The sequence below is a fragment of the Pirellulales bacterium genome (assembly GCA_035546535.1).
Classification (GTDB): Bacteria; Planctomycetota; Planctomycetia; order Pirellulales; family JACPPG01; genus JACPPG01.
In genome coordinates this window covers 1-56,626 of record DASZWQ010000048.1, presented here as the reverse complement: position 1 = coordinate 56,626, position 56,626 = coordinate 1, and the positions used below count along the sequence as shown (strand labels likewise).

Here is a 56,626-nt window from a genome sequence, read left to right as displayed (position 1 = left end):
CGCCGCGCTAGCGTGGCCGCCGCTTGGTTACCTTGGCCACCTTCGGCTTTCGGGCCGAGCTTGGCTTCTTGACCTTGGGCGAGGTTTTCAAGACCGCGGCGCCCTTGGCCGAGCGGCGCGCGAATATTCCTTCCCAACCCGCAGCGAACTTTTTGGTCGAGCCCGAGTGCAACACAGTCATCTAAAGCTGACTCCCTAAAACAGACGTGGATGCCACGACCCGCCTGGGCCGCCTTGAATCTTCGGCGATCCGCACGAGACGGTAGTGACCTGATCAAATCCCTTCCGCACGATGAATATCGCGCTGTCGGTAGGCCAGGCTCAATTCTTTAGCCCAAGGCCTTTCTTATTATGCACCACGATTGTGGACTGTTTGCAAGTTGCTTCGGATCATTTTTCGGCCACGGGCCGCGGCCATTCATGCGGCAAAGCTTAATGTTGCAGCTTCTTGTACCGGAACCGCTTGGGCTGGTCGGCTTCGGTCCCCAGCCTTGCGTGCCGCTGCTCTTCGTAAGTCGCGAAGTTTCCTTCGCACCAGTGAACGTATCCATCCCCCTCGAACGCCAGAATGTGGGTGGCGATGCGATCCAGGAACCAGCGATCGTGGCTGATCACGACCACGCAGCCGGCAAAGTTGAGGATTGCCTCTTCCAGGGCCCGCAGAGTATCAACATCCAGGTCGTTGGTCGGTTCGTCTAGTAACAGGACGTTGGCCCCGCGGCGCAGCAACTTGGCCAGGTGAACCCGGTTCCGCTCGCCGCCGGAGAGCGTGCCGACGACCTTTTGCTGGTCGGAACCCAGAAAATTGAACCTCGCAACGTACGCCCGCGCGGGAATCTTGCGGCCGCCAATCTCGAAGTTGTCGTAACCGCCGGAAATCTCCTCAAAGACGGTCTTCTCTGGATCCAGGGCGTCGCGATTCTGGTCGACGTAGCCCAACTCGACCGTCGGGCCGACGCGCACCTTGCCCGAGTCGGGTTTCTCTTCCCCGACCAGCATGCGAAACAACGTGGTTTTGCCGGCGCCGTTGGGTCCGATGATGCCGACAATGCCGCCCGCCGGCAGGTGCAGGCTCAAATCGTCGATCAGCAGCCGGTCGTTGTATCCCTTGCTGGCCTTTTCCAGTTCGACCACCAGCTCGCCCAGATGCTTGCCGGGCGGAATCTGCATTTCGAATTCTTCCTGCCGATCTTCGTAGGCCTCGGCCGACATCTGTTCGTAGGCTTTGATGCGGGCTTTGCTCTTGGCTTGTCGGGCGCGCGGCGCCATGCGGATCCATTCCAGCTCTCGGGCGAGGGTCTTCTGCCGGGCTGAGGCGGCCTTCTCCTCGCGCGCCAGCCGCTCCTGCTTTTGTTCCAGCCAGGACGAATAGTTCCCTTCCCAGGGGATACCGCGACCGCGATCGAGTTCCAGGATCCAGCCGGCGACGTTATCGAGAAAATAGCGATCGTGCGTCACGGCCACGACAGTGCCGGGATACTCGGCCAGGTGCCGTTCGAGCCAGGCGACGCTCTCGGCGTCGAGATGGTTTGTCGGTTCGTCCAACAGTAACAGGTCCGGCTTTTCCAAGAGCATCTTGCACAGCGCCACGCGGCGGCGCTCGCCGCCGGAAAGCTTCGTGACATCGGCGTCGCCGGGGGGCAACTGCATCGCGTCCATCGCAATTTCGATCTGCCGATCCAATTCCCAGGCGTTTACGAGGTCGATTTTGTCCTGCACGCGCGCCTGCTCGGCCAATAGTTTTTCCATCGCCGCATCGTCGAGCGGCTCGGCAAAGCGGGCATTGATTTCCTCGAACTTTTGCAGCAATTGCCGCGTGCCGGCGACGGCCTGCTCGATATTGCCGCGTACGTCGGTCGACGGATCAAGCATTGGCTCCTGCGGCACGTAGCCGACCGTGAAACCGTCGGTGAGGCGCGCTTCGCCGTCGAAATCGCGGTCGACGCCCGCCATGATCTTCAGCAGCGTGCTCTTGCCCGATCCATTTCGCCCGAGCACGCCGATCTTGGCGCCGGGATAGAAAGAGAGCCAGATGTCCTTAAGTACTTCCCGCTGGCCGTACTTCTTGGTCAAGCCGGCCATTTGATAGATGTATTGTCTGCTCATGCTTGTTTGATCGCGGTCCGTCGATGGTTACTGCGCTGGCACGCTGCTTCCGGTGGCCGTTAGCGCAATTGGATGTTGATGCTGGCGATGCGTTTGCCGTGACGCTGGATGAGATATTCCAGGAACACCGCCAGCAATTTATGCGGCTTGTTGCCCGCCTTAGTGATGGCCCGGGCCAGCAACATGTGGGCGCTCGCGTCCCATTCGATATTCAAGGCTCCGGCCAGTCCCCGGCCGACGATTTTGGCCCAGCCCGGCTTGCGTTCCAAGTCGACCTTTTTGACGACCGACAGCACATCGTGTCCGCGCTTCGTCAGGTCGCTCGTGATCGCTCGACGTAACGAGCCCCCTTTTTTTCCAAAGGCTTGCAGTTGAATTTGCATTCGTGTGGCCCCGTGGGTGAGCCGAAGATTACTCCTTTCGTTAAGCAATTCCGTGATGCTCAAGCACCGGGTGGGCACTTTCGGCCAGGCCCAACGACCGCTCAGGCACCTGTCTAATAATACGCCTGGGGGGCAAAGTTGGCATGACAAGCCGCGCTACGTGCGTTCCAAACCTGGCCAACAGAGCGGAACAAAATCTCTGCCGTTCATCACTCCGCACTCAGCGTTTCGCGCTTCGCCTACTCCCATTCAATCGTGGCCGGCGGCTTCGAGCTGATGTCATAGACCACGCGGTTGACTCCTTTGACCTCATTGATGATGCGCGTCGAAATTCGCGCCAGCAGGTCGTAGGGTAACCGGCTCCAGTCTGCGGTCATGAAATCCTCGGTGTCGATCGAGCGTACCGCTACCGTTTCTTCGTAGGTCCGCGCATCGCCCATCACGCCGACGCTTTGCACCGGCAGCAATACGGCGAACGATTGCGATGTTTGCCGATAAAGTCCCGCGGCACGAATCTCCTCGACCACGATCGCGTCCGCTTCGCGCAGCCGATCCAATCGATCGCGCGTGATCGGACCTAAACAGCGCACGGCTAGCCCTGGCCCCGGGAACGGATGACGCCAGACAATGTCATCGGGCAAACCCAGTTGCGACCCCAGCCGGCGCACCTCGTCCTTGAACAGGTCGCGCAAAGGCTCGATCAATTCGAAGCTCAGATCTTCGGGCAATCCGCCGACGTTGTGGTGAAGCTTGATCGTGGCGGCCGGCCCATCGACGGCGGCGCCACTTTCGATCACGTCGGGATACAAGGTGCCTTGGGCCAGGAATTCAGCCCCCTCGATCTTGGCGGCTTCGTCCGCAAAGCAATCGATGAACACGCGTCCGATCGTTTTGCGCTTCTCTTGCGGGTCGGTCACCTCGGCAAGCGCCGCCAGGAACCGATCCTCGGCTTTGACCACGTGCAAATCGGTGCGGAAGTGGCCCGAGAATTCGCGGATCACGGCGGCCGCTTCGTCCTTGCGCAAGAGACCGTTATCGACCAGAATGCAGGAAAGCTGGCTGCCGATCGCCTGGTACAAAAGCGCCGCCACGACCGACGAATCGACGCCCCCCGAGAGGCCGCAGATCACGCGCCGATCACCCACGCGGCGTCGAATGGTTTCGATCGACTGCTGAGCAAAGTCGCCCAACTGCCAGGCGCCCGTCGTGTGACAGACGCGGCGCAGGAAGTTCGCCAGAATCTCGCGCCCCTGCGGCGTATGCGTCACCTCGGGATGAAACTGCACGCCGTACACGGGCAGGGTCTTGTGCTTCACGGCCGCGATCGAGCAAGTCGCCGTGGCCGCCAGCGGCTCGAAGTCCTGGCTGACCTGCGTCACCTGGTCGCCGTGGCTCATCCACACCTGAGTATGCCGCGGCAGGCCCGCCAGCAGATCGTCGTCGCGCGTGATTTCGCAATTGGCTCGGCCAAACTCGCGCGCCTGCACGTTGTTGACCTTGCCCCCCAGGGCATCGCAGGCCAGTTGCATGCCGTAACAGATTCCCAGGACGGGAATGCCTAAGCGGAAGATGCCCGGGTCGCAATGCGGCGCCCCCGGCTCATACACGCTCGATGGTCCGCCGGAAAGGATGATCCCCTTGGGAGCGATCTCGCGGAGTCGCTCGGGCGTGATGTCGTGGCGGACGATCTCGCAATAAACATTCTGCTCGCGGACGCGGCGCGCGATCAGTTGCGCGTATTGCGCGCCGAAATCGAGCACCAGCACCTTTTCATCCGTGGTGCTGGGACTGGGGGCATTCGCGATCGCGGTATCCAGAGCCATGTGGAATGGTATTCGGAGCGACGGCGCGGCTGCGGTCCAACCGGCAGGTCCCAATAACGAAAAAAGCCCGACCTTCGCCGGGTGAAACCACGAATTATAAGGTTCCCTTCGAACGTTGGATAGGGTTCGTTGCCCCCCAGGGGCGGCGAGCAGTATAGTGCGGGCGACAGACCACGAATTGGCCGCCTTAAGCGGCATCTAATCCGCCTCTCATCGAGAATCATTCGTGCAAATACTTCTGACCAACGACGATGGAATCTACGCACCTGGCCTGGCGGCCCTGGAACAAGAGCTCGTCAAGCTGGGCGACGTCACCGTCGTCTCGCCAGCCACCGAGCAGAGTGGGGTAGGCCATTCGATCACCTTCCTGAGCCCACTGGTTGTCAAAGAAGTCTTCGAAGGAAAACGCAGCCGCGGCTGGGCTGTCGAGGGAAGCCCGGCCGATTGCGTCAAGCTGGGCATTTTCGAGTTCTGCCGAAACCGGCCCACACTGGTCGTCAGCGGCATCAACGGCGGACTGAACGCGGGGATCAATGTCCTTTACTCCGGCACCGTCGCCGCCGCGATCGAAGGTGCTTTTTTCGGGATCACGAGCATTGCCGTTTCACTCGAATTCAGCGAGACCGCCGACTTCGATCGCGCCGCCGCCATGGCCGTGGGCGTCATCAAGCAGATCCTGGCCCGCAAAGGAGATCGCTCGCAGCTGTTCAACATCAATATCCCGACGCCCGCCCTGACGAGCCCCAAAGGGGTGAAGGTGGTGCCGATGGGCATAGAGCGTTACGGCGAGCATTTCGAGAAGCGCACCGATCCGCGCGGCCGCAATTACTATTGGGCGACCAGCGACCCACCGCCGCGCCGCGGAGCCCACGAAACCGACCTCACCGCCCTGGAGGCCGGTTATGTGACGGTAACGCCGTTGGATTTCGACCTCACGCGCCACGAGCTGCTTGACCCGATGCGCGCGTGGGACTTGAAGCTCTGAGTGCAGGAAAAAAACACGAAAACACGTCCACAGATTGCACAGATTCCGCAGATAACATTGAAAAGACGAGAAAAGCAAGCATCACCATGACGCCTGCTTCGTCAAAAATCTGCGTCCATCTGCGTAATCTGCGGATGTATTTGCTTTTGGAATCCAAGCACTGGATTCGTCGCCCGCACGGCTGCACAATAGGTGCAACTTACTCGGGGAGCGAACATGAAAAGCTGCCACCTTCTTCTGTTGAGTGCGGTCTCCCTGATCCTGGGCTGCGGCGACGCGGCATCTGGTCCAGGCGCTTCGCCCCCCGCAGCTACGGCCGGCAGCGGTCCCCCGGCGCCATTGCCGCCAGCCATCACGCCCCCGCCGGCCGCTCCGGTGCAAGAAAAGGCATCCGAGGACCTGACCAAGAAAGGAATCGCGGCCAAGGAGATCGGTAAGGGCGTCCTGGCCACACCCACAAGTACCTATCTGCGTATCCAGGATCGGGCGATCTTTTTGAACCTCGAGCACGCCATGAATCTGTATAAGGGAGAGCACGGCGAGCTGCCGAAATCGCACGAGGTTTTCATGCGTGACATCGTGCAGGCGAACAACATCAACCTGCCCGAGCTGCCGGACGACAGCAAATACGTCTATCTGCCTGACAAGGGCGAATTGATGATCGAGCGCCGAGCGATGCAATAATCGCCGCACGCGTTCAGGTCGCGCGCGTTTCCCATTTCTCTTCGGCGGCGCTGCGGCGCAAATAGCAGGGCGCCAGCGACCACAAGTCGTCGCTTTCGCCGCGCGCCGCGCGCTGGGCGGCCAACCGGCCGATCGCCGCCGCATCAGGAAGCCATTTGTCCCGCGGCGCCAAATGCGCTGCGGCGTTGACACGTTCGGCAAGCTTTACAAGCGCTGGCCCCGACGCCAGCGTTTCTTGATTGAGCGAAGCCAACCAATCGTCGACCGAGATGATCGCGATCTCGGCTTCGCGCTCCACTTCGCCGCCCGCAAGAAAGTGGTATCGACCGCAGTACACCTCGCCGCGCTGCGCGTCGATGGCCACGGCCACCCGGCCAGCACCGTCAGCGGAATTTCGTGCGATGGCTTCGAGCGTGCTGATCGCGAGCACCTGCGCACCCACGGCATAGGCAAACGCCTTGGCCGTCATCACTCCCAGGCGCAAACCGGTGAACGAACCCGGGCCGACTCCCACCGCAACCATCTGCACATCGCGCGGCTTCCACGCCACTTGTTTGAGGAGTTCGGCAATCGCGGGAGCCAAGGTCCGCGCGCTGCGCAGGGCGGGATCAAGCGCCGCTTGGGACAGTGCCCGGGAATCGTCAAAAGCGGCCACGCTGCCGGTGGTACCGCTCGTTTCGAGGGCCAGGATTCGCAATTACACACCTGGGGATGCCGTATAATTGTCGGGCGGTCCGGCATGGCAGGCGGACAAGGCTGCCGCCGCAACAGTGCAGCCCGAGCCGTGTTAGATAGCCACCGGCGCGGACTCCTTGACCGCCTGAAAACGCTAACTTACACTGCGGTATTGGTTTGTGACAATGTCCCCGGCTCCCTCGCCGCGCGCGCTTAATGTGACGCCTGGGCGACAAAAGGTCAGCTCTCGTGAAGCGTGCCCTGATCAGCGACATTCACAGCAACCTCGAAGCTCTCGAGGCGGTGCTGGCCGATATCCGGCGGCAGGGGATCGACGAAATCTACTGCCTGGGGGACATTATCGGCTACGGGCCGAATCCCCGCGAATGCATTGACCTGGTCATGAAGGTCAACGTCTGCATCCTGGGCAACCACGACCAGGGAGCCTTGTTCGATCCCGAGGGGTTTAACTCCGGTGCCGAGCGGGCGATCTTCTGGACGCGCGAGCAATTGGAAAAGCCGCTCGGCAGCCCGGCCGACAACGCCCGCCGCTGGGACTTCCTCGGTGAGTTGCCGCGCAACCGGCGCGAGAACGGCTTTTTGTTCGTACACGGCTCGGCCCGCAATCCGCTGAATGAATACGTCTTCCCCGAGGACATCTACAACCAGCGGAAGATGGAAAAGATCTTTTCCTTGATCGAGCACCACTGCTTCCAGGGGCACACGCACGTGCCCGGTGTGTTTACGCAGAGTTTGAATTTTCTCAGCCCCGACGAGATTAGCTACCAGCATCAGCTTGGCCCGGAGAAGACGATGATCAACGTCGGCTCGGTGGGCCAACCTCGCGACGGCGATCCGCGCGCCTGCTACGTGGTCATCGAGGACGACCTGGTGACCTTCCGGCGCGTGGAGTATCCGGTGGAAAAAACGATCGTAAAGATCTACGAGACGCCCGAGCTGGATAACTTTTTGGGCGACCGGCTGCGCGATGGTCGCTAACGGCGTGGTGTCGTGCCGGGGCGGACGGTAATAGCGTACTTCCGCGCCGTGCCCCTTTGCCAGGACAAGTCAGCACAAACAGTCGCTCAGGCGGCTAAGAAGGACGCAGGGAATGGACAAGCGATTCCTCACGTTTCTCATGCTTTCGTTCGTCGTGCTTTCGGCGAACATGATGATTATGCGGTGGCTGCAACCGCCGCAGCCGCAGCAGCAAAAGGCCGCCGAGCCGGAAGAGAAAACGGCCGACCAGAAGGCGGCGGACGAACTGGCGGCGCAAGAAGTGGCTGCCGCCGACAAGGCCGGAGGCGAAAAACCGGCCGACGCGGATGCAGCGCCCCAGCAGCCGGCTGCCCCCAAGCCGATGGTGCCCGAGCAGCGCTACACGCTGGGCTCACTCGATCCGGCCACCGGCTACCGCGAACTGGTGACGCTGCTCAACACGGGCGCGGCCGTCGAACGCATCGAGCTCACCAGCCCGCGATATCTCGATCAAGAGGATCGCAGCGGCTACCTCGGTCAGCTCGATCTGACCATGCCGCCGGATAATCGTTCCGGTACCTTGGTGCGCGTCGTTGGTCCTGGCACGCCCGCGGCCGCGGCCGGCCTGAAAGTGAATGACGTGATCACGGCCATTAATGGCCAGCAGGTGGTCGGTCCGATCGAATTCTACGAAGTGCTGAAAACGACCGAGCCAGGGCAAACGTTCACGCTGGCGATCGAGCGCGAGGCCGGCGGCGAGAAGCCGGCGCCGCAAGAGCTGACGGGCACGCTCCGCCGCCGCCCGATGGAAATCGTCCGGCCCGAGTCGCTCGATCCGTTGTCGTTCTTGCTAACGCTCGAGAGTGTCGACGGCAAGAAAATCGCCAAGGACGCCAAAGAGCTGGCCGGTCTCGACATGCTGAGCGGTAATTGGCAAGCTTTGCCGCAGGCTGACGAGAGCGAGATCGCGTTTCAATACGACGCGACCGAGTTCGGTTTGTCGATCGTCAAGAAATTCCGCCTGGCCAAAGTCGCCCCGGCTGACGTCGAGGACCCGTCGGCGCCCGCCTATCACTTGGATTTCAGCGTCGAAGTGCGCAACACCGGGACAACGGCGCGAAAAGTCGCCTGGCGGCTCGATGGGCCTAACGGACTGCCGCTCGAAGGGGCGTGGTATGCGACGAAGATGAGCCCCAACTGGCGCGGCGGTGCCGGCATGCGCGACGTGGCCGTAGGCTTCATGGTCGATGGTCGCCGGCGCACGGGACTGGTCAGCGCCACGACGATCGCCGAGGAAGCGAATCCTACCCCCTGGCAAGACGAACCGCTGGAATACATCGGCGTCGACGCGCAGTATTTCGCCGTGGCGCTCTTGCCCGCTCCAGATCATGCCGCCGACTATGGCCGGGCGATTCCCATTCGCGTGGGCGAGGCGCCCGAAGATCGCACGAAGCTGAACCGTACCAACGTCTCGTTTCGCCTGACGAGCAAGGTCGCCACGATTGAGCCGGCTGCTGCATCGACCGAAGATTACAAGATCTTCGCCGGACCCAAACGCCCGGCGCTGTTGTCGCAATACGGGCTGGGAAACCTGGTGTATTACGGCTGGTTTGGCTTCGTCGCGGCGCCCATGCTCGACGTGTTGCACTTCTTCTATCGCATCATCCCGAACTACGGCATCGCGATCATCATGCTCACGGTGCTCGTGCGGTCGCTGATGTTCCCGCTCAGCCGCCGCCAGGCGTTGGGCGCGCAGAAGATGCAGGAGCTGCAACCGGAGATCAAGCGCATCCAGGAAAAGTACAAGGGCAACATCGAAGCCCGCACCAAGGCGCAGCAAGAGCTCTTCAAAAAGCACAATTACAATCCGCTGGCCGGCTGCTTGCCCGTCTTCCTGCAGTTGCCGATCTTTTTGGGGCTGTACCGCTCGCTGGCCGTGGATGTGGAATTGCGCGGTGCGCCCTTGCTGAGCGAGTCGATCCGCTGGTGCTCGAACCTGGCCGCGCCCGACATGTTGTGGAACTGGCAAAACGTGATGCCGGCTTTCGTGGCCGGGCCCAGCGGCTGGTTGGGCCCCTATTTCAATCTGCTGCCGTGCCTGACGATCGGGCTGTTCATCTGGCAGCAAAAGATGTTCATGTCGCCGCCGACCGACGAGCAGGCCGCCATGCAGCAGAAGGTCATGCAATACATGATGATCTTCATGGGCGTGATGTTCTTCAAAGTCGCCAGCGGACTGTGCCTGTACTTCATCGCATCGAGCTTGTGGGGCATCGCAGAACGCAAGCTACTGCCGCGTAGCACGCCTCCCAAGAATGCTCCAGCAGCGCCGGTGCTGGAGCGCGTCGGGCCACGTTCTCCAGCGAATGGCAGCAATGGCTCACGCACGAGCAAAAAGAAGAATCGCGACCGGCGCTAGGCGATTTGTTGATGGGTGCCGCGCATGCACGACCCGCACGACACCATCGTTGCCATCGCCTCGCCCCCCGGCGCCGCGTCACGGGGAATTATCCGGATCAGCGGGCCGCGAGCGCTTCACAGTGTCGCTCCCCTGTGGCACGCCGATGCGGAAGAATCGCAGTCGCTCGATGCGCTCCGGCAGGCGACGCGACTGACCGGCAACGTCTCCGCCGATGGATTTACCACGGCGGTTCCGTGCTCACTCTTCGTTTGGCCCACCGCGCGCAGCTACACGCGGCAGCCATCGGTCGAGATTCACACCGTCGGATCGGCGCCAATCCTGCAGGCGATTCTCAAAACGCTCTGCCGGGCGGGTGCCCGCCTCGCGGCGCCTGGCGAGTTCACGCTACGCGCCTTTCTGGCCGGGCGGCTCGACCTCACGCAGGCCGAAGGCGTGCTCGGCCTTATCGAATCGCGCGATCGCCACGAGCTCGATGTCGCAGTCGCGCAGCTTGCCGGTGGATTGGGAACACCGTTCGTGCATTTGCGTGAGGAACTGCTGGAGCTGCTGGCCCACCTGGAGGCCGGCCTCGACTTTGTCGAAGAGGATATCGAGTTCATCGCGCGCGACGAACTGCGCGCGAAGATCGTCGCGGCCGCCTCTCAGCTCAAAAACCTGGAGGAACGCATGGCTGCCCGCGGCGTGTTGCGCGACGCCGTGCGTGTGGTGCTCGTCGGGCAGCCCAACGTCGGTAAGAGCAGCTTGTTCAACGCCTTGCTCAAACGTTCGGCCGCTCTCGTTTCGCCCGTCGCGGGCACGACGCGCGATTACCTAGTCGGCGCGCTAACGCTCGACGGCACGACGATCGAGCTGGTTGACACGGCCGGCGTAACCGGGATGGCAGCGTCGGGCGCGGCACGTACAACAGCGCCGGCGTCTTGCGAACCAGGTCAAGATATCGATGCGGCGGCACAGCAAGCCACCTCGCAGGCGCGCCGCGAGGCGACGATCGAGCTTGTTTGCCTCGACGCGAGCCGCCCCCTGGACGCCTGGGAGCGAGGACAACTTGCCGCGCCAGGCGCGCGCATCGTGGTCCTCACGAAGTGCGATCTATGGAAGGCCACCAGCCACGTTGATCGAGCCATCGCCACGAGCAGCACGACGGGCCAGGGGCTCGACGAACTGTGCCAGCATCTGCGCACGTGCGTGATCGAGCGTGCTGGTGGTGACACGGCCGACGTCGTTGCCGTCACGGCCGCGCGTTGTCACGATAGCGTGCGTCGCGCGGCTACGGCCCTGGCGCAGGCGGTAAAACTGGTGGACGATCGCGCAGGCGACGAGTTGATCGCCGCCGAAATGCGCACGGCGATCGGCGAACTGGGGCAAGTCGTGGGAGCCGTCTATACCGACGACCTGTTGGATCGCATCTTCAGCCGTTTTTGTATCGGCAAATAGGAATCGGCTAAGTGCGCACCTGCCGAGCCAGCATGCATCAGCTTCGAGCTAGCTGTCGAGCTTTTAACTTTGCCCTGACAACTGGGCCCGCGGTATCATGCGCTAGTTACGAAACGCCTGTTGAAAAAAACAAGAAGAGGAGGCGTTCGATGAAGACATTATGCCGCGTGGTTGCCGTGACTTGCGTGTGCGCGATACCCGCTTCGGCGGTTGAAAAGCCCCTCGCTTTCTTTGTTGATCTCGAACCCTACGGCAATCGCAAGCTCGATGACAACCAGGGACGAGGGTTCGAGGGGAACAGTCTCGGCCAACTACCACGGGGCAAGCAAACGCTGGGAGGCATCGACTTCAAGATCGGCCCAAGACTGATTCAACTCGGCAGTAAGACCTTGGATACCCTGCCGGCCCACATGGAAGGGATCAAGGTAAAACAGCGAATCTCGAAGTTGCACATTCTCCACGCGACCTGCTTTGGCGGTGGACCGAACGAGGAAGGGAGCGAGTGGCGCATCGACGACGGAACCGAAATTGGCCATTACCTGGTCCACTATGAAGACCAAAGCACGGAGCGAATACCAATCGTCTACGGAGAGGACGTTTGTGATTGGTTTTATGTCGACGGTGAAAAAGAACCGGCCAAAGCGAAGGTTGTGTGGAAAGGTGATAACGACTTCGCGACCAGCGTAGACTGCCATCTGCGGCTCTATGCTTCGACCTGGACAAATCCCAAGCCTGATCGAGTGGTCATGAGAATAGACTTCGTGGGGCGCAAAGATGAAACGCACGGGGCACCGTTCTGCCTTGCCATGACGGCAGATTTGGCAGAGACGGACGAAGCTCCTGCGAAAGATACGAAGGCGGGCACAGCACGGAGGCGCCTTGGAAACTCGGCAGCGGCCCCCGTTATTCCGTTCAATGGTAACGCTCCGCCGAATTGGGGTCGTGAATCCATCAACGGAAGCGTCTATTACATCGTTCCACTCCGATAGTCGTCTGATGCCAGAACGGAAGCGCATTCTCGTCCTCGGCTCGGTCAACATGGACCTGGTCGTCCGCGTGCCGCGCATGCCACGCCCAGGCGAAACCGTGCTGGGCGGCACCTTCTTGACGAACCTGGGCGGAAAGGGAGCCAACCAGGCCGTCGCCGCCGCCCGAGCCGCGCAAGCACCTGTCACGTTCCTGGCCGCTGTCGGTGCGGACGCCTACGGGCGTGAAGCCTGCGCGACCCTCGCGCGCGAGAAGAACCTCGCGCTCGACCGCCTGCGGACTTTGAAAGACCAAGCGACGGGTGTCGCCCTGATCACGGTCGACGCGACGGGCGAGAACATGATCAGCGTGGCATCCGGCGCGAATGCGGCTCTCGGCGTCGAAATCGTGGAGGAGTTGCCCGCTTCAGTGTGGCGCGCCACACGCGTGCTCCTCGCTTGCCTGGAAAGCCCTCTGGCCACGATTGAGCGCGCGCTGCGCCTTGCCCGAGGGCACGGCGTGTTGACGATCTTGAATCCTGCGCCGGTCTGTCGCGAAGCGGGACGCACCGAGCTGCTGGAACTTGTCGACATCCTTACGCCCAACGAAGTCGAGGCCGCCGCGCTTGTCGGTACGACGAGCAACGACATTTCGCCCATCGCGGCCGCGCAAGTTTTGCGCAAGCGCGGGGCCGGCGCCGTGATCGTGACCTGCGGCGCGGACGGTTGCCAATTGGTTGCCGAGGAGACAACGCACGTCCCAGCCCGAGAGGCGAAGGCCGTCGACACCACGGCCGCCGGCGATGCTTTCAACGGCGCCCTGGCTGTTGCCCTGACCGAGGGGAAGTCCCTTGTCGAAGCGACGCACTGGGCCGCGGCCGCCGCGGCAATTTCGGTAACACGACCTGGGGCGATTGCCTCACTCGCGACACGCGAGGAAATCGAGCGGGCCTGCGGGCTTGACTAGCCGTCTGGCCCGCGCTTGCGCGTACGACACGGCGCTGGTAAAGCGAGCCGACAGTGGCACCCCGAAAAGCCTCAGTCGCTCCGGCGCCAGTGGCGGCCTGTCCGCATGTGAGCGGGATGCGGGGCATCCGAGCCCCGGCGAAAGATGCGGCCGGGCTGTGGCAACCGTCGGGTATGGGCCCGGTTCAGGCGGTACAACCGGCGTTTATGGCTTGTCCGTCACCCGTTTCCTCGCCGGCACAGGTCCCGCAGATAGTTTGCCTGCTTTTCCTGGCTGGTTAAGATGAAAGTGATCCCGCGCCGCCGTTAGGGGTTCTCGCTGCGGCGGCTATCTCGCCTGTTTTGCTCTTCACCCATTCAAGGAATTTCATCGATGACCAGGCAGGGTCGCGTTTTCGGCGCGTTTTTGGCACTTCTGGCTATTGCGAGCGCGTTGCCCGCCCGAGCGGATGAGGCCGCCGACAAGGAAAAGGAGAAGGCCGCGGAAGCCGCCAAGGCCGCTGAGAAGTCGGCACCGAAGCCGAAATTTCCTCCCTACGCCGACGTGCTCAAGGACGCCAAGGCGATCGACGGCCTGATCAAGCTGCATCACAAAGGCGAGAAGGTCTACGCCGAGCTGACCAGCAGCCAGATGGACCGTGACTTTATCGTGCTGATCTCGATCGCCCGCGGCATCGGCGAAGGGGCGTTGATCGGCGGCATGAGCTGGGGTTTCGGCGACGATTGGTTGTGGCAATTCCGGCGCGTGGACGACAACGTGCATATCGTGCGGCGCAACGTACGCTTCAAGGCCGCCAGCGGCAGCCCCGAAGAGCGCGCCGTAAAGCTCGCCTACACCGATAGTGTGCTGTTCAGCTTGCCGATTGCCACGATTGGCCCCTCAGGCGGATTGGTCGTCGACCTGACGCCGGTCTTCATGAGCGATCTGCCACAGATCTCGCACGCGCTACCGGGATTTTCGTTCGCCACGAACAAATCAAGCTGGGCCGAAGTGAAGGGACTGCCCGAGAACGTCGAGCTGGAAGTGGCCGCGACGTACGCATCGGGCGGGTTCTTCTCGCTCGACACCGTACCCGACAGCCGCGGTGCCACGATCAACGTCCACTATTCGATCAGCTTGCTGCCGCAAACCGGCTACCAGCCGCGGCTGGCGGACGATCGCGTCGGCCATTTTCTGACCGCGATCAAGGACTTTTCCAAGAAGTCGGACGAGGACCGCTTCATCCGCTACGTGAATCGCTGGGATTTGCAGAAAGCCGAGCCGTCGGCCGAGCTTTCGCCGCCGAAGAAGGCGATCATGTTCTACATCGAAAAGACCGTGCCATACAAATATCGCAAGCCGATCAGCGACGGCATCCTGGAATGGAACAAGGCTTTCGAAAAGGCGGGCTTCGTCAATGCGATCGAGGTGCATCAGCAGCTCGACAAGGACGACACCGATCCGGAAAACATCAATTACAACTTCTTCCGCTGGATCACCGCCGGCGCCGGCTTCGCCATGGGTCCCAGCCGCGTCAACCCGACGACGGGCCAGATTCTCGACGCCGATATCATCTTCGACGCCGACTTCATCCAGTTCTGGAAGCGCGACTACGAGAATTTCACGACCGGCAAGATCGAGGCCCTGACCGGCGGCCCGCTCGAGCTGAAGGAATACGAAGAGCGGCTGGCCCGCGTGCCCGAACATCTGCGTCACAGCTATATGTGCCAATGCGAGCTGAACCACGGCATGGCGCACGAGTTCGCGCTGGGCAGCGTGGCGCTTTTGGCCCGTGGCCTGGGCCCCGAAGCCGTCAAAGAGCAAGACAAACTGATCATGCAGGGTTTGAAGGAAGTGACCATGCACGAAGTCGGCCACACATTGGGCCTGCGCCACAACTTCAAGGCCAGTAGCGCGGTATCGCTCGCGGACTTGAACAATCCCGAGAAAGCGCGCGAGATCGGGCTGACCGCCTCGGTCATGGACTACTCGCCGGCCAATATCGTCAGCAAGGATTTCAAACAGTCGAACTACTATTCGCAGACGATCGGCCCGTACGACATGTGGGCGATCGAATACGCCTACAAGCCCCTTTCCGGTGGAACCGAAGGGGAAGTGGCCGAGTTGAAGAAGATTGCCTCGCGCTCGGCCGAGCCGCTGTTGGCCTACGCCACGGACGAAGACACGCGCGGCATCGACTCGGATCCATTGGCTAACCGGTTCGACTTGGGCAGCGACCCCGTCGAGTATGCCAAGGATCGCACCAAGCTGATCTCGGAGCTTTGGCCGGGCCTGGTCGATCGCGTCACCGAGAACGGCGACGGCTACGAACGGGCGCGTCAGGCCTTCGGAGTACTGTTGGCGAATTACGGACGTGCCGTGTTCTTTGCGGCGCGTTATATCGGCGGCGTCAACGTCCATCGCGATCACAAGGGAGATCCGAACGCACGAGCGCCGTACCTGATCGTTCCCGTCGCCAAGCAGCGCGAGGCGCTCGGCCTGCTCGAGCAATTGGTGTTCAGCGACAAGCCGTTCAACTTTCCGCCCGAGCTGTACAATCACCTGGCTTCGAGCCACTGGAACCACTGGGGCAGCGACATACCGCTGCGTAGCGATTACGCCGTGCATGAAGTGATCAGCATGTGGCAGGACCGCGTGCTATCGCAACTGTTGGGTTCGTTGACGTTGCACCGGCTGCACGACGCCGAGCTGAAGATTCCGGCCGACCAGGACGCTTTCACCACGGCCGAACTTCTCACGCATCTGACGGGCTCGATTTTCGCCGAGATCGACGCCCTGCCACAAGGTGATTACAGCAATCGCAAGCCCGCCATCAGCAGCCTGCGCCGTAACTTGCAGCGTATCTACTTGAAGCGGCTGGCCAGCATGGCGCTCGGTCAGCGTGGCGTGCCCGAGGATTGCCAGACCGTGGCTTACGCCGAGCTATCGGGCCTGAACGCCAAGATCAAGAAGGTGCTGGAGAACAACCCAAAGCTCGACACTTATACGCGTGCGCACCTGACCGAATCGTCGGAGCGCATCGGCAAGGTGCTCGAAGCGCGATTGGTGACCTCGACGCCGTAGGGAAGGCTGACAATTTAGAAAGCGTCGTAAGAAGCGCGACCGCCCATCGGTAAAAGCGGCGCTGCGCGGGCTATTCTTTACGTCACCGGCTCGTTATTTTGAGGGTGTCGCCGCCGGCCAGGTCTGACCAGCGGAGACCGAGCCTTTGCTCCCGGACGTTCGCAGCCGGATTGTTGATGTGAAGCTTATCATCGCCATCATTCAGCCGACGAAGCTCGATCCGCTGCGCGAGGCGCTTGTGAAAATCGGCGTCACGCGGATGACCGTGTGCGATGCCCAGGGCTATGGTCAGCAACGCGGTCGCACGGCGATGTACCGCGGCCACGAATACAAGACGAACCTGCTGCGCAAAATCGAGCTCGAGATCCTTGTGAACGACGATTTCGTCGACCGCACGGTCGATTGCATCGCCAGTGTTGCCCGCACGGGGCCCGAGGGAAGCATCGGCGACGGCAAGATTTGGGTGTTGCCGGCGGAACAAGTGGTGCGGCTGAGCGACGTGATGGAAGGCCCCGAGGCAGTATGATGGCAAGCGCGAAGCGGTGAGGGCTAATCGCTGAACAGTATCCCTGCCGCGATTTCAGCCCAAGGTACGCATGACTGACGCGCCACCAAGCACGATCCTCTTGCTCTCTTCTGACCTGGCAACGTCTTCCAAGGTCGCGGGCGCCGCCGCCCGGCAAGGCGCAAAGCTGGAAGTGGCGTTGGATGCAGCAGCGCTTGTGGAGAAGGCGGCCACGCTGCTGCCCAAGCTCGTGATTCTCGACCTGAGCACGCCACGGACGGACGTCGCTGCCGTGGTGCGCGAGTTTACGGCCAAGATACCCATTCGGCCCGCGATTATCGCCTTTGGACCGCACGTTCACGAGGGACTGCTGGCTGCGGCTCGAACAGCCGGCTGCGATCGAGTTTTGTCGCGTGGGCAATTTCACGCCCAGGTCGATGAGTTATTGAGCGCGGTAACGTAGACCGCGGAATCGGCGTTCGCCCGGCTAGGACGCAACGTCGGCTCCGTTGTCGGCCATTTCGTCCTCGGCCGCCGCGTCAGCCATCACGGCCACTCCCGCCGCATCGGTCGTCACCGGCGGCAGACCGAACTTCTCGGACTGCTCTTCGACGAAGACCTCATCCGTTTCGGTCCCGTCGACTTCGTAGCGTAGCAGGAAATAAATGATCGTCGCTGCGCACAGAAAGAACGCGTACGTGAAGCCGACGGTGATCAACTGTACCAGGCCGGCCCAGAAGGTCAGTAGCTGATCAGCCACGGGAGCCGTCTCCGAGAGATCGCCCAGCACGGCGCCGCCGGCGCCCCAGCTCACGGCCCAGGCCGTGAGGTACAGGACGGCCGCTGCAAAGTAATGCACGACAATCGCCGCCAACGCGCCAAGGAAGCCGGCGACCAGCGCGAACCACAGATAGTGCAGCGGACGCTGATAGACGTAGGAGTACGAACGGGAGAGGGCGTCGAAGCTGTCGGTTCCTTCGGCACTGATCGTGGGCCACATCAGCGGCCAGCCAAACAGCAAGCCAACCAAGAAAATCACGATCACCAGCCCAGCGACCAGGAACAGCGGCCATAATATCGCCACCGTCGTCAACCCGACACTGCCCGCGTGGCCGATCAGTCCGACCAGGGCCACGGGTAGGACGAAGAGGAGCACGCCGAAAAGCGGAAACAAGGGAGCGGTCACGTAGGCCGTGTAGCGCGACGTGACATAACGTACGGCGCCGCGCAAGCTGCCGCGCTCGCTGCGCGTGTATTGCAGGGCGGCGAGACGCGTGATAACGCCTCCGAAAAACGACCATATCAGGTCAACCCATAAGGCGCAGACCAGCAAGTAGGCCAGGCCCACCACACTGAGTTCGGGGGCAAAAAGCTGGCGGAAAGGGGCGCTCAGATTGTGCCAGGCGGCGACCAGCGGGTTTTCGGCGCCCGAGGACAGCGACGTCGGCCGTAACAGCATGTCACCCGGTGCGACGAAGCCCGGCGGCGTCCGCCTAATCTCGTCGCCTGTTGGTTCATCGACCACGACGCCCCAGGGTGCTACCGACAGTGGTCGCGGCGCTTCGCTGTCGCCGCCGTTGAACACCTTGCCCGCTACCCACCAGCCCGCGAACGTCAACAGCACGGCCGCGGCCGAGAGCAACAGAATCCGCGCCTGGATCGCCAGACGAAAAATGCGCAACAGGTCTAACCAGGGAAACAGCTCGGTCCAGGCGACCTGGCGGAGGGTGCCACGATCTTCGGGCATAACGTGCGGCTCCGGACATTGCGGCAATCTTTGCCACATGGGGGTTCTAGGCAACGAACGCCTCTATGGTAACGGTAGCCCAGAAAATCGACCAGCCGAGCCTGGCCCGCGCGGGTGAAAACCCCAGCGATCAAAAACTGCACGGCCCGGGGACGTTAATCATTATTCGCCAGATCGTCCGGCCGTTCATCCTCAGCCCGCTCGTACGGCAGGCCGTAACCCTCGTCGAGCCATCGCCCCAGATCGATGCGCCGGCAACGCTCGCTGCAAAAAGGCATGGCCTGCGACGCTTCGGAATCGAAAGGCTTACCGCAGATCGGACAGCGGATGAAAGGCACGGGAATGCTCCGTGGAATGACGAATGCCGGAATTCAAATGTCGAATGAAAGTCCTTGGACATTTAACTTGAATATTCGACATTCGCCGCTCAGTCGCCTTTCGACTTCTTTTCCGCCTGGCCCGATGACGAGCTTTTCTTGTCCGAGGATTTGCTCTCCGAGCTTTTCGATTCGCTCGAGGGTTTGTCGGCCTCGGCGCGCTTCTTGTACGAATCGCTGCGATAGTCGGTCTGGTAAAAGCCCGACCCTTTGAAGACGATCGCGGCGCCGGTGCCGAACAGGCGGCGCAGCTTCGATTTGCCGCATTCCGGGCACTTCTTCTTCGGCGATTCCGTGATCGACTGAAACAGCTCGAACGCGTGATTGCAATTATCGCAGACGTAATCGTAAGTGGGCACGTCGCGGGTCCTCTCGCAAACTCAGACAGGCACGATGCACCTTGCAATCATGCCGTGAAGATCTTTGCCTATAAATCGATGGCGACCACCGCCGTCACCATCGGGCTTAGCCCTCCGGCGCCGCGGCCACGATCACCTGTGCCGGCCGGATCACGCGATCGTGCAGCTTGAAACCCTCGCGCGCCACGGCGATCACGGTGTTCGGAGCGGCGTCCGTGGTGGGCTGCTGCATCAAGGCCTCGTGCAGGTGCGGATCGAACGGATGATTCAGTGCGTCGATCCGCTGGCAATGGTGCTGCGCCAGCACGTTCTCCAATTGCTGCTTGACCAGTTTGAATCCTTCCAGCAAACCACCGCCGTCGGACGACTTCGTTGCCGCCTCGATCGCTCGTTGCATGTTGTCGAGCACTGGCAGCAAGTCACCCAGCAAACGCAGATCGGCGTAGCGACGCTCTTCCTCGAGCTCGCGACGAGCACGCTTGCGAAAATTCTCCCACTCGGCCTGCAAGCGCAAGGCCCGCTCCTTGGCCTCGTCCAACTGGGCGCGCAATTCGGCTGCCTCGCTGGCCATGGGCTCTTCGCTGGAATCGGCCGCGCTCTCGGGAGACGCACACGCCGCCGCATCCACTTCCTCGCCGTGCTTCTTGTTCGTCATATGTTTCTATCTCCGACACCGGCCGAACCGGCATGTCACCATTAAAACCTGCTGGAGTGCCGCTGCTGGCCTGCCCACCAGTGTTTGTCCCGGAATGCCGCACTGGTGGACGAGCCGCCAGTGGCACCTAGTGGCACCAGTGGCACCCCTATCTCCCGGACGAATGGAATGCTTCTTACTCGCTTGTTTGCGCGCTGTCCTCGGGCACGAAATAGTCTCGCAGCTTCTCGAAGAAACTCTTTCGATGCGGCGTGACGTTTGTCCGCTCCTCCTCGGCCAGCTCGCGCAGTAGCTCTTCCTGCCGGGGCGTCAACGACTTCGGAACTTCGACGTGTACCTGCACGAGCAAGTCTCCCTTGCCGCGGGCGTGTGGGTCGGGCATGCCGCGGCCGCGCAGTCGAAAAACCTCACCGGTCGCGGTACCGGCGGGAACTTCGAGTTCTTCTTTTCCTTCGATCGTGGGGACTTCGATCGCCGCACCCAAGGCCGCCTGCGTGTATGTGATGGGGATCTGGCAAATCAGGTTGCGTCCATCTCGGCGGAAGAGCGGATGATCCTTGACATGTAAAAAGCAGTAGCAATCGCCGCGCGGCCCGCCATGCGGATCCGGATCGCCTTCGCCCGTCAAACGCAGGCGGACATCGTTATCCACGCCCGGCGGGATCGTTACCTCGCGCTTGACGCGTTTGCGCAGGTATCCTTCGCCCCGGCAGCCCGTGCAGGGATCGTTAATCGTTGTGCCGGCGCCATGGCAGGAAGGGCAAGTGGTCTGCATGCGGAAGATTCCCGCGCTCTGCACAACCTGCCCTCGCCCGCCGCAATACTTGCACTTCTCGGGCTTGGTGCCGGGTCGCGCACCGCTGCCGTGGCATTCGCTGCATTCCTCGTGCCGCTCGAAATGCACGACCTTGGTCACGCCGCGAGCCGCTTCGAGCAGATCGAGCGTCACGTCGCAGCGGATATCGGCCCCCTTGGTTGCCCGGCGGCCACCGCGGCCGCGCCCCCGGCCGAACAAGTCGCCGAATCCCTCACCGAAGATGCCGCCGAACGCTTCGAAAATATCGTTGACGTCGGTGAAGTGGGGCGAGCCGCCGCCGGGACCGTCGATGCCCGCGTGGCCAAAACGGTCGTAGCGCGAACGCTTCTCGCCGTCGCTCAACACCTCGAAGGCTTCGGCCGCCTCTTTGAAATACCGCGCCGCTTCTTCGTCACCCGGGTTCTTGTCCGGATGATACTTCACGGCCAGCTTGCGGAAGGCAGCGGAAATCTCGGTGGCCGAGCAGCCGCGCTCGACGCCGAGGACTTCATAGTAATCGCGCTTCTGGGCCATAGTTACCATGGCACTTTCGCCGGGTTGGAAAGCCGCAGCGCAAAACGGGCCACCTCGGAAATCGAGGCGGCCCGTAACGTGTTATCGACACCGGAAATGCAGCCGGTTGAACGTCGCATGATGATTTCGGGTCCGGTTATGCCTGTGAGGGCCGCCCGTTCCATCATCATTCTACGCACCAGGCCATCGGTTAGCGTACGCTCCCCTCGACTCCGCGGCTCTTGTCATCCTTGTCGATGTTCGTCACCAGCGCTTCGGTGGTCAACATCAGGGCCGCGATGCTGGCGGCGTTCTGCAGGGCGCTGCGTACGACCTTCAAGGGGTCGATGACGCCGGCCTTGAACATGTCGACGTACACCGCCTTATTGGCGTCGTAACCGACGTTGGCCGGCTTCTGGCCGACTTCGTCCACGACAACCGAGCCGTCGATGCCGCAATTGTCGACGATCTGACGCATCGGCGCCTCGAGCGAGTGCAGGACGATGTCGACCCCGATCTTCTCGTCGCCGCGGGCGCTTCCGCGCACCTTCTCGACGGCGTCGCGGCAACGCAGCAAAGCCACGCCGCCGCCGGGCAGGATGCCTTCTTCGACCGCGGCACGCGTGGCGTGCAGCGCATCTTCGACGCGGGCCTTGGTCTGCTTCATGTCGGCTTCGCTGCTGGCACCGACCGAGATGATCGCCACGCCACCGGTCAACTTGGCCAGGCGCTCCTGGAACTTCTCACGATCGTACTCGCTCTCCGTGGCTTCGATCTGATTGCGAATCTGCTGGATGCGAGTCTTGATCTCGTCCGGCTTACCGCCGCCTTGGACGATTGTCGTGTCGTTCTTGTCGACTTTGATCTGCTTAGCGCGGCCGAGATGCTCGAGACCCAGGTTTTCGAGCTTCAGTCCCAGGTCCTCGCTGATCAACGTGCCGCCGGTCAGCACCGCGATGTCACCCAACATGGCCTTGCGCCGATCGCCGAAGCCCGGCGCCTTGACCGCGCAGATGTTGAGCACGCCGCGCAGCTTGTTGACGACCAGGGTGGCCAGGGCCTCGCCCTCGACGTCCTCGGCGATGATCAACAGCGGCTTGCCCGACTGGCTGGATTTCTCCAATAGCGGAATCAGCTCGCGCAGGTTGCTGATTTTCTTCTCGAAAATCAGAATCAGGGCGTTATCGAGAACGCATTCCATCTCGGCCGGCTTGTTGATGAAGTAGGGCGAGATATAGCCCTTGTCGAACTGCATGCCTTCGACCAGCTCGAGCGTCGTTTCGGTTCCCTTGCCTTCCTCGACCGTGATCACGCCGTCCTTGCCGACCTTCTCCATGGCGTCGGCCAACAGGTCGCCGACGGCGCGATCGTTGTTGGCGCTGATGGCGCCGACCTGGGCGATCTCTTCCTTGCTCGAAACCGGCTTGGCCAGCGACCGGAGGTGCTCGATCGCCGCCTCGACCGCCTTCTCGATGCCGCGGCGCACGGCCATGGGATTGCTGCCGGCGGCGATATTGCGCGTGCCTTCCTTGAAAATCGCCCGGGCCAGCACGGTGGCGGTGGTCGTGCCGTCGCCGGCGATATCCGACGTCTTCGAAGCGACCTCGTTCACGAGCTTCGCGCCCATGTTCTCGAAGTGATCTTCCAGCTCGACCTCTTTGCTCACCGTGACGCCGTCCTTGGTGACCGTGGGGCCGCCGAAGGACTTGTTGATGATGACGTTCCGGCCGGTCGGACCCATCGTGATGGCGACCGCGTCCGCCAACTTCTCGACCCCCTTGAGCATCTTGGCTCGGGCCTGATCTTCGAACAGCAATTGCTTGGGCACGGTTGACGTTTCCTTGAATATCTTGAGGTGCTTACCGCATGGCAGGCTGGTAAGCCGAAGGCATGTTTATGTTAAGTGCTGAGTGATGAACGATAAATGCTGAGCGAAAGAGCGGGCATCCCGTCACGTTATCGCGTTTTCCCGCTCATCACTCCGCGCTCGGCGTTCCTCGCTTCGTCTAGCTTACGACCTTGGCCAGGATATCGCTCTCGCGCAGGATCTTCACGTCGCGGCCGTCCAACTCGATCTCGGTGCCCGAGTACTTGCCGTAGATCACTTCGTCGCCGATCGAGACCGACAGTTGACCGCGGCTGCCGCTATCCAACAGCTTGCCGGGTCCGACGGAGACGACCTTGCCGCGTTGCGGCTTTTCCTTGGCCGAATCCGGGAGCACGATTCCGCCGGCCGTACGCTCTTCGGCTTCGCGGGGCTCGACAACGACGCGATCGTCCAGGGGACGCAGTTTGACGTTCTTCATGACGGTTGAGTCCTTTATGTATTCGCGAGTTTGATGATTTATGGTTATCTGACGTTTCGGACAAACCCGGGGTCGAGCTGGCCTACATCATGCCGCCCATTCCGCCCATGCCTCCCATGTCCATTCCGCCCATGCCACCCATGCCGCCGCCCATTCCCCCCATGCCGTGGTCGTGAGCGTGATGGTCGCCCCCTTCTTCCTCTTCCTTGGGAATCTCGGTGACGAGCGATTCGGTGGTGAGCAAGAGAGCGGCAACGCTGGCCGCGTTCTGCAGCGCGGTGCGGACCACCTTGGCCGGATCGATGATTCCCGCCGCCACCAGGTCGCAGTACTGCGCCTTGTCGGCGTCGTAGCCTTCGTTCTTACCCTTCAGGTTGCGCACGCGGTTCACGACCACGGCGCCGTCGACGCCCGCGTTACCGGCGATCGAACGGAGCGGGTAGTCGAGGACGTTGCGTACGATCTTCGCGCCCAAGGCCTCGTCCCCCTTGAGGTCGAGTTTTTCGAGAGCCTTTTCGCTGCGGATCAAGGCCACGCCACCGCCCGGAACGATGCCTTCTTCCAATGCGGCTTGGGTCGCGGCCTTGGCATCTTCCAACAGCGCCTTGCGCTCCTTCATTTCGGTCTCGGTCGCGGCACCACAATTGATCTGGGCAACGCCGCCGGCCAGCTTGGCCAAACGCTCTTGCAGCTTCTCGCGATCGTAGTCGCTATCGGTGATTTCGATCTCGCGGCGAATCTGTTCGGCACGCCCATCAATATCGGGCTTTTTGCCAGCGCCACCCACGATCGTCGTGTTCTCGGCGTCGATGATGACCTTCTTCGCGCGACCCAGGTCCGAGAGCTTGACCGAATCGAGTTGGATGCCGAGGTCCTTGAAGATCGCCGTGCCACCGGTCAACACGGCCAGGTCGCCGAGCATCGCCTTGCGGCGATCGCCATAGCCCGGTGCCTTCACGGCCGCGACATTGAGAATGCCACGCATCTTGTTCACGACCAGCGTGGCGAGTGCTTCGCCTTCGAGGTCTTCGGCAATGATCAACAGCGGCTTAGCGGCTTTGCTGATCGCCTCCAACAGCGGCACCAGGCTCTTGGCGTTCGAAATCTTCTCTTCGTAAATCAGGATCTGGCAATTCTCGAGTTCGACCGTCTGGTCGTCGGGATTCGTGACGAAGTGCGGCGAGAGGTAGCCGCGATCGAACTGCATGCCTTCGACGACTTCGACCGTCGTCTCGGCTTGCTTGCCTTCTTCGACCGTGATCACGCCGTCCTTGCCCACTTTCAAGAAAGCGTCGGAAAGCACTTCGCCAATGCTCGCGTCGCCGTTGCCGGCGATCGTGGCGACCTGCTTGATTTCGGTCTTGTTCTTCTCGTTGATCGGCGTAGCGAGCTTCTTGATCGCCTCGACCACCGCGTCGGTTCCCTTCAGAATGCCGCGCTGCAGAGCCATCGGGTCGGCGCCGGCCGAAATCATTTTCAGGCCTTCGCGGAAGATCGCTTCGGCCAGGACCGTCGCCGTGGTGGTGCCGTCACCGGCAACGTCGTTCGTTTTGCTGGCGGCCTCTTTCACCAACTGCGCGCCGAGGTTCTCGTACACATCTTCCAACTCGATGTCTTCGGCCACGGTCACGCCGTCCTTGGTGACCTTCGGCGAACCCCAGCCCTTGTCCAGCACCGCATTGCGGCCGCGTGGGCCTAGCGTGCTGCGAACCGCTCGGGCCAGCTTTGCGACGCCAGCCAAGAGCGGCTGACGTGCCTCGTCATCGAACACCATCTGTTTTGCCACAGCGGAATCCTCCTGTTGGGCGAGTGAATTTTGGGAAGTCCGCTGGCGAACCGTGACGCGAAGCCTCGGCATCGCCCGGTCGAGTGGCGGTTCCCGCGATCGTATTTTTGGGTGGTTTGGTGATGGCCTGCCGCGACCTCCGCCAATATTGGCAGACACGGCCAGGGCAACGCCAGAAAAGCAAGCCTTGTGCCACGGCCAGAGGCATCGGCCGTAAGCTGCTGCTGTGGATCAACTTAATAGTCGCGTTTAGGGTGTGAGCGGCGCGCCATTTCCGGGAGCGGTTTTCCGGTTGCCATTTTGGCACCCGGCCGTGGGTCAGGGCCAGAGCGGTCGTTCCGCCTCAGGAGACCTGCAAAGTTGAGGTTCTGCGCGCGTATCTTCTGCAGCCGGCCTCTGCGAGGCCGGGATTTCACGGGCCGCTTCCGGGGGAGCAGACCCCGGCTACAGGCTTTGCAGTTCTCCTGCGGCCCGCCGAGGAAAAGAACTCGGGCGGCGCGTCAACCGATTGGGTTCGGCGGGCCGCCGGGCTCGGCATTGGGCTGCTCGCCACTGCGTCGAGATTGTTCCCCGTTGGCGGCTGCATCCCCCGAACTCCGCACCGCGTGCGATCCGCCCCCGGTGCCGGGCTTGAGAATTTCAGCCATGCGGATCGCCAGGGCGTTGAATTCGCGCGGATTGGTGGGGGCGTAGGCCAGCCGCACATTCTCATCCGACGGCGGCGCCTGCGGATCGACCGGCATCATCACCTGGTGATTGTGCAGGCTGTAGACCGCGTACAAGACTTCGATTTCCCAGCGGCCCGCCAACTCGATTTCCTGCCGCAAATCGAAAGCCGCCTGCGCGGCGTTCAAGCACACGGCGGTTTCGATCAGCGCCTCGCGATAGCCGGGCATGTCGCGCGCGTCGGGCCCCCACACTTCCTTTAAGCCGTTGGCCGACTCGCGCACCGCGACAAAGATCTTGTGCAAAATCGAGCGCAGCGAACGCGACGTGGACCGCGACCAGAACTTCATCGGCCGCAGGTACGCGTCAACCGCGCCGGTGACGGCGCCGCAGCCGCTGTGCCCCAGCATCACCACGACCTTGACGCTTTCGGCAAGTGCGGTAACGGCGAAATCGATGCTCCCCAGGCAGACGTCGCCCAGCACGTTGCCAGCGACGCGAATCACGAACAGGTCATTGAAACCCTGGCCGAAGATCATCTCGGTCGGCACCCGGGCGTCGGAACAACCGACCACGACCGCGAAGGGCGCCTGCATGGGCATACCCCCTTCGCGGCGCACCATGCCCACCTCGAGACCGTTGCACGCCACCACGTAGCGCGGCTCCTCTCCGCTGGTCAAGGTGCTGGTACGGCAACTGGCCATCCACTTGGAGAACATGCGATTGCCGTCCTCCAACTGCTTGCGTGCCGCCTCGGCATCGGGCGGGGATGGTTTCGCACTCGGATTGCGCGGATCGAAGCGATAGATGTAGTCGATCGTTTGCATGGCAGTCCGCCCCGTGCCAACTGTGGCGCCCGATAAGAGCGCGCCCCCTACAAAATGACCTCTTAAGTTTACGCCTTGGATAATCGCGGGGCCAGAAATTCGATACAAGCCCCGATTTCCACGAATCACAGAGCCCGCAACGCAGCGCCCGTCCGGTACGCTCCTCTCCGCCACCCAGCGCCGGTGACGATATGTTATGCTCGCGACTCCACGTTTCTCGTAACCGGGCAGGGCATGACGCGATCTTGTCAGGGAGACATAAGGTGAAATGGATTCTCATCGCCAGCGGCGGCGCGATCGGCTCCTTGGCGCGTTATTGGATGCAGGGGGCCGTCTACAGCGTGACGGGCCTGGTGTTTCCGCTCGGCACGATGCTGGTCAACATTCTGGGTTGCTTCGCCATCGGCCTGCTCTACGCCACGTTCAGCGGCCCCTTTCCTATCCGCGACGAGATACGCATCGGTCTATTGGTGGGAGTGCTAGGCGGGTTCACCACCTTTTCGGCCTTCGGTTTGGAAACAATCTTGATGGCTCGCGAAGGGCGCATGGGGCTGGCCCTCCTGAATGTTGTCTTAAGTTGCGTTCTTGGCCTGCTCGCCGTGTGGTGCGGGCATCGCTTGGCCGAGTACTGTTTCGGCGCGGCCGATGTGCTGCCAAGGTAGCCCGATAACGTGCCCGGCGCGAGGAATGAAGGCGGCGGCGTTCACCCGTTCAACCGTGTTATCCCCGAAACTCTCTAGGAATTTTCCGGACGTACCGCGCAAACGCTGTAAACTGTACGGTGCCGACCCCTTCGGCCGATTTCAAAAAAAGTCTGCAACAATTTAGCCCGGGTTGCGCTTTCGTTGGTGTGGAGAGTGCTTTGGCACGCCAACCCCCCTCGAAAGCGGCCCATGAACACTGACACCGTGCGATTCACGGGAAGCACCGTGCGTATACGTGCGACAGGTTTTCCGGCAGCCTCGGCCGATCCGAAGCCGGTCCCCTCGATCGCCAATGCACAAGCGCCCGTGGTCGAAAAAAACGCCGTACTTCAAACGAGTCGAGCAGGCCACGTCATTCTTCGTCACACGAGTGCCACGATCGAAGTCCGCGAGGTCACGACGCGCCGCGATCGCGACACGTTCGTAAAGTTCCCCTGGCGGATTTACGAACGCGACCCCAACTGGGCGCCGCCCCTGTTGCTCGACGTGAAGGCATTTCTCGATCCGCGCAAGCACCCGTTCTATGGCCACGGCGCCGCCACGCAGTTTGTCGCCTATCAGGCCGGACAACCAGTAGGACGCGTACTGGCGAGCGACGACCCGAACTACAACCAGCAGCACGGCACGAATCTCGGCTGTTTCGGCATGTTCGAATCGATCGACGATCCGAGCGTGGCGCAGGCGCTCTTGATCGCCGCCGGCGAATGGCTGCGCCGCCGCGGACGCGCCGAAATATTCGGACCGATCGATTACTCGACGAACTACCCCTGCGGGCTGCTGATCGACGGCTTCGACACGCCGCAGCGGGTAATGATGAACCACAATCCGCCCTACTATGGCGCTTTGTTGGAAGCCTGCGGGCTCGTGAAAGCCAAAGACCTGTTCGCCTGGTGGTTCGACGACTCCAACGACATGCTGCACAAGTGGGCCAAGCGGGCCGAGCGCTTCGCCGCGCGCGGCGGCGTGACGGTGCGGCCGATCTCGCGGAAGAATTTCGACGCCGAAGTCGCTCGTTGCCAAGGATCGTACAACGACTCCTGGGAAAAGAGCTGGGGCTTCGTCAAAATGACCGACGCAGAGTTCAAGCACCTGGCGCTCGAACTGAAAAAGTACGCCGTAGCCGAACTGGTGCTATTGGCCGAGGTCGATGGCGAGCCGGCCGGCCTGTGCATTACGCTGCCCGACTTCAACGAAGCCACGCGTCCTATCAACGGCCGACTAACGACGTTTGGCTTGCCGATCGGGTTGGCGCGGCTGTTGTACAACGTGCGGCACATCAAGACGGCGCGCATGGCCGTGCTGGGCGTCGTGGAAAAGTTTCGCCGCCGTGGCGTGGTCGAAATGTTCATCCTGCAAACGTTGGCCGCCGGCATCGCGCGTGGGTACACCGGCGCCGAACTGAGCTGGACGCTGGAAGACAACGATCTGATCAATCGCACAATCGAAAAAGTTGGCGGTCGGCGGTACAAGACGTATCGCCTCTACGAGGCCGCGATCGCCTAGGCGCCGATGCAGGACGAGGCCAGCTATATCTGCGATGCCTGCGGCGAGGAGATCGTCGTCCCGCTCGATCTCTCGGCCGGCGAAAGCCAGGAATACGTCGAGGATTGTCCCGTCTGCTGCCGGCCCAACGTGATTCACGTCGAAGTCGACGAGGAGGGCGCCGTGCGCATCTGGGCGGAAGCCGAGTAGCATCGGCAATTCACTATCGAGGAATTCCGCTAAGTCCGCGTTGTTGTTCGAGGGAGGCACGCCGAAAGTCCGACAGTCGAATCAATGAGCCGAATTCGAGCCCCTCCGGGGCCCTATCTCGCTAGCGGAAGCCCCTTAACTGATTCATAACCGGCCTAGATTGTTCGACGCCTAGGGTGTCCTGAGAAACAATCGTCGAAATTACTCACTTACTTTTCGCCGGCCCGCCCGGCCTCGCGCGGGTCGATGAAGCCATCGTGGTTCGCGTCAAACTCGGCGAAGCGCTCGGCCGATCCCAGGAACTCACGCGGTGAGAGATCCCCGTCGCCGTTGGCGTCCATGCGCACGAACCAGTGGGGCCCGCGGCTTTCCGCCACACTGACCGCCGTGGAATCATTCGAGCGGCTTCGGACTGCCGGCATGCCGTGGTCGATCCGCACCACGGTGCGGTCGGGAATCTCGTCCGGGTGGATGTGGCCGTCGACCGGCATGTCGCACGAGAGTAACCGCGCGGCGGCGCCGGCAATCTCTCGTGCTCCCAACTGCCCATCGTGATCAACGTCGAGCGTGGCGAAGAGTCGATCGCTCGGACGCATCACGCTCATATGAAATCGCGCATTCTCGATCCGCTCCTTGCGGTCAAGAACCGTTTGCAATTCGCTCGGCGATATCTTGTCATTGGCGTCGAGATCGATGGCCTCGAACGGCGCAAGCGGCCCTGCGGCATCTTCCGTCTCGCTCCGATCGAGCGCGTGGTCAAGGTTTTTGTCCCGTTGCTGGAAGAGTGCGGCCGCAACGGCGCCGGCGTCGCGATTCTCGGTTCGATTCTCGTACAACTTCCATTCGAGCCACTGGTTGGCCGAGATCAGCGCGGCCTCGGGACTTCCTGGAAGGCCTATTTTCCCCGACCACGATCGGATGCCCGTCCGCAAGTCAATAACGGGCGAGGTCGTGTCATCGTCTGGTGAATGGCCAAACTGGACGACGGCGACTACTTCCCAAGGCCTCTTAACGATTTCTGCAAGCTCTTCAGCGCTGAGTCTCCCGTTTTGGTTCTTGTCGAAGCTGGAGACCAAATGATTCATCGCTCGCCCTCCACCCGATTCTGCGTGACGGAAATCAGGAAATGCATCCCGCATCGTGCGCCACAGCTGCTCCCAATCGGTGCGCGGCGAGAGAATCGCCGCCACGGGTTTCTCGGTGATATCCGCGGCAGGACGGTTGGACGTTTCCGGCCCCTGCTCCGCGATCTCTGTGGCGGAGATGATTTCGTCGCCACGCTGGTCACGCGATCGTAAACGATCGGGCGCCGCTTGGATCTCGGCAGGCGACAGTACGCCATCAGTATCGACGTCGAGCAACCGCCATGTCGCGGATTCGGCGGCGCGCCAATCGCCGACGGCGCCGGTCGAAGTAAACGTCAGCCAGTCGCCTCCCAAGAGAAATCGTCGCAATTCCTCGGATTGCGCCAGGCCATCGCGATTATCGTCATAGCGCCTGATGGCTTGCCGGCGAGCGGCGTCCGTCGAGAGCGCCGCGGCGCCGAACTGGCCGAAACGGATCGACGGGCTGTCAACAACCGCCTGCCAGGCGGGAGGTTCATCTGTCGCTTCGAGCGACCCCAGCAAGTCCTTCACCAGTCGATCGACTGGTTCGTAAGGCTCGTGGCCATCGAGCAAGATATAAACGTCGCACATTAAAGGCCCCACCCCCGCCGTTACGAACAGCCGCTCCGGCTTCGTATGCGGCAACTCCGGCGGCGGAGAAAGACCAGAAGGCACTGCGCCAAGAGTTTCGTCCACCTGTGCTTCGCCAGACCCTGGCGCCGCAGCGGTCGGTGCTTCGATCGCGGGCTCGGGCCCTTTCGCCGCCTCGACAGGTTTCTCGTCTCGCTTGGCAAGTTGGTCATCTTGCGTGGCGCTGCCACATCCGCTCGCGCACGCGGCGATGATCACAAGAATGGCGCACGACCATACCCCCAGCCGAAATCGTTGCACGAAAAACCCTCTCCCTTCGGGAGAGGGCAATAGTGTTCGGTTCAAGATTTGCTACGGGGGTTTCGCTGTGGCGTGATGTTTGGCGATAGCTTGCTCAAGTTCGTCGAGTGTGGCCCAGCCGCTGAGGTAGTGGCAGAGCATTTCGTAGAGTCGTTTGTTGGGTTTGACGCCGATCCACAGGCCGATGAGCAAGGCAGCGATGATGGCGAAGTAGACTTGCAGTGTCACGCCGGACTGGCTGTGACTCAGCAGGTGCTTGCAGCCTAGGACGCATTTGAGCCAGCGAAAGAACAGTTCGATTTGCCAGCGATGATGATAAGCGATTTTAATCAATTCCGCCGACAGATCGTGGGCGTTGGTGGCCAGCAGCCAGCGCTGGCCCGGTTCGCTTCCATGAACTTCTACGATCCGCAAGGGACTTGTCAGCAACGCGTTGTGCTTAGCCGTGCCGAGCCGTCGGACCGTGACGTCGCGAATCACGCCAGCCGCGAGGTCGTCCGGCGACAAGCGATTCTCCCTGACGATCTCGAAGACCGCGTTTTCTTGAACGCGAATGACGAACCGCGCCTGCTGAGCATCGAATTCGCGAAACAGCGAATAATCGGCGTAGCCGCGATCGGCCACATAGAACCCGCCCGGCTGAACAAACCCGCGAAGCTCGTGGCGTTCCGAGGCATTGCCGGCGGTAATCGTGGCTGTCAGCGGAACCTGGGGAAAGACCGCAAACGCCACGTGCAGCTTAGCCGCGCGATGCTGCGCGTCCTGCCACAACGCCCAGGCCATCTTGGGCAAGGCCGGCAGCAGGCTGCCATCGACAGCGATCAAACCTGCCAACGCCGCTTCCTTGGCCGACGGCAGGTTCCCGGCGGAGGCGACCGCTTGTGTCGCAAGCTCGGTGATGATCGATTCGACGGCTCGCGGATCGAACACGCGCGCCGCCTCGCTCAACGAGCCCATCGCCGTGGGCCGCACGCCGCACAACTTCTGCACTTTTTCCAGCGTGGTAAATTGCTGGATGCCGCGCAAAGTAGTGACTGTCGGATTGAAGTAATACAGCAGCAGCAAGGCCGCATACTGATCGAAGAACAGTTCCCGATTGCCGGCCTTATCGCGCGCCGTGCCCACCGGCCGCAACCGCTCCAACAAATCGGAAACCAACGAGAAATACTTGAAACCCTGCAACTTCCCCGCAACCACCGCCGGCGTCGACCTCCGTGTCATTGCAAGCCCTCCCTCGGTTGAGATGGCTTCAACAAATAACACACCCACCCATGGCGCAAAAAGCGTGCCGAACAGTATTGCGGGAGAGGTCAGGGTGAGGGGTGACTCGCTCAGCGAAGTTTGAAGGTGCCATGGAAGGAATGAAGTGAAGTAACGTTTGTAGGCAGCCGACAATCGAGACCCTCCCCTAACCCCTCCCTGAAAGGGAGGGGAATTTCCGATAACTATTACTGCCTGCTAATTACCGATTATCAACTACTGCCCTCTGCCGGCTGCCCTCTGCCTACTAATTCCCGACTACCGATTACCGCGTAAGGAGTATCGTCATGCCACAACCGGTGATTATTGATGCCGTGCGCACGCCGTTTGGCCGCAAAGGGGGCGCGTACCGCGAGATTCGTCCTGACGTGCTCTTGGCGCAGGCTTTGAAGGGGCTGACCGATCGCGTCGGCATTCCGCCCGCGAAGATCGAGGACGTTGTCAACGGTTGCGTCACGCAAGCCGGCGAGCAGGGCGCGAACATCGGCCGCCTGGGCGTGTTTCTGGCAGGCTTTCCCGTCGAAGTGCCGGCCGTGACGCTGAACCGCATGTGCGGCTCGGCCCAGCAGGCGATTCATTTTGCTGCGCAAGAAGTCGCCGCCGGCGATGCCGCCTACGCGATCGGTTCCGGCATCGAGCACATGACGCGGGCCCCCATGTTCAGCGACGTCGGTTCGCTCGACAAGCTCAACCCGGTCGTGATCGAACGATTCAACCTGATCCACCAGGGGGAAAGCGCCGAGCGGATGGCCGACAAGTGGAAGATCACGCGCGGCGACGTCGACGCCTTTTCGATGGAAAGCCATCGCCGCGCGGCCGCCGCGGCCCGCGACAAGCGCAACAAGGAAATCCTGCCAACCGCGGGGCTCGACGGCGCGGGCGCCACGGTAACCCTCACCCGCGACGAGGGAATTCGCGAGGTAATCGACGCCGCAAAAATTGCCTCGCTGCCCACGGTGTTTCGGCCCGACGGCAACGGCGTCGTCACGGCGGCCAACAGCAGCCAGGTTTCGGACGGAGCGGCGGCGGTGCTGATTGCCGATCGCGAAGCGGCCCTCTCCGACGGCTTCAAACCGCGCGCCAGGTTCCTGGCCCGCGTGGCTGTCGGCGACGATCCCACGCTGCAACTGGCCGGCGTCATTCCGGCCACGATCAAGGCCCTCAAGCGCGCCGGCCTCTCGATCAACGACATCGACTGGTTCGAGATCAACGAGGCGTTCGTCTCGGTCGTCTTGGGCTGGGCCAAGGAGCTCAAGCCCAACATGGAAAAGGTCAACCCATGGGGCGGCGCCATCGCGCACGGGCATCCGTTGGGCGCGACCGGCGCAGGGTTGATGGCCAAGATGCTCACCGGCCTGGAAGCCACCGGCGGCCGCCTGGGCCTGCAAACCATGTGCATCGGCCACGGCATGGCCACGGCCACGATCATCGAGCGGCTTTAAGAAGTCGGCAGCGGGCAGAGGGCAGAGGGCAGCAGGCAGCGGGCAGTAGGCAGTAGGCAGAGGGCAGAGGGCAGAGGGCAGAGGGCAGAGGGCAGTAGGCAGCGGGCAGTGACCAGAAGGCGATCGCTGTGCGATCGCTCATTGCCGTCGGCGGATCGGCGCGGCCGGCATATCGCCCCGCACCGATCCACTTGCTCGCGCCTGCCGCGAAGCCGATACTACTCCTTTAATTACTGCCCTCTGCCCTCTGCCTGCTGCCCACTAATTGGTTCTGCCTATTGCCCACTAATTGTTGCGCCACTACCTACTGACTAGCGACATTAAAACCCTCTCCCATCGGGAGAGGGCAGGGTGAGGGGCGCATCGGTCAGCGAAGCTTGGCGTGCCGTTGAAATCGCGCGAGTGCGCTGCGGACAACCGAGACCCTCCCCTAACCCCTCCCTGAAAGGGAGGGGGATTAGCGCCCTCTGTCCTCTGCCTATTTTTTTCTGACTTCTGACTACTGACTACTGACTAGCGACATTAATACCCTCTCCCATCGGGAGAGGGCAGGGTGAGGGGCGCATCGGTCAGCGAAGCTTGGCGTGCCGTTGAAATCGCGCGAGTGCGCTGCGGACAACCGAGACCCTCCCCTAACCCCTCCCTGAAAGGGAGGGGGATTAGCACCCTCTGTCCTCTGCTTATTCTTTTCTGACTACCGACTACTGACTACTGACTACTGACTACTGACTACTTCCATGAATCTCAAAGACGCAACCTTTCTCGTCACCGGCGGTGGATCAGGCTTGGGCGCGGCGACTGTGCGCGAGCTGGTTCGCGCCGGCGGCAACTGCATCATCGCCGACGTGAATGAAGAGACGGGCCGCTCGTTGGCCGCTGAGATCGGCGCCGCGGCCCGCTTCGTCCGCACCGACGTCTCTGATGAGAAGAGCGTGCAAGCCGCCGTCGACGAAGCGGTGCGCAGCTACGGCAGTTTGCGGGGCGCCGTGAATTGCGCCGGGATCGGCGTGGCGGCGCGCGTGCTGGGGCGCGACGGCATTCACGACCTGGGCCTTTTCTCGCGCGTTATCCAGATCAACCTGGTCGGCACGTTCAACGTCATCCGGCTCGCCGCCGCGACGATGGCCCAGGCGGCTCCCCTGGCCGATGGCGAGCGCGGCGTGATCGTCAACACAGCCAGCGTGGCGGCCTTCGACGGGCAGATCGGCCAGGCTGCTTATTCAGCTTCCAAAGGAGGCGTGGTGGGCATGACGCTGCCGATCGCCCGCGAGTTCGCCAAACTCGGCATCCGCGTCGTGACGATCGCGCCGGGCCTGTTCGACACGCCGATGATGGCCTCGCTGCCCGAGGAGGCCCGCAAGTCTCTTGGCGCGCAAGTGCCGTTCCCGCCGCGGCTGGGCCAGCCGTCCGAATACGCGGCGCTCGTGCGCCACATCGTTGAGACCACGAGGCTCAACGGCGAAACCATCCGCCTCGACGGCGCCATCCGCATGGCGCCGAAGTAGGGTGCCCTGTGGGCACCAGGCACCTGCGTTGGGTACATATTGCGCGCCGCGTACGCTTTGCGCGCGCCGATCGCTGTTAGGTGCTTCTGGTGCTCGCAGAGCACGCTACGGAGCCGTGGGCACCAACGCCCAGCAGGCGGGACCTGCAGACAGCCAGTTTAACGGCCGGCCCGCTGGGACGCCTTTTCCCAGGACCTCGCCCGCCGCGCGGGCTTCTACCGCGCAAAGTAGGGTGCCCTGTGGGCACCAGGCCGCGGATGTTGGCGCGCCTGGGCTTTGCGCGCGCCGAACACGGTCCGTGTGCTTTTGGTGCTCGCAGAGCACCCTACAACTCTCGCGCGGCACCGTACTCTGGCTTCTGGTGCTCGCAGAGCACGCTACGCCTGTTGCGCGCGCGACACCGTACTCTGGCTTCTGGTGCTCGCAGAGCACCCTACGGGCCACCGGCATCATCGCGACAAAGCGCGCAGGAAAAAGCCCGCGGAGGATTTTCGTTCCTCCGCGGGCTGCGAATCGCTGCGAAAACTCGAGGACGCGCTTTCCTAGATTCACCCTTTCAGGCGAGTCTTTTCCGGCGCGGCTCAGTTCACCGAGTCGGTAATCGGCAGCCGATCATCGCGGACCGCGTACCGTTTGAGCACGACCATGTCGGTTTCGTTCTTCAAGAACTTCACCGAGCCGTCCCCCATCGCCGCCTGGGCGCCGGCCGGGTGTTGCGAAAACAAACCCGAGTTGGCGCCGGTCAGGATGGTGGCCGGTGGAATCGCCGTTGAACCGCCGCTGGTGGGGCAAACGCCGAACTGGGCAGGCGTGTCAAGGCTTACATTGGTCAACAGCGGAATGAGCGGGTAACTCCCCACAGCGCTGTTCGCACCCTGATTGATGCGGCCCGCAAACGCGTTCACCGGCCAGCGGATCGAGGTCACCGCATGAGCGGCGCCAATTGACTGAGCATTGGGATTCGACGTGGTTGTCCCCGCGGGAGCAAAGGGAGGAGTCCCACCCGGCGAACCGGGGAGGCTTGCGCCGGTAAAGGCGCCAAACAGTGCGCTTGCGCGGAAGTCACCCTGCTTGCCCGCGGCTCCTTGCGCGGCGCCGTAGTATTGCCAGCCCGATTGCTCGCAGATCACCATCGTGTTGCTGGTGCCGTCGGAGAGGCCGGCCAGGCCGATCGCCTTGCCAGGGATGAGCGAGCCGTTGCCGCACACGAGGCCCGCACTACACCACTGGTAGCGAGCGTCTTGCTTTACCACAGGGCTAGCAGGATTGGTAAGGTCCATGCCGAGGCCATACTGGCCGGCAATAATGCCGTTGACCGTTTGGCCTGTACCGTCCTGCCCGCCGTCTGGAGTACCGGTTCCCGGCACGCACGTGGCCCCGGCCACGCCGGCATAAGTCGGCTGCACGATTTGCGTGGGAACGGCGTTCCCATTGACGCTGACGCCCCCCATAAAGAACTGCGTCAAAGGACTCGACGGACAAAGCATGTACGCCGGCCGGAAACCTTGTGGGTTGCCCGTATTGCTGGTCGGGTTACCGACGATCAGCGCGTTGGGGTAGGTGGTACTTACAAGAGTGGTCGATCCCGGGCCCATGTTCATCCAGCCGACCAGGGCATTGTTGGGAAGCGTGTTGTTCCACTGCTGGCTGACCGAGAGCCCTTCGGCATACGGCAGCAAGCCGACCCAGAATGAGTTACCCCAGCTATAACCGGCGGTTGAATTGCCCTGGACGCGGGCCCCGTACGGCAGCTTGTTGAACGAATCGTGATAGTTCTGCAAGGCCAGCCCGAGCTGCTTCAGATTGTTCGAGCATTGCGCGCGGCGGGCCGCTTCGCGCGCCATTTGCACGGCGGGTAGCAACAGAGCGATCAAAATGCCGATGATGGCGATCACGACTAGTAGCTCGACCAGCGTGAACGCCCCGCGGCGACGGGATGTAGGCCACGAACGAGACATCGCACACTCCTCCGGATGAGAAAAGATTAAAACCGGACCGACACAATCGCACACGGCTCGGCAAATAAATAATCGACCGAGCATGATACGCTAGCACAAACACGCCACTCTCTCGATTAGCTATCAAGCGCCGCGCGAAACGGCGCTCGCCTGGGCCCCCCTCAGGATCGCCCCCCTCGGGACCGCTTCCCACACCGTAGCCGATGAGCCCGGTGACGGTGGAACGGACCAATGGGTGAGACCAGAATCTGGCGACGAGTACGAATCCCCCGGCAACGCGCATGCGTGCCCTGGAACCCGGTCATGGCGGATGCCATTATCTACGATAAACCGTGATCGTTGCAAGGCTTTTGATAATTATTTTGTGGCCCGTGCAAGGCCAGAGGGATGAGGGCAGCGGGCAGCCGGCAAAGGGCCATCGGTAGCCGGCACCCACGACCTCGTGGGGTGCCCTGTGGGCACCACCTGTGGGTGCCGTGGCGCGATGACTTTGCGACCGGTGCGCAACGGCGCACCCTACGGCCCCAGGCCTGTAGAAAGGGCCAGCTACCGAAATCACGGCACCGGGGTTTTTCAGCCCTCAGGGCACGATTTCCAACTGCGGCAGCCGCTGCGCGAGCCGGCTGCGCCCTGCTTCGGTGGTTTTGGTCCGACGTAAGAGCAATTGCCGCAAGGTCTTCATGCCATCAAGCGCGGCAAGGCCACGATCCGTGACGGCCGTTTCAGAGAGGTCGAGCCCGGCCAGCGCCGGCAGGTCGCGGGCGATGCTCGTCACCCCGTTGTCCGCAGCCCCCGAGCCGCGCAGCCCCAGGTATGCCAGGCGCTGGAGACCGGCGAGCCCCATGCCGGTCACGTGGGTGCCGTCGAGCACCAGGAATTCCAGTCGATCGAGATCGGCCAGCCGCGCGGCGCCGGCGTCCGTGATCTGGGTGTTCGCCAGCGACAGGCGTTCGAGCTTGCCGAGCCCGGCCAGCGAGGCCAGCCCGGCGTCGGTTACCGCCGTGTCGTCGAGGAACAGCCAGGCGAGCGACGTAAGCGCGGCAATCTGTCGCAGCCCGGCGTCGCCGACAGCCGTCTCCGCGAGCCAGAGCGTGTCGAGCTGTTTCAGCCGCGACACGTGCGGCATGGCGGCGTCCGTGATCTGGGTGCCCGTCAGTTTCAAGCTGCGCAGGTTCGCCAGCTCGGCCAGAGCCTGCGCGCCGCGATCGTCGACCCGGGTGTGCGACAGCCACAGCCCGGCGAGCCGAGGGCAATCTTTCAAGAGCGACAGACCGGCGGCATCGATCTGCGTGAACGACAGGTTCAGCCAGCGCAATTGGCGGAGGCGGGCAACGTGCTTAAGCCCGGCGGACGTGACCGGCGCGCCTTGCAGGTAAAGACCTTCGAGCTTGTCGAGCGCCACCAGCGGCGCGAGCCCCGCATCGCCGACGCGCGTTTCGCCCAGGTAGAGAATTTCGAGGTCGGCGAGCGCCGCGATCTTCGCCATGCCGGCGTCGGTAACTTTCGATCGGCCGAGATCGAGCCAGCGCACGCGCTCGATGGCAGGGATCGCATCGAGCCCGCTGTCGTCGCCGAGATAGCGCACGGCCGCAAAGGGAGGCGCGTCGTCGCCGGCCGGCACCAGCTCGACGCTGCCGCCAGTGCGCTCGACGTCGTGCCGCGCCGCCTGCGCGTCTTGATCCGTGGCGTCCGGCGCTGGCGGCGCTGCCGCGGCGCACGCGGCGCATGCAGAACAACCTGGTAGCGCCAGGAGCGCAAGCGCCAGTGTGAAGCGCCGGCGGTAGCGAATTGAATGATTCGATCGGCCCATCCCAGAAATGTACCTTTTCCTTCGTGGTAGGCTTAAGGCGCTGTTTCGAGACCTGAAATAGGGTGCCACTGGTGGCTCGCCCACCAGTGCGAAATGGGACACAGGCGGGTAGACAAGGTACCAGGGCATACGATCCGCCGTCCGCTACGCCGGAGGGGCACCGGGCCTTGCCGCATGGAGTAAGCAGGCGAGACGCCTGCACCACAAATGGTCATGAGCGAATGATGACGTCGTCTACATGTTTTTGCGCGCGTGCCGCGAAGTTGGCGGCCATTGTCGTTTGCTGTGCGCTTGTTGTCGCGGCGCCGCTCGGAGCCGATACGCCGGCTGCTTCGAACGACGAGAATCTCATCTCGAACGGTAACTTCGAACAGCTCGCGCCGCGGGAGTCGTCGCGTCCGGCGGGCTGGTATTTCGTGCAACAAGCGCAACGGGTCGAAGCGGACGGCGCGCCACGTGGCCGGCATTTTTTACGCTTCGACAATGCCGTGCCCGGCCGCGCCGCGCGCGCCCAGCAGCACGTGCGGCTCGACGGGCGCGAAGTGCGCGCGATCGATGTGTCGGCCGTTGTCGCCACGCGCGATGTCGAGCCGGGGCAGGCGTTGGCCGAACGACCGGCCGTGCGCGTGTCGTTCTACGACGAAGACGATATCGAACTCGGCCAGGAAGTTCTCGGCCCCTGGTCAGGCACGCGCGATTGGTCGCGCGACTCGTCGCGGATCGTGGTGCCCGGGCGCGCGCGGCTAATGCTCGTCGAGATTGGTTTGGGCGGTGGAACCGGCCGCGCGGACTTCGACGACGTGCAAGTCGTGCCGGCGGCGCAAAACCCCACGGCGCTGCCGCGGCGGATCGGCAAATGAAAGAGGCCGTGATCGCGCGATATTCAATTCATTCAGGCGTTCCCCGTGAAAGTCCCTCTCCCCTCGGGAGAGGCGGGAGAGGTTAGGTGAGGGGGAAACGCTCGCGACGAGTTGAGAGCCAATGGAGAGAGAATGTGCGCGGCGCGGGAATGAATGGTGAGCCGCGCGTTGCGGACGCCGTTACCCTCCCCTGGCCCCTCCCTGTCAGGGAGGGGAATAGAAAGAGGACGCCCGACGCACTCCGCGCCGCGGCTTGACCCGCCCGAATCCATGAGCGACAACACACGGGACACGCCGCACAGCGTCGACTAGCCTACCCCCACCACCCCCGCGCGGATCTTGTTGGCATGGTGAAGCATTCTTCTTCCCGTTTTTTTGGACTGGCCACGTTGGTTCTGGTTGCGCTCGCGACCGCGGTGACGCAGGCCGAGAATTGGCCGCAATGGCGCGGCCCGCGCGACGATGGCACGAGTACCGAGACGGGCTTGCCCACTACGTGGAGCGGCACGGAGAACGTTGCCTGGCGATTGCCGCTGCCAGGCCCGGCCGGCGCCACGCCCGTGGTGTGGGAAGATCATATCTTTCTCACAAGCGCCAAAGGACGCGACCTGGTGCTGTTGGCCGTCGATACGGCGGGGCGACAGCTATGGGAACGGCTCGTGGGCACGGGCGATCAGGAAGTGCGCGGCGACGAAGGAAACTACGCTTCTCCCTCGCCCTGCACGGACGGGAAGCACGTCTGGGCCCTGATGGGCACGGGCGACCTGGCGTGCTTTGATTTCGCCGGCAATGAAGTTTGGAAATTCAACCTGCAGGACCGGTACGGCAAGTTCAATATCTCTTTTGGCATGACGTCGACGCCGGTGCTCGACGGTGACAAGCTGTATTTGCAATTGCTTCAAACCGGCAAGGCGTTGGTCGCGTGTCTGGACAAAAAAACTGGCGCGGAAATCTGGCAGCAGAAGCGCCCCAGCGACGCCCGGGCAGAATGCGAACACTCTTACGCCTCGCCCGTGCTCTATCGCGACGCGGGACACGAGTTTTTGCTGACGCACGGTTGCGACTACGTCGTGGCGCACCGATTGTCTGACGGCGCCGAAATCTGGCGCTGCGGCGGCTTGAATCCGAAGGGGAATTACAATCCCACGCTGCGGTTCGTGGCCTCGCCCGTGGCCGCCGAAGGCCTGGTCGTGGTACCCAGCGCGAAGAACGGTCCGGTACTGGGCATCTCGCCTGACGCCCGCGGCGACATTTCCGAGACGCAAGAAGGGCACGTGTGGACGCGCCCCCAAAACACGCCCGATGTGCCGTCACCCGTGGTACACGACGGACTGGTCTATCTGTGCCGGGAAAATGGCGTGCTGATCTGCATGGACGCTAAGAGCGGACGCGAACTTTATCAGGAGCGGACGCACAATCAGCGTCATCGGGCATCGCCAGTCTACGCCGACGGCAAAATCTACCTGACGTCGCGCGACGGCGTGGTCACCGTGGTCAAGGCGGGCCGGCAATTCGAACTGCTGGCCACGAACAAGTTGGGCGAAGACAAGGACGCCGTGCAGATTTCGGCCTCGCCCGCGATCTCGGGCGGCCGGATTTACTTGCGCGCCTTCGATGCCCTGTATGCGATCGGCCCGAAATAAAAGCGCGAAATCCGTGATCGACGCGACTATGATCGACCTGAGGAAACGATTTATTCGGAAGTGCAAAACCGTGGTGGAGTGCCACTGGCGGCTTGCCCACCAGTGCAGAACACTCGACAAATACTGGTAGGCAAGCTACCAGTGGCACACGATTCGCCCGGCACCAAGGAATACACGACTCATGAGCTGTTATCTTCGTCAGTTGTTCAGTACGCTCGCCGCGATCTTGCTTGTGGTTGTTCTTTACGCGCCGGCCGATGCCGCCGATGCGGCGGCCTTCGAAGAGATCTTCAACGGGCAGGACCTGTCGGGCTGGGTTGTCGAAGGAACGAGCATTCGCAAGGACGGCGACAAGACCTTGCCCGTGTGGACCGTGGTCGACGGCGAGGTGCGCTGCGGCGGTGGCGGCTTTGGCTTCTTGCGATTCGATCGCAAGGTATGCGACTTCGTGCTACAGGCTGAGTTCAAGCCCGAGCCGCGCGCCAATAGCGGCATCGGCATTCGCACCGTTCCCTATCGCAGCGTGCGGCAAACGCGACCATCGTTCGCCGCTTACGAGATCCAGCTACAAGACGACGCCGGCAAGCCGGCCGACGAGCACAGCACCGGTTCGCTGTACCGTTACGTGGCGCCGACGGAAAACGCCATCAAGCCCGCCGGCCAGTGGAACACCGTGGAAATCCGCTGCACCGGTCCGCGCATCGAGATCACGATCAACGACCGCAAGGTGCAGGACGTCGATCAGTCGAAGATTCCCGCGATCAAGGACAAGCCGCTGTGCGGGTATGTCTGCTTGCAAAACCACGGCAGCCCGTGCGCGTTCCGCAACGTGCGCCTGCAGACGGTGAAGGGGGCGGAGTAGGTTCGAGCGCCAACTCGCCGTCCGCATATAATGATTTGATGGCACTGATACTTAATTGCGTGAGAAGGCAATGGACGAATTATACAACGCTTTAAAGGCCGACCTCTTGAGAATTGCCAGGGATATGGCGCAAAAAGGAGCCGGTTACGGCCAAGAGTCGGTCGTACTGCGCGAGGCTGATAAAGAGTGGGGGCCGCGATTGAAGGACGCCGATCGAAAGTGGGATAAGCTACTAAAGCGGCAGCAGCTCATTCTCACGGCATGGAATGATTTATTCCGCGAGCGAAAACTGTCGTGGGGCTACGACATTGATAACCCGAATGCGCCGTTTTTTCATGTCACCGAAGAAGAGGCACGCGAAGATGTAGCGACATCGACCACCCGCTGAACGCGAGATCCGTGAAGATGGCGCGACGGCCGCGGCTCAATGCTGACTTCGCCTTGGAATCGGCGACGGGCCATCTTTACCGGAACATACAGCATATCGGCGGTGGGGGGACCGCTGAGACGCACGTGGTGCTCGCTACTAATGGGCCGAATCGCGGCCTTCTTTTCACGGCAAAGATTTTCAGCCGCCTCTCCAAGCCGGAATGGCGTAACAGCTTTCTCAATGAGCATGCTTTTCTGAGCAAATGCGATCACCCGGCAATCCTGCGCGTCTATGATCAAGGCATACACCTCGGCGAGGCGCCGTTCATCGTAACCGAGTGCCTCTCCGATACCTTGGCGAAAAGCCGACGAGCGCTGCGCAGGATAGAGCAACTCTCTCTAGCCACTCAGCTTCTCTCGGCGCTCGCGTACCTGGATAATCACGAGCCACGCGTGGTACACCGAGACATTAAGCCGACCAACATCTTCTTTAAAGGCGAGTCTTGGGTCCTGGGCGACTTCGGATTGCTGAAGCAGCTTCCTCTTGCCGACGACCGTGATCGCGAATTGCTAAAGGAGAGCTTGGGGCCGGGTATGCCACAGAATTACCGGACTCCCGACCTTGTCGAATACCTGCGTGGCGGCGCGCCGCCCACACCCAAGAGCGATGTGTTTCAGCTCGGCCTCGTTCTGGCCGAGGTATTCACCGGCAAGAATCCGCACAAGCCGGCCACGACGTTTGAGTCGGAGGTAGGGCTTGATCCCCTGGCCCCTATTACCGAAGCGCATGGAGCGCCGATCGCTGAATTGTTGAACCGCATGTTGTCCATCCGGCCCGAGGATCGTCCTTCGGCGGCCGACGTGCTTCCTCAATGGCAGGATCAGCTCCTACTTGAAGCGCGCCGTTCACGACTTCGAAGGACGAACAAATGAAAAGGAATGCCGCCGGCGTAAGCCGTTTTCCGGCGTACGTGCTCATTACGGCAAGCTTCTCAACTGCGATATCGATGACTCACGCCGCCGAGTTAACCTTTCGCCACGAAGAAATCGGCACCGGCCTGGGCGTGGGCTACGCCGTGAGCGTGGTCGACATGAATCGGGACCAGCGCCCCGATATCGTGGTCGTCGATACGGCGCGCGTCATCTGGTATGAAAACCCCACCTGGAAGTTGCACACGGTCCTCGAAGGGCAGACGAAGAAGGATAACGTCTGCATCGCGCCTTTCGACATCGACGGCGACGGGCAGCTCGATTTCGCCCTGGGGGCCGATTGGCGCCCCTTCGACACGAAAACCGGCGGCACGGTGCAATGGCTCGCCGCGACCGGCAAAAACGGCGAGCACTACGAGCTGTTTCCGATCGCCGAAGAGCCGATGATGCACCGCATGCGCTGGGCCGATCTCGACGGCGATGGCCGCCCGGAACTGATCGCCGTTCCCCTGATGGGGCGCGATACGAAAGGGCCCGACTGGGGCGAGCACGGCGTGCGAATCCTCGCCTATCGCATTCCCGCCGACCCGCGCCGCGATCCATGGCCGGTCGAAGTGATCAGCGACGAACTGCACGTCACGCACAATTTCTTTCCGGTGGATATGAACGGCGATGGCCGGCCCGAGATTCTCGTCGCCAGCTATGAAGGGGTGACGCAATTGTCGCGCGGCGCCGACGGGCGCTGGAGCGGAAAGCAACTCGGCACCGGTAACCAGGATGCCGTGACGACCGGCAACTCCGATCCGCGCGCTTCGCCGCGCAGCCGCGGCGCGAGCGAAATCAAACTCGGCCACGTGGCCAACTCTCCTTACATCGCCACGATCGAGCCGTGGCACGGTTTTCAGGTCGTGGCTTACACGCCGCCCAAGAGCGATGACACCGTGGGCAAGGCTGCGGCCGCCGATTCGCTGTGGAAGCGCCACCTGCTCGACGCGGAATTGAAATGGGGGCACGCCGTGTGGTGTGCTGACTTGGACGGCGACGCCGACGAAGAGCTGGTGATCGGCGTGCGCGACGAGTTGAACGACAAAGCGCGCTGCGGCGTGCGCGTGTACGATCCCGTCGACGCCGAGAATGGCCGCTGGCACAAGCAAGTCTTCGATCCGGGCGGCGTAGCAGTCGAGGACCTGGCCGTCGCGGATTTCAACGGCGACGGTCGCCGCGATATCGTGGCCGTCGGCCGGCAAACGCACAACGTGCGCATCTACTGGAACGAAACGCCGGCGCCGAAGTAGTGCTTAGCAGACTGTCTCGCGGTCGACGTTTCTATTGTTGCGGTACGGGCATTGGCGGCGTCGCTTTGCGAGACTTGACGATCAGGTCTTGCGCCGTCGCCAGGCCGGCGGCCAATAGCCGCTCACTCGAGAAACGCAGCCGCTCAGGATGAGCGCGCACGGCGTCGTTGAGCTTCGCCGCGACCTGGTCCTGGCGGCCGCGCAGCTCCTTATCGAGCGCGTGCCGCAGCCGGTCGCCCAGTTCTTCGGCGGCGTGACCATCGATCCGGCTGACACGCTCCAGATCGATATCCGCCAGGGCCAGCTTGACGCCGATCACGCGCGGCTCGACGACGAAATCGCCCAGGAAGCGACCCGGAGCGAGACGGAACGCCACCTCGCAATCGAGCTCGGCTTCGATGGTGCTCTGCGCGTCGGCCTTGAAGTTCAACATCTTCACGCCACGCCGCCAGCGCTCGTAGCGTGCTTCGCCGTCGAGCGTGGCCGAGAGAAAGAGTTGAAACGCCAGCTTGCCCGGCCCCACGCGCCGCAAGCCAGCCACGTGGACGCGCAGATTCTGCTGCGGGTCGATCAAGGTCACGCGGTAATTGGTCCACAATCCGTCGTTGACTTCCTTGGTGCGCTTCTGCACGCGCAGCCGGCCATTCTCGCGCTCGAATTTCAGGCCGCTTCTGACTTGCCGCTGCTGCCCCCAGTCGTTGTCGCCGGTGATTTCGGTGGGCAAGTTCTCGAGCAGAATGCTGCGCACCAGGTCCGATAGCGATTGTTCCGTCGCATCGGCAGCGCTACTGCGGAGCGCGGCGCAAGATGCCAGGCAAAAGGCGGCCACGAAAGAAAGGGTGAAGATGATGGCACGCACGATCGACGATCCTTGTCGAGAAGGTGCTGCGGCAAGCCGAATCGCATTGAACGCACGAAGTCTAGCACGGCGCCATCGATCGAGGGGACGTCAATTCTCACGGCCGGCGACAGCTAGCTGGCTCAGCCCGGCGTCTGAATGCACGCTCAGCATACACGCGTTGACGCGTAAAGACGATTTATCAAGCGCGTAAGTTTTCTGGAGCATGCTTATTCGCCAAAGGCGAAAAAGCATCGCACAGACGCCACAGCAAGCCAGCCCGACCGTCCCTCTCTCGCGTACGCGAGAGAGGGACGGCGGCAAAAACCGCAGAGCTACAGGTCGTTCATCTGCAACGGAGCCGCCAGCACCTTGGCGATCTCGTCGTGCAGTTGCTCCAGATGAGCCCGGCTGTAGGCATCCGGCTCGGCCACCTGGGCATCGAGCGCCCGGGCAATCCGGTCATCGATGGCCTTGATGTGCTTGCGTGCCAGGGCCCGCGCGTCCGGCAACGGTGGCTGCACGAAGCCGAAGAAGATGAAATCGTCGGCGAAGAGGAAATTGCTGTTCTGCTTCGGGCCGATCACCATCGTGGCCAGCCGTTTGACGTGCTCGCGCTGCAAATTGCGGCGGATCGTCGACAGCTCGATCTTCTTCTTCTCGCCGGCCGGCTGATCGGCCGTCGGCAGCTCCTTCCAGATCGTCTCGGTCAGCACGTCGAACAGCTCCGGCAGCTTGAGCACTTCCTGCCCGGCGCTGGCGTGCAGCTCGGCGTTCTGGATGGTGCGCATCACCGACGGATCGAAGAAGCGCGACAACACCATTTTCTGAATCGACAACACGCGATCGTAAATCGGGAATTCGTACTGGCTGTAAAAATAACCGTCGCGGAAGTGCTCGGGCGCGAGCCGCTTCAACAGCTCGGGCGAGAACTTGAACGCCTGATCCGAGAGGATTTCTTCTCGCAGAATCTTGATCGCTTCGCGCTGCTTGGCCAGCGGAATCGTCTCGAACGGCGTCTTGGCGTCCGGATCCTCGCGGTGGGCGCGGGCCGTGTACTCGCCGCCGATGTACTGGCTGCTCAAATACGTGGCCGAATTCAATTCGCCCAGCAACATCGAAAACGCCTGCCGCGCCCGCTGCCAGCCTTCGCCCTTGGCCACGACGCGCTCGGTCAACTTGTCGAGCGAATCCTTGACCAACTGCACGCGGAACTGCGCGAACTCCAGGGGATCGCCCAGGTCGAACAGGTTGATGCGCGGATCGGGATTGAGGAACGTATCCTCGTCGGTGCCATAGACCAGGTCCGGCGCCGAGCTCTTGGCCGCGATCGCGGCCAGCTCCGTCGCTTCGTCCTTGGTCGGCTTATAGGCGTACTCGATGGCCCAATAGTCGTAAGGGCCGAGCGTATCGGAGAAGTAGTCGCCTTGCTTCTCTCCCTTGGGCGCGAAGTTGGCCGGCGCGTAATCCATCACTGAGCCGGTCATCCCCTTCTTGCGCGTGATCTCGGGATTGTTGGCGTCTTTCAGGCTGATGAAGGTGCTCGACTTGAAGTTATGCCGCAAACCGAGCGTGTGACCTACTTCGTGCATCACGACTTCCTTGATGGCCTGGCCCAGGAACTCTTCGGGCACCTTGCCGCCCGGATCGATCGTGCCCTGCGCGGCCATCATCGCCGCCATCAAACCGATCTGCCGCTGCATCCCCTCACCCATCATGCAGCGATCGCAGCCGACGTGCGCCCGCTGCCAGGTTGCATGGCCTGGAAATGCATCAGGATGAGCAGCGTGACTCTCCTTGAGCGCCGTTTGGTATTGCGTGAAGAGCCGTTGTACTTCCCCTTCGTTGGCGGCCATCTCGGGCACCTGGGCCGAGAAGATCTTGAAGAACGCCTGGCGATTGCCCTGGTGCAGCAGGCTCATGGCTTCGGGAATGCCGCGCGTGCGCACGAACTCGCCGCGCCAATAGCGGATCATCCCTTCGTCGAAAATAATATCGGCATCCAGGATTTGCCCTGTCTTCGGATTCGTGCGCGACGGTCCCATGGCGAAGCCGGCCGACGTCGTGATCCAGCGGAACGTGTTGTAGCGAATGTCCTCGGGATCGAAGTCATCGAGCTCCGACTGGTCGCGCACCTGGATGGCCTCGATGTAGCCCAGTTTGTCGAAGGCCTTGTTCCATTCCAGGATGCCGGCGCGGACGTACGGGCGGTACTCGCGCGGCACCGTCTTCTCGATCCAGAAGAGGATCGGCTTTTTCGGGGTCGAGCGTTCGGCCGAGGCGTTGCTCTTTTCCAAATCCCAGCGGGTTACGTAGCGCACCTGCGGAGTATCGCGAACGTCGGTCGAAAAGTCCTGCACGGTACTGAGGAAATGCCCCACGCGATCATCCGCCAGGCGCGACTTGTAACTCGAAGTGGGCAGCTTGGACAGGCCGTAATGAATCACGATCTGCGTGCCGCGCGGGTCGACCACGCCCGAGTCACCGTAAAAGAAAAACCAGCCGAAGCCGAAGTTGAAAACGGCGCTGACCTCGATCTCGATATTCTCGGGAAAACTCTTCACCTTGACCCACGTGCTGCGGTTGCGGTCGGGATGAATGCCCAGGCCCGCCAGGTCCGACATGAACAGGTCGGCCAGGTCCACCAGCACGCGGTTGCCGCCATGTTCTTCGCTCTTGATCGGCAGCGAGTTGATCACGCTGTCGTTGTACGAGACCTTGACCGAATCGGCCTGCGGCGAGCCGGCCTCGGCACGGTGGCGAACGTCGCGGCGAACGACCAGCACATGATCGGCGGCGCGCTGGAAACTGAGAATCCACTGCTCGCCGAAGTTGAGCGTGTCGCCCCCCAAGTACATCATGCCCGCCCCGCGCGCGATCGAGATCGGCAGGACGAATTCCTGGTTGTACTGCTCGCGGCGGATGGCCATCAGCAGCTTCTGATCTTTTTCGTTGTAGAACAGCGTGAACAGGCCGTCGATCTGCTTGGCCCCTTCGACGGTCTTGTTCCAATCAGGAAACTTGCTGTCGCTTTTGGGCGACGTGGCCGCAGCGGCGGTAGCCGGCTTGGCCTCGGTGGCTGCTTTGGGCGCATCTTCGGCGCGAGCCACAGCAAACGAGGAAACAACAAGTGCGATCAGAGACGCGCGCAGCGCATGCGCCCGTGCTTGCGAAAAGCACAACATCGGAGTCCCTCCCCATTCCAAGTAGAGAAGTGATTGTGGAACGCCCATACCCCAGCGCCTCAGACAGTAACGCGCGCGAAAAGCGTGTCAAGCTTTTGCCGGCGCGCAGGGCTCCACTTGGGTGGGGGTCAGAATGCGCTTTGTAGAAAAAGAAATGCCAACCGTCTATGCAGCGACGTTCTTTATCGCGTCAGCTTTAAGCGCTAGCACGGCTGGGGTGAATCCTGGCGGTGAGCGAGTGGATGCCACTGCTGGCTCGCCCACCAGTGCAGATCGTAAGTAAGCACTGGTAGACAAGCTACAAGTCGCGCACGAGCCGCCGGCGCTCATGATTTGGAAACCTCACGGGCGTGCCGTTCCCTGCCGGCGAACCCTCAGCCATTCGGTGTATTGCTGGACCTGCTCCGGCTTTCTCAAGCGCTGGGCAAGATCGAGCGCGGCCTCGACGGTTCTTACGGCATCAGCCGGCTGGTTCAACTGGTCGTAGGCCGTGGCGAGCGGCAACACCGCTCCAAATTCCTCGGGACGCAGTTCCCGCGCTCGCCGTAGCGCCGCGGCCGCTTCGTGCGGGTGACCGCAGCGCAGTTCGGCAATGCCCAGGTTCGTGGCGGCGTCTGTGAATTTCGGATTCATGTCCAGAGCGCGGCGGAAATAAGGGACGGCCTGTTCCGGCCGCTCAAGCGCGGCCAGCGCCAGGCCCATGTTCTGTACGGGCTCCGCCGAGTCGGGCTCGAGCTGGATGGCGCGCTCGAGATAGGGGATCGCCTCTTCGGCCCGGCCGGCCAGAGTCAAGGCAAAACCAAGGTTGTTGTTGGGGCCCGACGACTCGGGATCGAGATCGAGGACGTACCGAAACTGTCCGACCGCGTCCTGCGGGCGGTGCGCCGCCAACAGCGCAAAGCCCAAGTGCACGTATGACTTTGCCGAGTCAGGCTTGAGCCGGACCGCCGCCTCGAAATGCGGGATCGCCTCGCGCGACCGGCCTAGCGCGACCAGTGCCATGCCGACGTTGTTTTGCACGTACTCGCTGTCGGGCGAGTATTGCAGGGCGTCCTGCCAGATCGTTAGCGGCGCCGCATAAGCGTGCAAGCGCTGCGTGCTAACCGCCGTGTACGCCACGGCCAAGAGTCCAACCGGAATGCAGACAGCGAATAGTGCCTGCGTGTCGATCGGATTGGGCCCGCGACGCCCTTCGCGCTCGCCAACGATTTTTTGGGCCGCGCGGTACGCTGCCACCACGGCCAAAGTCACGAGCGCGGCAAGCGGTAAATACATGCGGCGCTCGGCGGCAACTTCCGTAATGATCGGCACCAGCAGGGTCGGTGAGAGGATGGCGATGACGCTCGCCAGCACGAAACCGGTCGCCGTCCCGCGTCCCGCGAGCACGGCCGTAACGACCGCCAGCGCCATCGCGGGCAACAGGTACGGCGCGGCCGCGGAAAGCGATTCGAAATAGGGAAACTGGTAATGAATCACCAGCGGCCACGGCCAGACGCTGAGCTTGAGATACAAAAGCAGCACTCGGGTTTGCGTCAACCAATAGTGATATGCCGTCAGGTCGTGACCGAAACCGGTCGATTCGGTGCGCGGCCCGCCGATGTTGAGCGCCAGAAGCGGTATCCAGCTGAGGCATAGTCCGACGTACAACGGCCACGATTCACGCAGCGCCTCTCGAAACGAACCGCGGAGAAATGTTCGCTCGAAGAGCAAAATCACCAGTGGCGCCGAGACGATGACCTCTTTCGACGCGACTCCGGCGATGCACGCGACCGTGGCCAGCGACATCCAGCCAGCGCGAAAGCGCCGATCCGTGGCTGTCCAATAGCGCAGGCTGGCATAGATCGCGAGTAGATAGCAAAAGGCCATCAGCAGCTCGGTGCGCTGCGTGATGTACTCAACCGCCTCGGTCAGTAGCGGATGAATCGCCCACAGCAGTGCCGTGATGAACCCGAGCGCGCCCGCGACCTGCGAGAACCGTCCCCGAAAGTAATCCGTGAGCAACGTCCGCCGCACGATGCTCCAGATCAAAAGCGCCGACGCGAAGTGCAAACCGAGGTTCACCAGCCGGTAGCCGAACGGCGCATCGCCGCCGATCGCGTAGTTCAATGCGAACGTAAGGTTCACGAGCGGCCGACCAGCGGTCGAGGATTGCCGTGCTGGCCGGAAGGGGCCCGGCTCGCTTTCAGTTCCGACCAGCGGCCACAATTGTTTGACCGATTTGCTCGTGACGATCGTCGACGTGTCGTCGAAGATCATCGGCGCCGACATCGATCGGGCGTAGACCGCGAGGATGCACCCTAAGATCGCCAGCATGCCACCCGCAGTGCGGACCGCCGGTCGCTGCCATGCGCTGCGCATGGTTATCGGCTCTGCCGGCGCGGCAGCCGCCGCTTCGGCGTGTGCTCGACGATTCTTTCGCTGGGCCATCGATCGATTCGGTATGGGCGTTGCGGCGGGCCGAGAATCCACCAATTATCATGGCGGATCGCGCGGCGGGAAAGCGGGCTGACGGTGACGGCTGCCGATCCGTGAATTCGACTGCCACAACTACATGCAGTCGGCCGGTGGAGAAGTTATGATCGGCGTACGTCGCCGTCCCCGGCGGCCGGTGCCCGGACGTTTTCCCGCGGCTTCTGCATGAGGAATCGCACCCTGTGGGCGGAGGAACGCAACTTTGTATCCAAAGAACCATCGTATCGTGTTGGCCGGCGGCGCGACTCGCGCCGTGATGTTGTGCATCCTCTTCATTGCTGCGGCTATTGCGATTAGCTCGAGCCGCCAGGCGACCGCGGCCGCTGAGCCCGGCGTGCCAGAGCATCCCAACATTGTCATTATTTTCTGCGATGACGTCGGCTATGCGGACATCGGGCCTTTCGGCGCCAAAGGATACAGCACGCCCAACCTCGATCGGATGGCCGCCGAGGGAGTTCGCTTCACGCGCTTCTATTCGGCTCAGCCCGTCTGCTCGGCCTCGCGCACGGCGTTACTGACCGGTTGCTATCCCAACCGATTGGGCATCCAGGGTGCGCTCGGTCCGCAAGCGAAGATCGGCATCAATGCGGACGAAATGACGCTCGCCGAACTCGTCAAGCAGCAGAACTATGCCACGGCCATCTATGGCAAATGGCATTTGGGGCACTTGACGCAGTTTCTGCCCACGCATCATGGTTTCGATGAGTACTTTGGGCTGCCGTACTCGAACGATATGTGGCCACTGCATCCTGATTACCTCGCCACGGAGGGAGCCAAGAAGCGCCAGGGCTATCCTGACCTGCCCCTCATCGAAGGAGACAAGATTGCCATACCCGAGGTGACGTCCAAGGAGCAGCGCCAGCTCACCACCTGGTACACCGAGCACGCGGTGAGCTTCATCGATCGCCATAAGGATCGCCCGTTTCTGCTTTACGTACCGCACAGCATGGCGCATGTGCCGCTGCACGCGAGCGAGAAGTACCAAGGCAAGTCGGCCGCTGGCATGTACGGCGATGTGATGCAGGAAATCGACTGGTCGGTCGGCGAAATCCTGGCCGCGCTTGCCCGCAACGGGCTGGATGGTAAGACGCTGGTGATTTTCACTTCCGACAACGGCCCCTGGCTGAGCTACGGCGATCATGGCGGTTCGGCCGGCCCGTTGCGAGAAGGAAAAGGAACCTGCTGGGAGGGAGGCGTGCGCGAGCCGTTCGTGGCCCGTTTTCCGGGCGTCATTCCGCCGGGCACGGTCTGCCGCGAGCCGGCCATGACGATCGACCTCTTCCCGACCATTGCGCGGCTCACCGGCGCGAAGCTGCCGGAGAAGAAAATCGACGGGCTCGATATCTGGCCGCTATTCGTGGGCACGCCGGGCGCCAAGAACCCGCACGAGGCGTACTACTTCTACTACGCCGACAATCAGTTGCAGGCCGTGTCGAGTGGGGCGTGGAAGCTGCAGTTGCCGCACACGTACTCGACGCTCGCCGGCCACTCAGGCGGAACGGGTGGCAAGCCTGCCGCGTACGAATCGCGCAAAATCGAGCGTCCCGAGCTTTACAATCTCGATGACGACATCGGCGAGTCGAAAGACGTCGCCGCCGACCATCCTGACGTGGTGAAGCGACTCTTGGCATTCGCGGAACAAGCCCGTGACGACATGGGCGACAACCTGACGAAGCGCGAAGGCAAGAACCGCCGTCCGCCGGGCCGTGCGGAATAAGCCTGGTTCAAAGAGGCGTTCGCCTTCTGAGCTTTAACTTTTCCTTGGAAGTGTCATGCGTTCTACGTTCGCGGGTCTTTTTCTGGCGATCCTCGGCATTTGTTGCGCAGCGCGGCCCGCCATAAGCGCGGCCGAGCCGCTGCCGAACATCGTGATCGTCATGCCCGACGACGTAGGCTACGGCGACTTCTCGTGCCTGGGGAGCCCGATCATCAAGACCCCGGCGATCGACGCCTTTTGGCGCGCGAGCGTTCGCTTCACCGATTTTCACGTCAGCCCCACGTGCGCGCCCACGCGCGCGGCCCTCATGACCGGCCGGCACGAGTTCAAAAATGGCGTCACGCACACGATCAACGAGCGCGAGCGCCTTACGCTGCACGCCACCACGCTGGCGCAGGTGCTGAAATCGGTCGGTTACACGACGGGCATTTTCGGCAAGTGGCACCTGGGGGACGAGCCGGAGCGCTGGCCCGACAAACGCGGCTTCGACGAGATGTACATTCACGGCGCCGGCGGCATCGGCCAAAGCTATCCCGGTAGTTGCGGGGACGCGCCGGGCAATACGAATTTCAATCCGGCTCTCTTGCACAACGGCCGCTTTGAAAAAACCAAGGGCTACTGCACGGACCTGTTCTTCGAGCAGGCGCAGAAGTGGATCGGCGAAGTGAAAGGCCGGCAGCCGTTTTTCGCCTACATCACGCCGAACGCGGCGCACACGCCGCTCGATGTGCCTGAGGAGTACACGCGCCGCCATGCGGCCGAAGTGCCTCTGAACGTAGCGAAGTTCTACGGCATGATCGAAAACATCGACGAGAACTTTGGGCGGCTGATGGCGCAGCTCGACGAGGCGGACCTCGCGCGCAACACGCTCGTCATCTTTCTCACCGACAACGGTGGCACGATGGGCACCGAGATCTTCAACGCCGGCATGCGCGGGAAGAAAGCCACGGCCTGGCAGGGCGGCACGCGGGTTCCCTCGTTCTGGCGCTGGCCGGCCGGCTTCTCGGGCGGGGTCGATTGCCCGGCGCTCGCGGCGCATATCGACGTTTTGCCGACCTTGGCCGCGATCACCGGCGCGAAGCTCGACGACAAGCTGACAAAGCAAATCGAGGGGCGCAGCTTGCTGCCCTTGCTCAAGAATCCGCAGGCTGCCTGGCCGGATCGGTTTCTGGTGACGCACCTGGGGCGCTGGCCACGCGGCGAAGTAGAGAAAGCGAAATACACCGCCTGCTCGATCCGCAATAGCCGTTACACGCTGGTCGACAACAAGGAGCTTTTCGACTTGCAGGCCGATCCCGGGGAAAAGACGAACGTGATCGCCGAGCATCCGGATGTGGTCGCTCGTCTACGCGCCGAGTACGACGCATGGTGGGAATCGGTGTTGCCGTGCCTCGAAAACGAGGACGCCGTCGGGCCGGCGGAGAATCCTTTCAAAACTCTCTATGAGCAGCAGTTCGGCGGCAAAACAAGCAAGTAATGTCGGCCATCGACCGTTTTATGTTCTTTTCGATTCGCAGTTCGATCAGGATCAATGGTGGTATGAATTCTCGTCATTTACGTCGGCACGTTGCGGCCGGCGCTTTCGCGGTAGTTTGTGTTTTTGGTCTGCAGCTCGCGGCGCGCGCGGCGGCGCCGACGCGGCCGAACATCGTGCTGGTTTTTTCCGATGATCACGGCTACCAGGCGATTAGCGCCTATAACGACCCGCGCCGGCTAATCGCGACGCCGAACCTCGATCGCCTCGCGGCCGAAGGAGTTCGCTGCGATCGCTGCCTGGTGCCGAATTCGATCTGCGGGCCCAGCCGGGCCACGGTGCTCACCGGGAAATACAACCACCTCAACGGCTTCTACAACAATTCCAACAGTCGTTTTGACGGCGCACAAACCACTTTTCCCAAACTGCTGCAGGCCGCCGGTTATCAGACCGCGGTGATCGGCAAATGGCACTTGATCAGCGATCCGACGGGTTTTGACCACTGGGAAATCCTGCCCGGCCAGGGCGTGTACTACCATCCGCAGATGATTCGCAACGGCGAAAAGGTGCGCCACCGGGGCTACACGACCGACATCATCACGGATCTATCGCTCGACTGGCTGGCCAAGCGCGACGCCTCGAAACCTTTTTTGCTGATGTGCCAGCACAAGGCGCCGCATCGCGAGTGGGAGCCGAATCTGAAATACCTGGGGCACGACAACGACCGCCAATACGCCGAGCCCGAGACTTTGTTCGACGATTACAGCGGGCGCGGCCTCGCCGAGCGCGATCAGGACATGACGATCGCCAAGACGATGAACGCGCGCGACCTGAAGCTCACGCCGCCGCAACAACTCACGCCCGAGGAGTTGCAGCAGTGGAACGCCTACTACGAGCCGCGCAACGCGGCATTTCGTAAGGCGGATCCGCAGGGGGCCGACCTGGTGCGCTGGAAATACAACCGCTACATGCACGACTATCTGGCGTGCATTCTCTCGGTCGACGAAAGCGTGGGCCGGATTCTGAAGTATCTCGATGACGCTGGGCTGGCCGACAACACGCTCGTGATCTACGCGGCCGACCAGGGCTTTTATCTGGGCGAGCATGGTTGGTTCGACAAGCGGTGGATTTTCGAAGAGTCGCTGCGGACGCCGATGTTGGTGCGCTGGCCGGGCGTGGCGAAGCCGGGCACGGTGTGCCGCGACATCGTGTCGAACTTGGATTTCGCGGAAACCTTTCTCGACGCCGCGGGCCTGCCGATCCCCGACGACATGCAAGGGCGCAGCCTACGACCGGTGCTCGCCGGCCAGACGCCGGATGACTGGCGAAAGAGCTTCTATTACCACTACTACGAATATCCCACTCCGCACCACGTGCGCCCGCACTATGGCGTGGTGACCGACCAGTACAAGCTGGTTCATTTTTATTCGCCGGACGCCGACTACTGGGAGCTGTTCGACCGGCAGACCGATCCACACGAGCTGCGCAGCGTTTACGGCGACGCGAAATATAAGACAGCACAACAAGAGCTGGCGGCGGAGCTCGCCCGGCTGCGCAAGGAATTGAAAGTGCCGGAAGTCGATCCGCCGAC

General features: G+C 62.2%; 45 protein-coding genes. 24 read left to right on the top strand and 21 right to left on the bottom strand.

Annotation, left to right across the window (positions count from 1 at the left end; translation table 11 throughout):
- Positions 1-7: 7 nt before the first annotated feature.
- The 4 genes from VHD36_05870 to guaA all read right to left on the bottom strand — a co-directional run bounded on the left by VHD36_05870 (position 8) and on the right by guaA (position 4,312).
- The gene (locus VHD36_05870) at positions 8-181 is read right to left on the bottom strand and encodes a hypothetical protein (protein HVU86827.1); all 174 of its coding nucleotides are present in this window, start codon (positions 179-181) and stop codon (positions 8-10) included.
- A gap of 251 nt (positions 182-432) precedes the next feature.
- Entirely contained in the window at positions 433-2,106 is a 1,674-nt protein-coding gene (gene ettA / locus VHD36_05865) for an energy-dependent translational throttle protein EttA (GenBank protein HVU86826.1), read from the bottom strand.
- A 59-nt stretch (positions 2,107-2,165) separates the two neighbouring features.
- Positions 2,166-2,489 (bottom strand): hypothetical protein, encoded by a 324-nt coding sequence (locus VHD36_05860; protein HVU86825.1) that lies wholly within the window; start codon positions 2,487-2,489, stop codon positions 2,166-2,168.
- Positions 2,490-2,728: 239 nt separating this feature from the next.
- Positions 2,729-4,312: a glutamine-hydrolyzing GMP synthase gene (gene guaA, locus VHD36_05855; protein ID HVU86824.1), complete on the bottom strand. Its 1,584-nt coding sequence runs from the start codon at positions 4,310-4,312 to the stop codon at positions 2,729-2,731.
- 226 nt (positions 4,313-4,538) lie between these two features.
- On the opposite strand from guaA, the gene surE reads away from it, so the two are divergent.
- Entirely contained in the window at positions 4,539-5,297 is a 759-nt protein-coding gene (gene surE, locus VHD36_05850) for a 5'/3'-nucleotidase SurE (GenBank protein ID HVU86823.1), read from the top strand.
- Positions 5,298-5,513: 216 nt separating this feature from the next.
- Positions 5,514-5,981 (top strand): hypothetical protein, encoded by a 468-nt coding sequence (locus VHD36_05845; protein HVU86822.1) that lies wholly within the window; start codon positions 5,514-5,516, stop codon positions 5,979-5,981.
- 13 nt (positions 5,982-5,994) lie between these two features.
- Here VHD36_05845 and tsaB read toward each other — a convergent pair whose 3' ends face one another.
- Positions 5,995-6,678, bottom strand: a complete 684-nt coding sequence (gene tsaB, locus VHD36_05840) for a tRNA (adenosine(37)-N6)-threonylcarbamoyltransferase complex dimerization subunit type 1 TsaB (protein ID HVU86821.1) — start codon at positions 6,676-6,678, stop codon at positions 5,995-5,997.
- Between the two features lie 227 nt (positions 6,679-6,905).
- Between tsaB and VHD36_05835 the strand changes: the two genes are divergently transcribed.
- The 8 genes from VHD36_05835 to VHD36_05800 all read left to right on the top strand — a co-directional run bounded on the left by VHD36_05835 (position 6,906) and on the right by VHD36_05800 (position 17,453).
- Positions 6,906-7,655, top strand: coding sequence for a metallophosphoesterase family protein (locus tag VHD36_05835; protein HVU86820.1), 750 nt, complete (start codon positions 6,906-6,908; stop codon positions 7,653-7,655).
- 112 nt (positions 7,656-7,767) lie between these two features.
- Positions 7,768-10,053 carry a YidC/Oxa1 family insertase periplasmic-domain containing protein gene (locus VHD36_05830; GenBank protein ID HVU86819.1) on the top strand — a complete coding sequence of 762 codons (2,286 nt, stop codon included), beginning with the start codon at positions 7,768-7,770 and terminating at the stop codon, positions 10,051-10,053.
- 24 nt (positions 10,054-10,077) lie between these two features.
- Complete coding sequence (locus tag VHD36_05825; protein ID HVU86818.1) at positions 10,078-11,490, top strand: tRNA modification GTPase; 1,413 nt, start codon at positions 10,078-10,080, stop codon at positions 11,488-11,490.
- 149 nt (positions 11,491-11,639) lie between these two features.
- A complete protein-coding gene (locus tag VHD36_05820; protein HVU86817.1) occupies positions 11,640-12,479 on the top strand; it encodes a hypothetical protein in 840 nt (279 codons plus the stop codon).
- A gap of 7 nt (positions 12,480-12,486) precedes the next feature.
- Complete coding sequence (gene rbsK / locus VHD36_05815; GenBank protein HVU86816.1) at positions 12,487-13,422, top strand: ribokinase; 936 nt, start codon at positions 12,487-12,489, stop codon at positions 13,420-13,422.
- Positions 13,423-13,794: 372 nt separating this feature from the next.
- On the top strand, positions 13,795-16,485 hold the full coding sequence (locus VHD36_05810) for a zinc-dependent metalloprotease (GenBank protein HVU86815.1): 2,691 nt from the start codon (positions 13,795-13,797) through the stop codon (positions 16,483-16,485).
- Positions 16,486-16,663: 178 nt separating this feature from the next.
- On the top strand, positions 16,664-17,011 hold the full coding sequence (locus VHD36_05805; GenBank protein HVU86814.1) for a P-II family nitrogen regulator: 348 nt from the start codon (positions 16,664-16,666) through the stop codon (positions 17,009-17,011).
- 70 nt (positions 17,012-17,081) lie between these two features.
- Positions 17,082-17,453, top strand: coding sequence for a hypothetical protein (locus VHD36_05800; GenBank protein HVU86813.1), 372 nt, complete (start codon positions 17,082-17,084; stop codon positions 17,451-17,453).
- Between the two features lie 24 nt (positions 17,454-17,477).
- Here the strand turns inward: VHD36_05800 and VHD36_05795 are convergent, their stop codons facing one another.
- From VHD36_05795 to VHD36_05755, 9 genes are all read right to left on the bottom strand, one after another.
- Positions 17,478-18,737 (bottom strand): hypothetical protein, encoded by a 1,260-nt coding sequence (locus VHD36_05795; protein ID HVU86812.1) that lies wholly within the window; start codon positions 18,735-18,737, stop codon positions 17,478-17,480.
- A 155-nt stretch (positions 18,738-18,892) separates the two neighbouring features.
- Positions 18,893-19,015, bottom strand: a complete 123-nt coding sequence (gene yacG / locus VHD36_05790) for a DNA gyrase inhibitor YacG (protein HVU86811.1) — start codon at positions 19,013-19,015, stop codon at positions 18,893-18,895.
- A 149-nt stretch (positions 19,016-19,164) separates the two neighbouring features.
- Positions 19,165-19,473: a zinc ribbon domain-containing protein gene (locus tag VHD36_05785; protein ID HVU86810.1), complete on the bottom strand. Its 309-nt coding sequence runs from the start codon at positions 19,471-19,473 to the stop codon at positions 19,165-19,167.
- 106 nt (positions 19,474-19,579) lie between these two features.
- Positions 19,580-20,128 carry a nucleotide exchange factor GrpE gene (gene grpE, locus VHD36_05780; protein ID HVU86809.1) on the bottom strand — a complete coding sequence of 183 codons (549 nt, stop codon included), beginning with the start codon at positions 20,126-20,128 and terminating at the stop codon, positions 19,580-19,582.
- Between the two features lie 175 nt (positions 20,129-20,303).
- Entirely contained in the window at positions 20,304-21,458 is a 1,155-nt protein-coding gene (dnaJ, locus tag VHD36_05775; GenBank protein ID HVU86808.1) for a molecular chaperone DnaJ, read from the bottom strand.
- Positions 21,459-21,648: 190 nt separating this feature from the next.
- Positions 21,649-23,265 (bottom strand): chaperonin GroEL, encoded by a 1,617-nt coding sequence (gene groL, locus VHD36_05770; protein ID HVU86807.1) that lies wholly within the window; start codon positions 23,263-23,265, stop codon positions 21,649-21,651.
- Positions 23,266-23,443: 178 nt separating this feature from the next.
- Entirely contained in the window at positions 23,444-23,743 is a 300-nt protein-coding gene (gene groES, locus VHD36_05765) for a co-chaperone GroES (GenBank protein ID HVU86806.1), read from the bottom strand.
- Positions 23,744-23,825: 82 nt separating this feature from the next.
- On the bottom strand, positions 23,826-25,529 hold the full coding sequence (gene groL, locus VHD36_05760; protein HVU86805.1) for a chaperonin GroEL: 1,704 nt from the start codon (positions 25,527-25,529) through the stop codon (positions 23,826-23,828).
- A 500-nt stretch (positions 25,530-26,029) separates the two neighbouring features.
- Positions 26,030-27,022, bottom strand: coding sequence for a carbonic anhydrase (locus VHD36_05755; GenBank protein HVU86804.1), 993 nt, complete (start codon positions 27,020-27,022; stop codon positions 26,030-26,032).
- Positions 27,023-27,285: 263 nt separating this feature from the next.
- Here VHD36_05755 and crcB point away from each other — a divergent pair, with 263 nt between their 5' ends.
- The 3 genes from crcB to VHD36_05740 all read left to right on the top strand — a co-directional run bounded on the left by crcB (position 27,286) and on the right by VHD36_05740 (position 29,418).
- Positions 27,286-27,684, top strand: coding sequence for a fluoride efflux transporter CrcB (gene crcB, locus VHD36_05750; GenBank protein ID HVU86803.1), 399 nt, complete (start codon positions 27,286-27,288; stop codon positions 27,682-27,684).
- Between the two features lie 231 nt (positions 27,685-27,915).
- Entirely contained in the window at positions 27,916-29,229 is a 1,314-nt protein-coding gene (locus VHD36_05745; GenBank protein HVU86802.1) for a hypothetical protein, read from the top strand.
- Between the two features lie 6 nt (positions 29,230-29,235).
- Positions 29,236-29,418 carry a CPXCG motif-containing cysteine-rich protein gene (locus VHD36_05740; protein ID HVU86801.1) on the top strand — a complete coding sequence of 61 codons (183 nt, stop codon included), beginning with the start codon at positions 29,236-29,238 and terminating at the stop codon, positions 29,416-29,418.
- A 209-nt stretch (positions 29,419-29,627) separates the two neighbouring features.
- Here the strand turns inward: VHD36_05740 and VHD36_05735 are convergent, their stop codons facing one another.
- Both VHD36_05735 and VHD36_05730 read right to left on the bottom strand, forming a co-directional pair.
- Positions 29,628-31,115 (bottom strand): hypothetical protein, encoded by a 1,488-nt coding sequence (locus VHD36_05735; protein ID HVU86800.1) that lies wholly within the window; start codon positions 31,113-31,115, stop codon positions 29,628-29,630.
- Between the two features lie 351 nt (positions 31,116-31,466).
- Complete coding sequence (locus tag VHD36_05730; protein HVU86799.1) at positions 31,467-32,810, bottom strand: IS4 family transposase; 1,344 nt, start codon at positions 32,808-32,810, stop codon at positions 31,467-31,469.
- 152 nt (positions 32,811-32,962) lie between these two features.
- Here VHD36_05730 and VHD36_05725 point away from each other — a divergent pair, with 152 nt between their 5' ends.
- Together VHD36_05725 and VHD36_05720 are read left to right on the top strand one after the other, a co-directional pair.
- A complete protein-coding gene (locus tag VHD36_05725; GenBank protein HVU86798.1) occupies positions 32,963-34,117 on the top strand; it encodes a thiolase family protein in 1,155 nt (384 codons plus the stop codon).
- 737 nt (positions 34,118-34,854) lie between these two features.
- Positions 34,855-35,622: a 3-hydroxyacyl-CoA dehydrogenase gene (locus VHD36_05720; protein ID HVU86797.1), complete on the top strand. Its 768-nt coding sequence runs from the start codon at positions 34,855-34,857 to the stop codon at positions 35,620-35,622.
- A gap of 581 nt (positions 35,623-36,203) precedes the next feature.
- On the opposite strand, the gene VHD36_05715 is transcribed toward VHD36_05720, so the two are convergent.
- Both VHD36_05715 and VHD36_05710 read right to left on the bottom strand, forming a co-directional pair.
- Positions 36,204-37,580, bottom strand: a complete 1,377-nt coding sequence (locus tag VHD36_05715) for a DUF1559 domain-containing protein (protein HVU86796.1) — start codon at positions 37,578-37,580, stop codon at positions 36,204-36,206.
- Positions 37,581-38,160: 580 nt separating this feature from the next.
- Positions 38,161-39,390 carry a hypothetical protein gene (locus VHD36_05710; protein HVU86795.1) on the bottom strand — a complete coding sequence of 410 codons (1,230 nt, stop codon included), beginning with the start codon at positions 39,388-39,390 and terminating at the stop codon, positions 38,161-38,163.
- Positions 39,391-39,653: 263 nt separating this feature from the next.
- Here VHD36_05710 and VHD36_05705 point away from each other — a divergent pair, with 263 nt between their 5' ends.
- The 6 genes from VHD36_05705 (at position 39,654) to VHD36_05680 (ending at position 45,349) form a co-directional block, all read left to right on the top strand.
- Positions 39,654-40,250, top strand: coding sequence for a hypothetical protein (locus tag VHD36_05705; GenBank protein HVU86794.1), 597 nt, complete (start codon positions 39,654-39,656; stop codon positions 40,248-40,250).
- Positions 40,251-40,597: 347 nt separating this feature from the next.
- Entirely contained in the window at positions 40,598-41,893 is a 1,296-nt protein-coding gene (locus tag VHD36_05700) for a PQQ-binding-like beta-propeller repeat protein (GenBank protein HVU86793.1), read from the top strand.
- A 181-nt stretch (positions 41,894-42,074) separates the two neighbouring features.
- The gene (locus tag VHD36_05695; protein ID HVU86792.1) at positions 42,075-42,755 is read left to right on the top strand and encodes a DUF1080 domain-containing protein; all 681 of its coding nucleotides are present in this window, start codon (positions 42,075-42,077) and stop codon (positions 42,753-42,755) included.
- A 70-nt stretch (positions 42,756-42,825) separates the two neighbouring features.
- Positions 42,826-43,143 carry a hypothetical protein gene (locus VHD36_05690; GenBank protein ID HVU86791.1) on the top strand — a complete coding sequence of 106 codons (318 nt, stop codon included), beginning with the start codon at positions 42,826-42,828 and terminating at the stop codon, positions 43,141-43,143.
- A gap of 17 nt (positions 43,144-43,160) precedes the next feature.
- On the top strand, positions 43,161-44,057 hold the full coding sequence (locus tag VHD36_05685) for a protein kinase (GenBank protein ID HVU86790.1): 897 nt from the start codon (positions 43,161-43,163) through the stop codon (positions 44,055-44,057).
- Entirely contained in the window at positions 44,054-45,349 is a 1,296-nt protein-coding gene (locus VHD36_05680; protein HVU86789.1) for a VCBS repeat-containing protein, read from the top strand. Before VHD36_05685 ends, VHD36_05680 begins: the two co-directional genes overlap by 4 nt.
- Before the next feature lie 31 nt (positions 45,350-45,380).
- Here the strand turns inward: VHD36_05680 and VHD36_05675 are convergent, their stop codons facing one another.
- The 3 genes from VHD36_05675 to VHD36_05665 all read right to left on the bottom strand — a co-directional run bounded on the left by VHD36_05675 (position 45,381) and on the right by VHD36_05665 (position 51,799).
- On the bottom strand, positions 45,381-46,208 hold the full coding sequence (locus tag VHD36_05675) for a hypothetical protein (protein HVU86788.1): 828 nt from the start codon (positions 46,206-46,208) through the stop codon (positions 45,381-45,383).
- A 314-nt stretch (positions 46,209-46,522) separates the two neighbouring features.
- Positions 46,523-49,372: a zinc-dependent metalloprotease gene (locus tag VHD36_05670; protein ID HVU86787.1), complete on the bottom strand. Its 2,850-nt coding sequence runs from the start codon at positions 49,370-49,372 to the stop codon at positions 46,523-46,525.
- 342 nt (positions 49,373-49,714) lie between these two features.
- Positions 49,715-51,799, bottom strand: a complete 2,085-nt coding sequence (locus VHD36_05665) for a tetratricopeptide repeat protein (GenBank protein HVU86786.1) — start codon at positions 51,797-51,799, stop codon at positions 49,715-49,717.
- A 247-nt stretch (positions 51,800-52,046) separates the two neighbouring features.
- Between VHD36_05665 and VHD36_05660 the strand changes: the two genes are divergently transcribed.
- The 3 genes from VHD36_05660 to VHD36_05650 all read left to right on the top strand — a co-directional run.
- A complete protein-coding gene (locus VHD36_05660) occupies positions 52,047-53,561 on the top strand; it encodes a sulfatase (protein ID HVU86785.1) in 1,515 nt (504 codons plus the stop codon).
- A 55-nt stretch (positions 53,562-53,616) separates the two neighbouring features.
- Positions 53,617-55,038 carry an arylsulfatase gene (locus VHD36_05655; protein HVU86784.1) on the top strand — a complete coding sequence of 474 codons (1,422 nt, stop codon included), beginning with the start codon at positions 53,617-53,619 and terminating at the stop codon, positions 55,036-55,038.
- A 62-nt stretch (positions 55,039-55,100) separates the two neighbouring features.
- The coding region (locus VHD36_05650) for a sulfatase (GenBank protein HVU86783.1) at positions 55,101-56,626 on the top strand (1,526 nt) is incomplete at its 3' end.

What these genes read in the sequence shown, in the direction of transcription:
- VHD36_05720 (HVU86797.1), top strand. Translation starts at nt 34,855, where the DNA reads ATGAATCTCAAAGACGCAACCTTTCTCGTCACCGGCGGTGGATCAGGC.
- yacG (HVU86811.1), bottom strand. Translation starts at nt 19,015, where the DNA reads ATGCCTTTTTGCAGCGAGCGTTGCCGGCGCATCGATCTGGGGCGATGG.
- grpE (HVU86809.1), bottom strand. Translation starts at nt 20,128, where the DNA reads ATGACGAACAAGAAGCACGGCGAGGAAGTGGATGCGGCGGCGTGTGCG.
- VHD36_05710 (HVU86795.1), bottom strand. Translation starts at nt 39,390, where the DNA reads ATGGGCCGATCGAATCATTCAATTCGCTACCGCCGGCGCTTCACACTG.
- VHD36_05845 (HVU86822.1), top strand. Translation starts at nt 5,514, where the DNA reads ATGAAAAGCTGCCACCTTCTTCTGTTGAGTGCGGTCTCCCTGATCCTG.
- rbsK (HVU86816.1), top strand. Translation starts at nt 12,487, where the DNA reads ATGCCAGAACGGAAGCGCATTCTCGTCCTCGGCTCGGTCAACATGGAC.
- VHD36_05755 (HVU86804.1), bottom strand. Translation starts at nt 27,022, where the DNA reads ATGCAAACGATCGACTACATCTATCGCTTCGATCCGCGCAATCCGAGT.
- VHD36_05860 (HVU86825.1), bottom strand. Translation starts at nt 2,489, where the DNA reads ATGCAAATTCAACTGCAAGCCTTTGGAAAAAAAGGGGGCTCGTTACGT.
- VHD36_05740 (HVU86801.1), top strand. Translation starts at nt 29,236, where the DNA reads ATGCAGGACGAGGCCAGCTATATCTGCGATGCCTGCGGCGAGGAGATC.
- VHD36_05670 (HVU86787.1), bottom strand. Translation starts at nt 49,372, where the DNA reads ATGTTGTGCTTTTCGCAAGCACGGGCGCATGCGCTGCGCGCGTCTCTG.
- VHD36_05690 (HVU86791.1), top strand. Translation starts at nt 42,826, where the DNA reads ATGGACGAATTATACAACGCTTTAAAGGCCGACCTCTTGAGAATTGCC.
- ettA (HVU86826.1), bottom strand. Translation starts at nt 2,106, where the DNA reads ATGAGCAGACAATACATCTATCAAATGGCCGGCTTGACCAAGAAGTAC.
- guaA (HVU86824.1), bottom strand. Translation starts at nt 4,312, where the DNA reads ATGGCTCTGGATACCGCGATCGCGAATGCCCCCAGTCCCAGCACCACG.
- VHD36_05695 (HVU86792.1), top strand. Translation starts at nt 42,075, where the DNA reads ATGAGCTGTTATCTTCGTCAGTTGTTCAGTACGCTCGCCGCGATCTTG.
- VHD36_05685 (HVU86790.1), top strand. Translation starts at nt 43,161, where the DNA reads ATGGCGCGACGGCCGCGGCTCAATGCTGACTTCGCCTTGGAATCGGCG.
- VHD36_05825 (HVU86818.1), top strand. Translation starts at nt 10,078, where the DNA reads ATGCACGACCCGCACGACACCATCGTTGCCATCGCCTCGCCCCCCGGC.
- VHD36_05820 (HVU86817.1), top strand. Translation starts at nt 11,640, where the DNA reads ATGAAGACATTATGCCGCGTGGTTGCCGTGACTTGCGTGTGCGCGATA.
- VHD36_05700 (HVU86793.1), top strand. Translation starts at nt 40,598, where the DNA reads ATGGTGAAGCATTCTTCTTCCCGTTTTTTTGGACTGGCCACGTTGGTT.
- VHD36_05735 (HVU86800.1), bottom strand. Translation starts at nt 31,115, where the DNA reads ATGTGCGACGTTTATATCTTGCTCGATGGCCACGAGCCTTACGAACCA.
- VHD36_05795 (HVU86812.1), bottom strand. Translation starts at nt 18,737, where the DNA reads ATGCCCGAAGATCGTGGCACCCTCCGCCAGGTCGCCTGGACCGAGCTG.
- VHD36_05870 (HVU86827.1), bottom strand. Translation starts at nt 181, where the DNA reads ATGACTGTGTTGCACTCGGGCTCGACCAAAAAGTTCGCTGCGGGTTGG.
- VHD36_05745 (HVU86802.1), top strand. Translation starts at nt 27,916, where the DNA reads ATGAACACTGACACCGTGCGATTCACGGGAAGCACCGTGCGTATACGT.
- VHD36_05680 (HVU86789.1), top strand. Translation starts at nt 44,054, where the DNA reads ATGAAAAGGAATGCCGCCGGCGTAAGCCGTTTTCCGGCGTACGTGCTC.
- VHD36_05715 (HVU86796.1), bottom strand. Translation starts at nt 37,580, where the DNA reads ATGTCTCGTTCGTGGCCTACATCCCGTCGCCGCGGGGCGTTCACGCTG.
- groES (HVU86806.1), bottom strand. Translation starts at nt 23,743, where the DNA reads ATGAAGAACGTCAAACTGCGTCCCCTGGACGATCGCGTCGTTGTCGAG.
- VHD36_05830 (HVU86819.1), top strand. Translation starts at nt 7,768, where the DNA reads ATGGACAAGCGATTCCTCACGTTTCTCATGCTTTCGTTCGTCGTGCTT.
- VHD36_05655 (HVU86784.1), top strand. Translation starts at nt 53,617, where the DNA reads ATGCGTTCTACGTTCGCGGGTCTTTTTCTGGCGATCCTCGGCATTTGT.
- VHD36_05665 (HVU86786.1), bottom strand. Translation starts at nt 51,799, where the DNA reads ATGGCCCAGCGAAAGAATCGTCGAGCACACGCCGAAGCGGCGGCTGCC.
- VHD36_05725 (HVU86798.1), top strand. Translation starts at nt 32,963, where the DNA reads ATGCCACAACCGGTGATTATTGATGCCGTGCGCACGCCGTTTGGCCGC.
- VHD36_05810 (HVU86815.1), top strand. Translation starts at nt 13,795, where the DNA reads ATGACCAGGCAGGGTCGCGTTTTCGGCGCGTTTTTGGCACTTCTGGCT.
- VHD36_05800 (HVU86813.1), top strand. Translation starts at nt 17,082, where the DNA reads ATGACTGACGCGCCACCAAGCACGATCCTCTTGCTCTCTTCTGACCTG.
- dnaJ (HVU86808.1), bottom strand. Translation starts at nt 21,458, where the DNA reads ATGGCCCAGAAGCGCGATTACTATGAAGTCCTCGGCGTCGAGCGCGGC.